The sequence below is a fragment of the Microvirga aerilata genome (genome assembly GCF_016743775.1).
In the GTDB taxonomy this organism is placed as follows: Bacteria; Pseudomonadota; Alphaproteobacteria; order Rhizobiales; family Beijerinckiaceae; genus Microvirga; species Microvirga aerilata.
The window spans coordinates 1-51,471 of record NZ_JAEQMY010000036.1 but is presented as its reverse complement, the minus strand read 5'-3'; the positions used below and the strand labels follow the sequence as shown (position 1 = coordinate 51,471).

Sequence of the window (51,471 nt, the reverse complement as noted above, 5' to 3'; positions counted from 1 at the left end):
GCGAGGTGATCTACCGGCACGACCGGGACACGCCGCCCAAGCAGGTGCTGGACACGCGTGTGGTCCATGACATGAACGTCATGTTGCACAGTGTGGTCGAGGAAGGCAGCGGCCGGCGCGCAAAGATCGAAGGCATCGTCGCGGCCGGCAAAACCGGAACCTCGAGTGACAATCGCGATGCGTGGTTCGTGGGCTTCACGGGCAACCTCGTGGCCAGCGTCTGGTACGGCAACGACGATTTCTCCGTCACCAACGGATTAGGCGGGAGCACCCTGCCAGCCATGACGTGGAGAGAGGTTATGGTCGAGGCAAGCAAGAACCTGCCGCCTAAGCCTATTGCCGGTGTGCAGCCAAAAACAGCGAGCAGCTCCACTGAGCCATCGGACAACGCAAAGCCTGTTGCTGTGGATGCCTCACACCTGGCGCCGCAGTCGCGGCAGGTGCTCCTCGGAATCGCCGACCTGTTCCGGCAGACGCAGTCCCATATGGCGCACAAAGAGCCGCTCGACTAAGGATCGATGCCAAGGGCCGAAACCGGGTATCGGCCCCCAAGCTTTCAACAAAAACGTCCGAGAACCGCCCGCACCGGTTGATCCTGTGCGCTTAGAGAAGGGGACAACGCGAGCGTGATTCCAGACAGCTCTGCGCCACCGCCGGTCTTTGAATGCACCCATTGAGAGTGATCGAGCCCGGGGAGCGGGCTCGCCATCGCGATCCAGCCGGTCAGCCAAGATTTCCTGGAACGCGACAGTGCCCAGGGAGGTTACCCCGGTCATTGCTCAACCCAGAAGGAGAATGGGAATGGCCGAGAAGGATCTGAAGGCTCTCTTTTTACACCAGCTCAAGGACACATACTTCGCCGAGAACGCCATTCTCAAGGCCCTGCCGCAGATGGCCGAGGCCGCGCAGGCTGAGGAGCTCAAGGGTGCGTTTGCCGTGCACCTGAAGGAAACCGAGGGGCAGGTGAAGCGGCTGGAGCAGGTGTTCCAACTGCTTGGCGAGAAGCCTGCGGGGGGCGAGTGCAAGGCCATTCAGGGCATCATCGAGGAAGGGCAGGAGATTCTGCAGGAGTTCAAGGGCGGCGAGGCTCTCGACGCCGGGCTGATCGCGGCCGCCCAGGCGGTGGAGCATTATGAGATCACCCGCTACGGCACCTTGCTGGCCTGGGCCAAGCAGCTGGGGCTGTCCGAGGCCGAGGGGCTTATCCAGGAGACTCTGATCGAGGAAGAGAACACCGACCAGATCCTCTCCGAGCTGGCCGAGGACGCCATCAACCCTGCCGCTGCTGCCTAGGCGCCTTTGAGACGACCGGATCCAGCCACCGGAGCTGAGGGGCGAACGGAAGCAACGCTGCCCCGGTCGCTCTTCGCTCGCGACGCCGTGACGGTCGCCCGCGATCTGGTCGGATCGGTTCTGCTCGTGGACGGGGTCGGCGGCAGGATCGTCGAAACCGAAGCCTACACCAGCGACGATCCCGCCTCGCACAGTTTTCGTGGGCCGACACCTCGGAACGCAGCCATGTTCGGTCCTGCCGGGCATGCCTACGTGTACCGGTCATATGGGATGCACTGGTGCCTGAACTTCGTCTGCCTTCCGGGCAGCGCGGTGCTCATCAGAGCTGTCGAGCCCACCAGTGGCGCTGAGATCATGAAGAAGAGGCGCGGTGTTGAGAACCTGCGCCTTCTCTGCTCGGGTCCCGGTCGCCTGTGCCAGGCTCTCGCCGTGAGCATCGCGCATAACGGATTGCCTCTGGACCGGACACCGTTTCAGATTTTGCCCCACGACAGCCCGGTTGACGTCAGTGTAGGAGCCCGGATCGGCATCACCCGCGCTGCCGAGATGCCTTGGCGCTTTGCTCTTGCCGGCTCGCGCTTCTTCAGCCGGAAAATCTGATGGCCCGTCCGTTCGGACCGGCATCCAGGAACTAAAGCCTTCTGCGGCAGTCTGCCGCCGAAGAGCAGCCAAACCAGAAGAGGAGCACGGTGTTGCCTCAGTTGTGATCAGCCTTTTGAAGGTATCGACCCCATGCACCAGGTCAGGCCGGAGCAGCCCCAAGCCTCTCGTCACCAGCCCAACGAACAATCCGAGCGCGCCCGCCTGGATGAGTTCCGCAAGATGATGCGACCCGAGCAGGGAAGCCGAGCCCGGCCCGTGCGCGGGCTGCCGAGCACCGCCGCGGTCGTGGGCCATCCCATTCACCCCATGTTGATCCCGTATCCGATCACTTTCCTGACTGCGGCGCTCGCCACCGACGTTGCTGCCCGTGCCACCGAGGATCCCTTCTGGTCACGCACCTCGCGCTGGATGCTCGGTGCGGGCATCGTTACGGGCCTTGTCGCCGGCGCGGTCGGGGCGATCGACTATTTCACCATCCGCCGTGCCCGCGAAAAGTCGGTCGGCAAGCTCCATGCCTATGGCAACCCGCTTGCGCTCGGCCTTGCGGCTGCCAACCTCGCGCTGCGCCAGAAGCGCCAGACAGGCGCTATGCCGAGCGCGGCCGAGATTGGACTCTCAACCGCAACGGCTGCAGTGCTCGGCGTGACGGGCTGGGCGGGAGCGGAGCTATCCTACCGCCACATGGTGGGCGTCGCCGGTCATGGCGATCAGCACACCGAGGAGGAGAAGCGCTACGTCCCTTAAGCGAGCATCGGGTCTCAGCTCCAGATCCTTTGAGCGGTGGCTCAGTCCGGGATCTCGTCGAGGCTGCGCGGCTCGACGCGGCGGGCGGCATTCAGCTCTGCGCGAAGCGCCGCGATGGCGCCATAGGCCTTGAGACGCCCTCGCATGAGGGAGCCGAGCGGACGATGAGCCGCGAGGCTGTGAGCCGGCGTGAAGGACAGCCTGTCGTCGGCGAAGACCTGCCGCGACCGGCTATAGGCATCCTGAGGCGGGAAGACGACTTCGGCGACGGGCACGAACGGGCTCTCGTCTTCCGGCCATTCCACCGATGCGTCCTCGATAGGCATTGTGTCTGCGCTCGTCCGCAACTGGACACGCAGCTCATACCTTGCCCCGCGCTCGGCAAAGTGCGCTACAACGGCGTCCTTCAGCACGGAATGACCCATGGAGGGATCCAGGGTCGTGCCGGCGAGACCCTGCAAATCCTCCGACGCCGGAAACAGACCAAGCTTTGCCACATAGCCGCCATACCGCAGGGGCGCCTGACTGAAATAGCTCTCGCCTAGAGGATGGGTGTGGGGGTGTCCGAAGAAGTCCAGGAGCACGCTGTCGGCTCCGACCAGATGCAGTGCCTTGTTGGCGGCAAACCCGAGTGCCGTGCCGGCTTGCTTTGCTCCCTCGGGCAGGCCTGAGATCCCTTCGAGAAAACGCTGCACTCTGAGGAAGCCCTTCAGGTCAGCCACCGCGAAGCGCCGGCCGGAGCTGAGCAGGAAGTCCTGTGTGATTTCCCCTTCGTGTCCCCCGAGCATCGGGCCCGGTGCGCCGATCACCTTGAGGGCTATCCCTCGTGGCGTGTGGATGGTGTCCGCCAGCAGCTCTCCAGGCTCGGTGGAGAGACGAGCGATGAGCGGGTATGTATGGGGTGTGGCAAAGAGCCCCTGTGCCAAAGGCGTGGGTAATCCGGGAAGAACCGTAAGCGTCCCCTTCAGCAGGCCATGGCTCTTGCCATGCGAGGGGCGGACCGCATGTTCGTATCGCCTGGCGAGGGTCTGGCTCACCCGGGCAAGCGAGGCAACGATTTCCTCGATGGTGTGGTCCTCGTCAGGCGGGATCGTCTCTACGTCGTCGTCGTAGGGGAGGTAGCGCGGCGAGGGTTGAGCGGTCACATCGTTCTCGATCGAGGGGTCAGAAGCTGTCATGAAATCAGATGTAGCTTACCTGCGGGAAATGTAAGTCACGGCGTGTCGGTCGGTCGCTTGGTGAGCGGGGGACTACGCCCATGGATCGGTAAGTCCGATGACCGGACTGTTGATGCAAATGCATGGCCTTTGCGGTCTCAGGTGCGGACCATAGTGATGCCGCTCACAAGAATGACGCCCACGAAGACGATGAAACCGACAAAGGTGACGGGAAAGCCGTCCCGCTTGTGGTGGGCGATCCCGCTCTTGAGGCCGTTCCTCCAGCGATGGAAGGTTTCCTGACGCCGGGCCCAAGCAAGCTGTGCTGGCGTCAAGGGCGTACCGGACGCCTCCTCACAGGTGCCCAGCATGGCCATGCCTGGATCGAACACCTCCGTTTTGTCGCCGCTCGCACCGCTGTCTATGTCGGCCTTGAGCATGGCGGCGGTGGGGTTATCCGAGTCCGGCGGCTGATCAATGGGATTGATCGTGTGGGTCGGAGGGATGTCGGATTTCGTCATGGATTGCTCCCGACAGGGTGGAGAGGAGCAGGGCGGTAGGCTCCCGCGCGCCAGTGATGTCCGACAACCCGCCTGCTATGGGAGGGTTCCGATGGTTATCGCGCTCAGATTCCGAAAGCCGATGAACAGAATCCTCGTTTGATCTTCAGCCGCGAACAGGACGGAGGCCCCAGGCTTTCACCCGCTCGCCAGCACGGGCGGAGATGCAATGGCGCTAGAACGCGTAGCGAACTCCGCAATAAGGGAGCTTGTCCGCCAACATATCCTGAAAGCGCGTAAGCCACTTCTGCTTCCAGGCCACTTTGTAGCGCAGGTTCAGCATGCCGCCCTCCGAGCGTTTCACCTCCTGCAGATCGGGACGCCACAGGTACTCTTCGGCCTTCGGGTGCCAGCGCAGGTTCACCTCGTGCAGCTGCTCATTGTGCGTGAGGAATATGATCTCGGCCCGCAGCTGCTCCTTTGCCTCGGGCGAGAGCACGTCATCGATCTGCTCGAACAGCGGCCTGTAATCCTGCTCCCAGCCCTCGTAGACGATAACGGGCGAGAAGTTCAGGTGGACCTCGTATCCAGCCCGCACGAAGTCGTTCACAGCCGCGATGCGCTCCGTGACAGGCGAGGTGCGCACATCGACGACCTTGGCGATCTTCTCCGGCATGAGCGAGAAGCGGATGCGGGTCTTGCCCTGGGGATCGTAGGACAGCAGGTCCCGGTTCACGAACTTGGTTGCAAATGATCCTTTGGCGTTGTGCAGGCGCCGGAACAGGTCAACCAGATCACGGACATTGTCACAGATCGATGCATCGACCGAGAGGTCGCCATTCTCGCCGATGTCGTAGACCCAGTGCTGCGGATCGATCTGGTCGGGGGCCCGGAGGGTACCCTGCCGCCCGGCATGCCGCTCGATGGCCGCACAGGCCTCGCTGATGTTGACGAAGATGGAGATCGGGTTGGCATAGCCCTTGCGGCGCGGGACGTAGCAGTATGCGCAGGCCATGGCGCAGCCGTTCGACGTCGAAGGGGCGATGAAGTGTGCGCTGCGTCCGTTCGGACGCATCGTGAGGCCCTTCTTCACGCCCAGCACGAGACTGTTGCGCTTGATCCTGAGCCAATCCTCCGCATTGCCCTCGTTGCCGTGCAGGGACGGGATCTTCCAGTGGGATTCAACGTAGGTGCGTTCGGCCTGCGGGTACTTGGCCAGGATCTCCTGGCCGCGCGAGTAGGTCTCTGCCGCCGGTTCAAGATAGATCCGCTCAATGTCGATCAGTTGCTTCGGGAGCGCCATGTGGGTTCCAGCAATCCGCATCTTCGATGCGCCGCGCGCCACAAGAAGCGGATTCTTTTCGTTAGGTTCAGAAGCTTATATGGTCATTCGCGCCTGGAAATTCAGCTTTCTGCGAGCCTGCATCGCACGAAAAGAAACGAAGAATAGGTCCTATGATCGAAGGTTCGTCCTCATGGAGGATTACGCGCCGGCATCGGGATCGGTTTGAAGCAGCGCGGCCTCCTCCTGCTCCAGGAGGGGCGCTTCGGATGCGCTCAGACCAAAGCGCGCCGCCACATCGGGAGCGTAGCGTAGCAGGTCGGGCCGTAACCGGATGAGCGCCAGATCCTTCACCTTGGCCTCGAGCATCACGTCAAAGTCGAGTCCCTCCACCGTGCGCATGAAAGTGATGAACTCGAACGGGTTGCAGAAATCCGCATGGCCGGTCCACACGGGGGCGACGTTTACCATCGTGCTCTTCCGGGTCGTCCGGTCCGTGCGCTTGACCTGCCGGAGTTCGGTGCGGGGTGACGAGAAGTGGATCTTGGGTTGTTCGTCCTGGGGCCAGGTTCCGAGAATGGCCTCGACCGTCGGGCGCAGCTCAAGCCCTTCCGGGTTCAGGCACCAGAAGTGCTGATGGTCGAAGACCAGCCTCACCCCCGTGTGCTCGTGGATCCAGAGCACGTCGGCTGCACTGAAGCGGATGTCGTCATGCTCCAGAACAAGCCGGCGGCGGACCGGCTCGGGAAGGATCTTCCAGGTCTCCACCCAGCGCGCGGCACTGGCCTGCCGGTCGCCATAGGTCCCGCCCACATGGATCACCAGCACCGCTTCCGGGCCGAGCTCCATGAGGTCCAGCATCTCGGCCTGGGATAGGAGATCCCAAATCCCTTTCTCCACCAGCTGCGAGTCTGGGCTGTTCAGCACCACGAACTGCGAGGGATGGAAGGAAAGGCGGATGTCCAGGCGCTTGGCTTTTGCCCCGAACGCCTGCAGCTCGGCGGCGGTGTCCCGCACCATGCCGTGGAACTGCGGCATGTCCGGGTGTGTGGCATAGGGAGCGATGTCCGACGACATCCGGTACATCCGAATTTGGTGCCGGTCCAGGTAGTCGAGAATCGCGTCGAGGTATTCGAGCGAGACCTTCAGATGCGGATTGCTGCCCGAGCGCCGGGCATCGTTGCTCTTGAGGTCCGGCTGGCCCATGATCTTGACCGGGAAGCCGAGGCGGGCAGGCCGGGCGCTCATGGCTGCACCATCAGGTCGGGTCCGAAGCCGAGCTTCTCGACGAACATGTTCCATGCCTCGGGGCGCAGCGCACCGCCTGTCGCCTGCCTGTGACCGCTGCCGTAGTTCTGGTCGGCCCCTGGCGGGGCGTTGTCCCTGAGAAAGCCGATGAGATCCAGATCAAGGGCTGTGCGGGCGGCAAAGTGGATCCAGCCCGGCCGGTAGCCAGTGTTGACCGCAAGAACGATGTTGTTCCTGAGCCGGCCACGCCAAGCTTGTGCCACCAGCGGATGGATCTGACACGGCGAGTGGAACCGGATCAGCGCCACGCTGCCTTTGACCTTCGGGGGCACGCGCCTGGCGGCCTCGAGCTCCCGCTTGACCTCCTCACGGGCGGCTTGGAGGAGGGCGGTCTCCGGATGCTCACCGGAGAGGATCTCCTTAGGGCCACCGGCTTTCATGAGAAGGTCAAGAGCGGGCTTTGCGTCTCCGCTGGCACTGCGTCGCGGCGCATTGAGCAGCGCGGTTGCCTCCCGCAACGCCGTGATTCCGTAGCGCTTGCGCGCGTCCTCCATTGCCTCGAAGCCTGCCTTCTCGGCCATGTCGCCGATGATGCCAAGCGCAGCGATCCAGAGCAGGTCGTCAACCTCGGCCAATGCGGCGGCGCACCAATATGACAGCAGGCTGGATGTCGGCACCGGGTCCATGTGGAAGCCCGAGATCACGGTTGCCGATCCTGGAGTGCCGGTTGGAACATGATGGTCGATCACCACTGTCTCGGTTCCCGGCAGGATATCGCCCTCGCGCACTCCCAAGTCAGCAACGATCAGCCCGCTGGCCGGAGCGTCGGACAGCTCCGCGCGCATCTCGTCCGACCAGGGATTCTCGCCCCGCCCCAGGATCCGAACCCGATGGGGGCGAGCCTGCTGAGCGAGCACCCGCGCCAAGAGGGCGCTGGCCGAGAGACCGTCCGCATCGTTGTGCCCAAGGATCAGCACAGGAGCATCGGCCCTGAACCTGCCGACCGACTCGCGGAAGGCCTGCTGAAGAACGGGGATCGGGATTTCAGCGGTCACGGCATCTCACCTGCAAAGGGATACCCACTCCAACGAGCAGTGCGGGCTGAGGTTCGGTCGCGATGTGCCGCTGACGTCACCTCGAACTCGGACCGATCGGCATTCCTGTGCTCGGGCGATAGACTCCTTGATAGGCCTCGCTCATGCCCAAGGGCTGCCGCGGAACATCCGGCTCAGGCGCCGATTGGTAAGGTGACCAGTTCTGGAGAGCTCCTATGGGCACGTATCACCGGCACGGCGCCATTGATGAAGAAAGCGCGGCCGCGGACCACTACAGTGTGGAGCTCGCAAGTGCGGAAAACCGCCGGATCGCAGGCGAAAACCGCTGACTGAGCCTCCGGAAAGGTCATGGCATGGCGCGAATGGAGATCGTCGGCGGCATCGGTGCCGGGAAGACAACACTTGCGCGTGTTCTGGCTGAGGCTTGGGGCTCTCAGGTGGTGCATGAGAGCGTCCTAGACGTCCCCTTCTTCAGCAAATTCTATGCGGCTCCTCAGGTCTACGGCTTCGAGAAGAACATCAGCTTTCTTCTCTCGCATGCCGATCTCATCCGGGATGCCGAAGGCGGAAACGAGGGTTTGATCGTCTGTGACTTCGCCCTCTTCCAAGATCTGTCATACACGGATATCGGCTGCTCGCCGGCTGACGCGGATGCTGTAGAGGCCGTCTACCGCCGTCTCGTCGACCGTGTCGGTCATCCTGCGCTCGTGGTCCATCTGCGATGCACGCCCGACACCCAGCTACGGCGGATCGTGAGCCGCGGCAGGAGCCAGGAAACAGGCATCGCGCGTGCTTATCTCGTTGATCTATGCGCAGCCATCGACCGGCGGCTGGAGCAACTGCGATCGGATGCTCCTGGCTTGACCGTGATCGAGGTCGATACGGATGAGGTCGACTACGCCACAAATCCCGCGGCAGCCGATGCGGTGGCAAGGGAGCTCATCGGTTCCCTGGGAGCCAAGGCCCAGATGCTCCGTGGCCGTGCGGGCGCGGCCGGAAACCAGGCCTGAGCACCTCCACCGGTTGCCCGGGTCACCGGCGTGCCCTGCCTGCTGCAGCAAGCCCGATCGCCAAGCCGCCGAGGATTGCCGCTGTTGCGACCGGATGCATCTGGGCTTGCAGGTAGGGGCTGTTCTTGAGAACGACCGGATAGCCAAGGCTGCTGCGCTCGGCTCCATCCTCGCGGGGGGCATAAAGATTATCCCGGCGGGCAGGGAGGCCCGAATTGCTGGTCTCCTGGGCCCAATAGCCAACGACCTCCATCAGCCGGTCGGTCAGGCGCGGAAACAGTCTGCCCATCAGCGGCGCCATCTTGCCGCCAAAGCCGACAGTCAGCTCGCGCCGAGGATTGTGACACGCAAAGAGGATTGCTTTCGCCACAAGAGCGGGGGAGTAGACAGGCGGCGGAACTTGGACTCCTGAGCTGAGGTAGTTGCGCGCATGCTCGGGAAAAGGCGTGTCGATGGAACTCGGCTTGATGTGGGTGACGGAGACAGGCACATCCTCCCGCTCAAGCTCCATCCGGAGCCCGGTCGTAAAGGCCCGCACCGCGTGCTTGGCTGCGCAATAAGGGCCCTGGAGCACAACGGTGCGCTCGCCCAGCACGCTGCCGATGTTGATGATGGCACCACCGCGCTGGCGGAGATGCCTGGCAGCCTCCAGTGAGCCGTACACCACGCCCCAATAGTTCACGTCGAAAACCCGGCGATGGTCCTCTATGGTGACTTTGTCGAGCTCGCCCGCCGTTCCCACCGAGGCATTGTTCACCCAGCTGTCGAAGCCGCCGAAGCGGTCGACGGCGGTTCGGGCGATGCGCTCATGGTCCTCGCGCCTGCTTACATCGGCGACAACATAGGCAGCTTGGGCTCCGTTGGCCTGCAACTCCGCTGTGATGCGACGCAGTGCGTGCTCGTTGCGGGCAACAAGGAGCACACCGGCTCCCGCTCGCGCAGCCATTCGCGCCGTGACCAAGCCGATGCCGCTGGATGCGCCGGTGATCACGATCACCTGCTGGTGGAGGGGCCTCAAGTCGGGATTGCTCATCGCCTGCCTGCCGGGATTACACGTGAGATGAGCACCAACGCGCCGCGAACACTTCAGTTCAGCATGTGACACTCCAGCTATGCCATCCCGTTCCCTTCCGGATCTGGACTTGGCGGCGGAGCCGAGCACGCACCGCCTTTCGCCAGGTTCGAAGAAGGCTCTGCACAAGCGGTATCCCGGCACTGACGTGGAGATGGACGAGGCCGAGCGGCCACGTAGGGCGATCAGGTTCAATGCGATCAAGTATGTGCGCACGCCCGATCTTATGAAGGAAATGCGTGCCTTCCTTGATGGAGCTATCGGCAAGCATCTTCCTGCAGCCCGGAGCCTCTATCGCACCTGACCCGTGGTCGACCGAGGCGGGAGGAACCCAGCAGAAGACAGTCTGTTGTTGTTGCAATCACCCCTGGAGGAGCTCACTCATGACCACGGATGCACGCTCGATCTACGTCACAGCATTGCGAAACACCCATGCGATGGAGCAGCAGGGTCTGCAGCAGATGGAAACCCAGGTCTCCCGGCTGGAGAGATACCCCGACTACGCGGCTCTGTTGAACCGGCACATCGGGACCACACGCCAGCAGCTGCAACGCCTTGAACAGGCGCTCGGGGCTGCAGGGGAGAGCATTTCCGGCATCAAGGAGACCGTCACCAGCGTTGCCGGTACGGTTGGTGCGACAGTGCACGGGATGTTCCAGGACGAGACGCTCAAGAACCTTTATGCGGGCTATGCTTACCAGTACGAGCAGATCGGCGCCTATCGCTCCCTCATCACCATCGCAGAGGCTGCCGGCGAGACGGCCCATATCTCGGCATTCCGTCAGTCGGTGCAGGAGGAGGAGCAGGCCGCCCAGGAGGTTGCCGGCATCATCGAGCCGGTGACCCGCCGCTATGTGGAGCTGACCACCAGCGGGGATAAGGCTGACCGCTAAGCAAACGGCTGTCATTCAGCATGAGATTTCAGGCGTGCCGCCGCCCGAAAGGCAGCGGCACCCATTCCTCTGATTTGGGCCGGTGCGGCTTCAGTAGTAGCGTAGATCCGTCGCCTTGCCCCAGAAGATCCGATAGGCGAAGGCCGAGTAGGCGACAATGATCGGGAGCACCACCAGAGCACCAACGAAAATGATCATCAGTGATTCCGGCGCGGCGGCCGCTTGCCACACGGTCAGCTTGTCTGGGACGATATATGGGAAGAAGCTGTAGGCAAGGCCATGGAAGCCTAACATGAAGATGCCGACGGCCCCGACAAATGGCAGCCAGCAGAAGCGATCCGAACGCGCCGGCAGGTGCCGCAGCACAACGCCGAGTGCCCCGAAAAGGGCTGCGGTCACAAGCGGAACAGGAGCAAGCAGAACGAAGTTCGGCAGGCTGAACCAGCTGTCCCAGATGCGCTCTGATACAAGGGGCGTGACAATGGAGACCGCCGCCATGCCGATCCCTGAAAGAACAAGGGTGCCGCGCGCCCAAGCCACGGCCCGCCGCTGCAGCTCGCCCTCGGTCTTCATGATGAGCCACGTCGCTCCGAGGAAGGCGTAGCCGGCCACAAGGCAAAGGGCTGTCAGCAGGGCGAAGGACACGTTGGCGGCAGTGCGCTCGAACCCGACGATATAGAGCCCGAGCATGTAGCCCTGCATGAGGGCAGCCAACGTGGAGCCCGCCACGAAAGCGCGGTCCCACCAGACCTTGTGACCCACAGCCGACTTGGCCCTGAACTCGAAGGCGACCCCGCGCAGGATGAGCCCGAGCAGCAGGCCGGCGACCGGGAGGTAGAGTTCTCCCAGGATTGCGCCGTGAGCCTGCGGAAAGGCGACAAGGAGCAGGCCGACGGCGAGCACGAGCCAGGTTTCGTTGGCGTCCCAGAAGGGGCCGATCGAGGCGATCATCCGATCGCGGTGCTCGCCTTGCGCGGCGCCGCTGAGGATGCCGACGCCGAGGTCGTAGCCGTCGAGCACCACGTAGAGGAGGACGGCCAGACCCATGAGGCCCGCAAAGGCCACGGGCAGCCAGGTGGCAGGAGTGAGATCCATCATCATGGTCCTTTACAGGGCGGCGGCCACGGCCTTGCCCGCAGCCGTTGCGCCTCCGGCGCGGACGGGCTCGGCAGGGCTGTGGTCGGCCGGCGCGGCAGACTTGCGCGCAAGGTAGAAGATCGTCGCGACATAGGCGGCCAGGAGGCCCGCATAGACGAGCAGGTAGCCGATGAGCGTCGAGGCGATCATGGGGGCTGCAACGCCGGAAGCGGCCTGCTTGGCAGTGAGGATGCCTGTCACGAGCCAGGGCTGCCGGCCGATCTCGGTGACATACCAGCCGGATAGGGTCGCGATCCAGCCGGCGAAGGTCATCGCGACCAGCACACGGGCCACATGACGGTGAACCTCGCCGCTGCGGTGCAGTTGCCAGGCGGCAAGCCACGACGTGGCGAGCATGAGCAGGCCGATGCCGACCATGATCCGGAAGGCGAAGAACACCGGCGCGACCGGCGGACGGTGCTCGAAGCTGTTGAGGCCCCTTACCTCGCCCTGCCAGTCATGCGTCAGGTAGAACGAGGCGATGTTCGGGATCGCGATCTCGAACCGGTTGGACTTCGTTGCCTCGTCCGGCAGGCCGAAGACCACCATGGGTGCGCCCTTGCGGGTTTCCCAGATGCCCTCCATGGCGGCGATCTTGGCAGGCTGGTGTTCCAGGGTGTTGAGGCCGTGCATGTCGCCGACGAAGATCTGAACTGGAATCAGGGCCGCTGCCAGGAAAACACCTGTGCGCAGGCCTGCCATGACGCCCGGCGAGCGGTCGCGGCGCAGCCAGTGGAAGGCGGAAATGCCGGCCACGAGGAAGGCTGCGGTGAGGCCGGAGGCCAGCAGCATATGCGTCAGGCGGTAGGGCATGGACGGGTTGAAGACGATGGCCCACCAGTCGGTCGCGTGAGCCACCCCATCGCGCATCTCGAAGCCGGCCGGTGTCTGCATCCACGAGTTCAGGACCAGGATCCAGAACGCCGAGATGGTGGTGCCCACGGCCACCAGAACCGTCGCAAGTGTGTGAACCCGGTTCGAGACCCGGTTCCAGCCGAACAGCATGATGCCCAGGAAGCCTGCCTCCAGAAAGAACGCGGTCAGGATCTCGTAGGCCAGCAGCGGGCCGGCGATGTTGCCGACGGTGTTCATGAAGCCGGGCCAGTTGGTGCCGAACTGGAACGACATGGTGATGCCGGACACCACGCCGAGCGCAAAGCTGAGGGCGAAGATCTTCACCCAGAACTTGTAGGCGTCCATCCAGGCGGCATTGCCTGTGCGGTTGAAGCGGAGCTTGAAGAACAGCAGCACCCAGCCGAGCGCAATGGTGATCGTCGGAAAGAGGATGTGGAAGGAGATGTTCGCGGCAAACTGGATGCGCGCGAGAAGGAGAGGGTCGTCCATGACTACTACTTGTCCTTGTCGCTGGAGCGGCGGTTCTTGGCGCCCGAGGCCGGAAAGAGGCGATCCTTGACGTCTAGGATCTTCTGGATCTTCGTGCCTAGTTTCAGGAGCTGCACGAGGCGCTCGGTCTCAAGGCGCTGCATGTCGGCATACCAGTCGGTGAGGAGCTCGAAGAGATCGTGCATCTCCCGCATCCGGGCCTGCGCGTGGCGCTCCTCCGCACTCGCCGGCTCCTGCATGAGCACCTCGCGAAGAAGGGTCAGGGTCGGGTCGATCTCACGCTTCTTGCGCTCCTCCACCAGGGTGCGGACGATCTGCCAGATGTCGTCCGGCGTGGAGAAATAGTCCCGCCGGTCCCCCGGTTTGTGCTGCAGACGCACCAGGTTCCAGGATTGGAGCTCCTTCAAGCCCATGCTGACGTTGGAGCGCGAGACCCCAAGCCTCTCGACGATGTCCTCGGCGTTCAGAGGCTCGCCGGACAGGAAAAGCAGGGCGTAGATCTGCCCGACGGTTCGGTTGATGCCCCACCGCGAGCCCATCTCGCCGAAGTGCAGCACGAAGGTTTGGATGAGCGGGGGTAAATTCACGGCTGTTCCTGTTATTTCAGTATTTTCTGAAATATCGGGATTGAGCCCGTTGTCAACAAGGGGCAGGATGCCGCGCTCTCGGGTACAGGAACAGAAAACAGAGGTCTGACCGCCTTGATTGTAGGAGAAGCCGGAGCATGGCTCATCCGAGCGGCTCGGCCGCTAACAGTCACGGTTCAGGCAGGCGATCCGCAGCATGGAGGAGCAGCCTACGGCCGTGTTGCCGTGGATTGAACCCGGCCCGTAAGGGTCGGCACAGGTGCAGGATCATCCGTATCTGCGCCCCCGTCGTCAGCCCCGCCAGCGTCACATCCGGGCAAGCCGCCTCTCGGGTCGGCAGCATCTGCAGCTTCAGGCTCCACAACCAAGGGTTGCATTCGCCCACGCCAGCTCCAGGGTGCTGTTGGAGTGCAAGGTCAAAATGCCAACCCGATCAACGCTGTTTCTCATTGATTTAGCACGCCCGCCAATCGCCGACGCCATGGCAGCGCAGGATATCCCGTCCCTTTCCGGAGATGGCGTGGAGGTGCACCCACCCGTGGTCCACAAGGTCACGCACAGAACCGTGCTTTGCGAGAACGGCGTCCATCGCGCTGACCGAGGCTTCGATGAACACGTTGAGACGCAAGGGCTCGTGAACGAAGCGTCTGCCATCGTGAACCGATTGCAGGGGCAGACCCACCTTCAGGTCGCCCGCATTGCCCTCCAGTACGCCAAGCTGCCCGACGACGTTGTGAAGCGTCTTGTTTCCAGAACCGAAGGCCGGGTTGTTCACGGTGGAGCCGTAGTATTGCAGGTTGATCCAGCTCGCCACCACCATGGGGGCCGTCATGATCAGCTCGAGAACCGCATGGCTTGCATCCTCGGACTCGTCATACGTGTGCAGGAAGGCGCGACCGGACAGGTCCAGTTCCCGCGTCCGCTCGCGCGGGGCCGCAATGAAGGCTGCGTTGCCTGCAAGGCCCCATTCGGGCCGAACCTGCGACCAGTCGCGGCTGCGCGCGATCACCTTGTCGTCGATCCCGTCCTGTTCGGAGAGGCCGAGCAGCGCTGCGCGTTCCATTCGGGCTAGGGAAGCCGCCGTGTCGAGCCACGTCTTCAGGCGCGTCAGATCCCTGGCGTGAGTTGTAGGTATGCTCGCCTCATCGTAGATCGTGACCTTGTCGGTAGTGGTGTCGTGGAGCGCGCCCAGGAACCAGGTATCCTCCGGCACAAGGATCCCCTTTGCCTGCAAGCCTTCGCGCACGTAGGGATCGTTGAGAATTGCCGCCGCCACGCGGGCATTCGCCTCGCCCGTATGCCCGCCGCAAGCGCCGCAATCGAGGCCCGAGGCGTGCGGGTTGTTGACGGTGGTGCTGCCGTGGCCGGTGAGCATCACGAGCCGCGCGAAGTTCTCCGTCATCGACATTGCCTTCAGCACGGCCTCGGCCATAGCCACGCGCTGCCACGGCTCGAAGCCCGTGGCCCGGCTTCCCACCATGCGGGGCTCGAGCCGCGGCTTCACGTGCCGCACGACCTTTGCATTGAGGCCGTCCGCGCTCGGGTGGGCAACCGTGCGGGTGAGCCCCAGGCTGTCGGACAGGATCTTGGGGGCAAAGAGCAGCCCGGCGGTTTCGACATAGGAGAAGGAGGAGACGGCCGAGAGCTTGAAAGACTTCCACGCCTTGGCGGCGCGCCGCCGCATGAGGCGCAGGCCCAGCACTTCGGTTTCCTCTTCCTCCGAGGCTTCGCCCACCTGCTCGCAGACGATGAAGGAAGGCTTCAGCAGAACAGGGCATTGCGCGCCGCCCCGCTGATGGCCGATGGGCACATATTCGATGGGAAAGCCGAAGAAGCCTGCAAAGCCAACTGTTTCCGCCTGCGGGCAGGCCGTCTCGAGCGCGCGGCGAAAGACCTCAGAGCGCACGTCGATGCAGAAGGCCGCCTGGACGGGCCTGCGCACGGGCAGGGCCTCGGCCTGAGGCCTGCCCGCGTGCTCCTTCAACCGCGTGATCATGCGCCGTTGGAAAGCGATCTCGTACGCCTGCTGCAATACGAGATCGACGGCAAGCTCCGGGTCGTCGCCGAGCCGTTCGTCCTGCGGCAGGGCGGCCGCGTGAACCATCGCCTGCGTCCAGGCCTGCCGGAAGGCTGCGTCCTGCCGGGCTTCGAAGAGCGTGTAGCCCCAGGCGATGCGGATCGCGAGAAGCTCCACGAGGGTGTCGTCGGTACCGCCGCCGAGCTCGGCGTTCCAGCCCAGATAGCGCGCATAGGCCGCCCAGCCGCCGATGTCGAACAGGGCGCGGTGAAGGTAGTCTTCCACGGCCCGTTGCGGAATGCCCAGTTGGGCAACCACATGGCCTATGGCTTCAACGGGATCTGCCGGCAGGCCCACGATCAGGCGGCGGAAGCCGCGAATGCCCATCATCTCCGGGTTTCGATCGAACTGGGCCGTGGCCCGCCAGGCCGCATAACGTCCTTGCGCGCGCACCGGCATGGGCCAAATGGCCTGCCCTTCGTCGAAGTAGCCCGCGCACCACTTGGAAATCTCGTCGATCATGAAGCCGACCAGCGAGGTTTGCCGATCGCCTTGGGCGAGCGTGTCGAGAACTTCCGCCACGGTGGACACCACGGCCGAAGGTTTGGTGCGCCATTGAGGGTCGACAGCGCTGGCAGCCTTGAGGGAGGCAAGATCCATGGCGCTTCCCGGTAGGGCCGGAGCTGCCGCGAGTGCTGCCTCCAGGGCCTCGTCGTCGATGATGCCGGCTGCCATGGCCTCTCGGTAGAAGGCGCGGGGCATCAGCATGTCGACGCCTGCCACCCGCCGGAACGTGGCGCAGGTTGCCGCGAAAGATTGCCCCGTGAAGCCGAGAAACGGATTGACGGCAACGAAGTGCTTGAGGGGCCATAGCGGTGCAATCTTGCGGCAGGCGCTCCGGATGGCGGTTTCAAGGGCCTCCCGATCCGTGACGGCCGGAGGGGTGGATGTGAGCTGCAGGGCTGCGGTCATGGCTTTCACGCTTTCGTGGAAAGAGGCCGGAGGGCTGCCGCGCGCGGCCAGTGGCGCAGCACGAGGCGGTTCGCAATCGTGTTGAGGTACAGGCCGTGCGAGAGATGCACGTAGAGCGCCTGCCAGAAGGGAGCCTGCGCGTGATGCGCCATCACGCTCTGGAACAGCGTGACGGTGCCGAAGGACAGGATCACGACCATGACGATAGCGAGATCCAGCGGACCCTTCAGGGACTGGGTTGCAGGCAGGCTTGCGGCGGTCAGCCATTCCGCTCCGGCCTGAAGGGCGAAGTAGGCCACGGCAACCGCCGAGGCGAGAATGGCGCTCTTGGCGATCACATAAAGGTTCGGCCGCTCGTCGATGGCGTTAGCCAGAAGATGGACCAAACCGAGGAGAAGGATGGCGCCCAGAGCGAAGGCCCCGGGCTTCTGCTGCAGCGTCGCGCCGAACAGGGCCGCGACACCCAACGCCACCGTGAACACTGCCACCATCGCAACCGCCAGGCGGGCGGGATGCGGCTGCCCGCCAGGGCTCGGCGTCGACGAGGCGCGGGCAAGGTCGATGACGCTGCCCGAGGACAGGAAGGCATGCGCCTTGTAGAGGGAGTGCGCCACGATGTGCAGCAGCGCGGCCGGAAAGGCGCCAAGCCCGCATTGAAGCATCATGAAGCCCATCTGCGCAACCGTGGAATAGGCGAGCCCCGCCTTCACGGATGTTTGCGTGAGCATCACCACCGAGCCGAAGAGTGCGGTTGCACCGCCAACGGCCGCGAGAACCTCGAGCGCACCGTTCGAGAGCGACACCACATCGGACAGCCGCAGGATGAGGAAGCCGCCTGCGTTGATGATGCCGGCGTGCAGGAGAGCCGAGACAGGGGCCTAACATGCGCCAGACGTTGTCACACGGCGGTTGGTTAGGGCTTCCGCCGACCGGCGAAACGATCATGTTGCGCAGCCTTGATTTCTGGCGCGTTGAAGGAAGCTTGATCCGCGAGAGCTGAGTCCTCATCGATCTGCTCGACGTCTATAGGCAGCTGGGATTGGACCTATTCGCCCGACTGCGCAACTTTAACAAAGCACGATCCTGCGCATAATTCTCAAGTGGGACAGGAGGTTTCCCGCAGGCCGCAAATGATCGCGGCTGGTGTACTCAGTAGCGCTCCCAAAACCCTGACATAAGCTGCAAAGGCAGGCCGATTATGAGCCGGTTGCCATCTTTCTTCAGGTAGAGCTTGGCATGGCTCTCAATGAAAGTGGTCGCAACCGCCGCGACGCTATTGGCCTGATAGCGCCTCCTCTCCCAACCGGCAACGGCCGCCTCGGCTGGAGCATCCGGCTTTTAAGTAAACGCACCACCAGCGACTTCGTAATCGGTCCAGGAATGCTGATATATATATAACTCATAGGAGTTTGTTTCTTGTTCGATGCTCTAGGAACGCGTTGCGCCCGGAAACATGATCAATGCCAACAGCAGATTGAGAGTAGTACTATCAAATAGGTAGAACCAAGTTCTGCGATGGCCATTAATCAATGGCAACCGTAAATGTGAATGCCAGTTTCTCGTACAAGGCGGACCTTAGTCGAAGTTCCGCTATCGATCCGAATGAGGTCGTTGCTTCAAAGGAACGCACACGCACTTACCTGTCAAGCCACAACCGGACTGGGTTGTTTCCAGGCGGAGAGGAGAGGCAAAGTTTCCGACAGGCCGATCTAAGTGTTGCTGGCTCAACAACCCCTTCCCTCAGTAGAAGATCTAGGCCCGCTGCCTACTTGCACATTACCCAAAGCTCCTAATGAGCCTCGTGCAAACCTGGCCGCCTGGACCACCTTGGAGGCCGTTTCACCCCAGACATTCCAAAGACCCGAGTATCTGGCTGTAGGGGGTGCCGATGTGTTGCAGATATTGCGAGCGAGGATTTGCCATGGAGCAGAGGAAAGGCTTCAAAGCCTAATAAAAAGCTCTTCTACCAGGTGATCCTTGGCGCGATTAGTATGGACCACGCGACGGATGAACTCATCAAGGCGTTCGGAGCCGATGAGGAGCGCAGCCGGCGGGATAAGGCTTCCCGGACGTTCGCTTGAGGTCCGGAACGTGCCAGATCCGGACCTTTATAGAATCAGCCAGAGCGAAGGTGTGGGCAGCACAGTCTGAGTGTTTCTGCTGGAACCCAACACACCAGAGGCACCGTGGCGAGGGCAACTTCATGACAAGCCCAGCAACGGGGTCTTGCGCCACAAGGCGTATGGCTGACCTTTACCCACGTTGCGGACACCGCTCCTGGGGCCGCCTTAGAGCCAAGAGGCGATCTTCTCGAGCGGCCTCTTGATCCCCCCGTGAACAGGCACTGTGCAGTCCTCCGCCGGATAGCCGACAACCAGAAGGATGTAGGGCTTCTCGCTCTCCGGACGGTGGCAGATCTGATTGAGAAAGCCCATTGGATTAGGGGTGTGAGTGAGTGTGACCAAACCTGCCGCATGCAGGGAGGCGATCAGGAAGCCTGTGGCGATCCCCACCGACTCCGGTACGTAGTAGTTCTTGACCCGGCGCCCGTCAGGCCCCTCGCTTGATCGCTGTCCGAAGATGGCAATCAGCACCGGGGCGGTCTCGACAAAGGGCTTGCGCTCATCGGTGCCCAGAGGCGCCAGGGCATCAAGCCACTCCTGGGGTGCACGGCCGTTGTAGAACTCGCGCTCCTCGACTTCCGCCTCCTCCCGGATCCGCCGTTTTATGTTCTGGTCGGTGATGACGGTGAAGTGCCAGGGTTGGAGGTTGGCGCCGGACGGAGCCGTGCCGGCAGCCAGGAGAGCATACTCGATCACCTCCCGGGGCACCGGCCTGTCGGAGAAGTCCCGCACCGTCCTCCTGCGCTTGATGTCCTCATAGAAGGCACGAGCCCGCGCGACCATCTCATCCGGTGGATAGGAGCGGTACGTGCTGAGAGGCTCAAGGACCAGACTTGTCATGCATTTCTCCAGGGCGGGCTTCAAGTCACCCGTTCTACCACGGTGCGCAGGCTAAGACCCTGGACAACGATTGTGAATACGACGACAGCATAGGTTGCGGCCAGCACAGCAGGCTTTTCGGCAACGTCGGGCAGGGACAGCGCTAGCGCGATGGAGATCCCGCCGCGCAAGCCGCCCCAGGTCAAAACCGGGATCGTTCCAGGCGCAAACTTCTGCCGTGTTCGCAGCACCATGACCGGAAGCACCACGGCCAGGAAGCGGGCGAGAAGCGCAAGGGGAATGCAGGCGAGGCTGAGCCAGGCAAATGCAGGATCGAAGCCAAGGACCAGGACCTCAAGCCCGATCAGCAGAAACAGCACGGAGTTCAGGATCTCGTCCACAAGCTGCCAGAAGCCGAAGACATAGCGCTGGGTCAGATCGCTCATGGCATCCTGCGGGCCGCGGTTGCCAATCAGGATGCCGGCCACAACGACCGCGATGGGACCGCTCATGTGGAACTTGGCCGCTGCCGCATAGGTGCCGGCTGCAACAGCCAGGGAGATCAGGGTTTCCAGAGGGTAGTTGTCGATCACGCGCATCGACCGGTAGGCGACGTATCCCGTTGCAAATCCGAGGACCGCGCCACCAAGAGCTTCAATGAAGAAGAGCTCGGCAATATGCCCGGGGCTGGCACCGCCCTCACCAGCTCCAGACGCAATGGCGAGCAGGACTGTGAAGACCACCACGCCGACCCCGTCGTTGAACAGGGATTCGCCTGACATATCGGCTTCAAGCGTTTCCGGCACCTTCACGGACTTGAGCGTGCTGAGGACAGCGACGGGGTCGGTGGGACTGATCAGGGCGCCGAATACGAGTGCCCAGGGAAGGGGCAGCGGAACCCCGAGGACATCGGAGATCCACCACAAGCCGACACCGATAACCGCGATTGAGATCGCCACGCCGGCTGTTGCCATGACCCCGATGGGCCAGGCACGCCGCCTCAGCAGCGAGAGATCGACATGAAGAGCGCCTGCAAACAACAGAAAGGCCAAGAGCCCGTTGAGTACGGTCGCCCTGAAGTCGACCTGGCGCAAAAGGACCGCCAAGTCCTCGTAGAGGTGCACCTCCGGCAGGGCGATCTCAATGCCAATCAGCAACAGGGAGGCGGCAAGTCCCATGATCAGCAGGCCAATGGTATGAGGCAGCCGTATGACGACATGGTTGAACCAGCCGAAGGTGGCCGTCAGCACGAGCAAGACGGCAATGAGGTCAAAGACGGAAAGCACTTGCCGCAGCTCCTAGTTCGAGGAGAGGTTGGGAGCCTGCGCTCCCTTCTGGAGGTCCCGGCGCAGAGCAGCAATTTCAGCCCGCAGAGCGGCAATCTCCCTTGTCCCTGCCACCTCGCCCTCCTCGGAGGCCGCGTCACGGCCGACAAAGAAGGACGCGAAGCTCGCGGTGATGTAGCCGAACACGGCAAAGCCGTAGAGCGCGAGCAGGAAGCACAGGATGCGCCCCTCCGGGGTCTTCGGCCAGAACTCGGACCCCATGGTGGCGAGCAGCATCCCGGTCCACCAAAGGGCATCGGCATAGCTGTCGAACCCGCCATCCACCTGGGATGCTGGCTCGAACGCGAGCATGCCACCGGCTCCCAAGAGGGCAACCAGCACGGTCAAGCCTGTGACATAGCCGAGCCCACGGCGGCTCAAGCTGGCACGAAGGGCATTCATGCCCCGGTTTGCCGTTCCGACGATGCGGACCAGCCGGAAGCCACGAGCGGCACGGGCGACCCGCAGAATGCGGAACGCCCGAAAGAGCCGGAAAGCGGGCACAACCAGGGCTAAGACCGTCAGCCAGTTCTGGCGGAGAAACGCTAGCTTCTCGGGCGCGAGCGTAAAGCGAACGGCGAACTCGAGCAGAAAAGCAATCCAAATCGCCGTGCCGAATGTGTCCAGGGCGTCGAAGGTCCCCCAGACCAGTTCCACCACAACAAGCAGGAGCCACAGAAAGCTGAGCACCAGCATGGGGGTGCGCAGCCATTCATCAAGCTCTGCCAAAGCACTCCAGCGCTCGTTCTCGCTTGCTGCTGATGCGTGATGTTGAGGATCATCTGCCATCACGGGTCTCCTGAAGGTTGCAGGGGACAACCATCATTGTTGGCGAACAGGTCCGGCAACGCGATACACCTACGCAGTTGAACATCACGCCATCAGTGCATTCCGATATCGCCCTCGACGTGGGATGTGACCGCAGTCGGAGAGGACGAGAGTCAGTGCCGTGCCCCTGTCCTCCCGTGGAGGGGCTTACGCGGTCCCGTGAGGGATCTGGAACCCTGTGCCCCTCCTGCCCTAGGATTTCGGCAGAACAACAATAGTATATGCAAGAGCGCCGGTCGAAGCAGGGATCCGTGCCGTTCGGCCCAGCCAGGCTCAACAGCAGGTCCGGCTATCTTTCGGAGGCCCGCTCACAGGCCCTGATTGCCCTGTGAAAGCTTTGCTCGATGTCTTCCCGGTCGGCAGGCTCAGGTACGTCGCGCTGCCCAGCCGCCCGGACCAGGTGCGCATGGCGGGCCAATGCACTCCGCTGCTCATCCAGGCTCGCGTGCTCGGCTATCCGGCCGATGGCCTCCAGCAGATGAATCAGGATCTCGGGCTTGGCCGATCCCGCCTGCCGGATCTGGTGGATCGCCGCGTCGAGAATGCCGTCATAGGTGGTGACCTGACGATACACGCGCACCCGCCCTGAACGGTCCCGGATCGTCTCGGAAGGAAGGGCGCGCTCCATCACTCGCGACAGGACGCCGCGCAGTCGATCAATGACGACCGTAGCAGTGAACGGATCGTTGATCCCGGGCGACAGGGCTCGCACTGCCACCTCCACCAGATGGCGGATGGCGAACTCCAGGTCCTGCGTGGGCGTGCGCTCGTTGCCGCTGACGATTAAGTTCCCGATCTCCTTCCTGGCTTTCTCCGGGTTGCCGGTGGGCGGGTGGATCAGGACCCGTCGATCACCATTCACGATGAAATCCCCGGCCCGAAATTCCAGGCGCACCACCACGTCGCGCTGTTTCGCCCAGGCGGTCAGTTCGTCGTAGTCAACGGCCTGCACGTACCCCTCATATGGCAATGCGATCCGCTCCGCCTGCTCATCAAAGCGGTCCGGGAGGTCACTTGGACCATGCTCCGGAACTGTGGTGTCGGCGAGGTTGGGAAGCTTGACGATAGCCGTATCGACCTCGCGACGAACCCTCCGCACGACCTCATCAGCGACAATGGAGCGGGCCACGCCCTGGATAAAGGCAAGCAGGGCCAACACGCAGATCAGTGCCAAGGCGGTGCCCACAGTCACGGATACGTGCGGCACCTCCGGTATCGGAGCTTTGCCATGGATCGAGCGCAGCACGATCAGGCAGTAAAAGATGGTCATGGCGAAGGTGCCGAGCACAACCTGCGTGCGCAGATCTGACCGGAAGATGCGGATCAGACGCGAGCCATAGGAGTTGGCAGCCAAGGTGAGCGCAACAACGGTGACCGAAAAGGCCATGCTGGCCATCGTGATGATCGCGGAGAGCAGCGTGGAGAGGAGGCTGCGGGCGTCTTCGCCATCGCCGCTGTTGATCCACCACGCTCGGACATCGTCCTCGGAGCCGTGCCCGGCATCGATCCGGAGCATGGCGACGGCAAGGCCGATCCCCAGGACGATCATGATGGAAGGAACCAGCCACAGGCTGGTGCGCACCACATCCCAGGTGGCAAGGAGCCGCTTCGACATCTGCCCTCGGTATAGCTCTGCTTCGTTCCTGACACTATGCTGTGACGGTTGGATCGGTTCCGGGACCGGAGCTCTTCCGTTGTGGAATAAGACCGAGCTACCCGACAACGCCCCCTGTGTTTCAGGAATGTTACGCTGACGCTGCCCCGATGGATCCCTGAACAGGCGTTCGAGGTTGACGGTTCATGGATCGTCTCCGGAATGTCATCGTCCTTCTGCGCGGTCAGCTCTGGATCATTCCCCTGGTCCTCAGTGCGCTGGCGCTGAGCCTGGCCTATTGGGTTCTCACGTCCGGAGCCTCCTTTCTCGAAGTCCGGGATGTCGGCGGCTTCTGGTGGCTCTACGGGGGTGATGCCAGCAGCGCGCGCGATCTCATGTCCAGCCTGCTCTCGGGGCTGATGACGATGACCTCGCTTGTGGTGTCTGTCACCTTCGTCATCCTGACCCTGGCGGCCAACCAGCTTGGACCGCGCCTGATCTCGACCTTCATGGGCGACCGGCAGATCCAGACCGTGCTGGGGCTCTTCCTGGGCACCATTCTCTACGTCCTTGTGGTCCTGCGCAGCCTTGATGAGACCCTCGGGGTCGAAGGAGTGCCTCATGTTGCGGTGACGATCGGCAGCGCCCTGACGGTCGTCTGCCTGTTTGCCTTGCTGTTCTACGTGCACAAGATCGCCCGCGCGATCATCGCCGACAGCATCGTCGCGCGGGTGGCGGGCGACCTGCACAACGACATCCGCAGCATGCTGCCGGCAGAAGCCAAGGAGACGGAGCCTGCGATCCCGGACCTGACAAGGCCTAGGGCCGCAGCCGTCTCGTTGGACCGAAGCGGCTATATCCAGGTGATCGACTACGACAGGCTTGTCACGCTGGCCTGCCGCGCGGACGCGGTTTTTGCCGTGAAGGTGCGAGCCGGCCACTTCGTGCTGAAGAACGGCGAGCATGTGGTCGTCCATGCAGGGCGTCCTCTTGGTGAAGAAGCCGTGCAGGGCATCAGGGCCGCCTTCGTGGTCGGTGGGGAGCGCAGCTCGGCGCAGGATCTCGAGTTCGGCCTGCGCCAGCTCGTGGAGATTGCCCTGAGGGCCCTGTCCCCCGGCATCAACGACCCCTACACCGCCATTGCCGTGATTGACCGGCTCGCCGCCGCGCTGGAGGAGATCTTCATGCGCTCGCTCCAGCAGGCTGTCTGGCGCGACAAGGAGGGCAAGGTTCGGGTGATCGCCCAGCGAGCGGACGTGCAGGGTCTTGCCGATGCCGCCTTTGACGGGATCCGGCAGGCCGGACAGGAGATCCCTGCCGTCCTGATCCGGATGGCGGACGTCCTGGGCCAACTCGCGCCCGTTCTCCGGTCCGGACAGGCTCAAACAGCAGTGGCTCAGCATCTCGGCAAGCTGGCCGAAACAGCCACGGAGGCGCGCCTTGCGCCCAGTGACCGCACAGCCGTTTTACGCCGGATCGAGCAGGCCAGGGTTGCCACCGCCACCCGCCCCAAGGAAGGAAGCATCCATGTTGTTTGACTCCTGGACCGGACTGGGGCGTGTGCTCCTGGTTGGAACGTTTGCCTATGTCGCCCTAGTGGCCATCCTGCGTATTTCGGGAAAGCGCACGCTCACGAAGCTCAATGCATTTGATCTGGTGGTCACGGTTGCGCTCGGCTCCACCCTTGCCACGGTTCTGCTCAGCAAGAGCGTGGCGCTGGCCGAGGGCGTTCTGGCGATGGTGCTGCTGGTGTTTCTCCAGTTCATGATCACCTGGCTTTCAGTCCGATCACCCGGGTTCCGGGATCTGGTGAAGAGCGAGCCCAGCCTGATCATGCACCAGGGCGAGTTTCTCGATGGGGCCATGCGGGCACAGCGGATCACACGAGACGAGGTGATGGCGGCGTTACGCTCCAATGGCGTGATCGACGCGAGCCAGGCAGCGGCCGTTGTGCTGGAGACGGACGGCACCATCGCGGTCATCAAGGGCGCGGACCATGAAGCGGCCAAGCCTACCTTGGCGAGCGTGCGGCAACCGTAACCTGCTCAATCGGATCGGCGGCTGCGGATCAGCGACACCGGAACGGCCCGCGACAGCCAAACTCCTTCGTCCCTTCCCCTCCGATGCAGCTTCCGGCGGAGATTTTCGCCGGAACACCGGTCGCCTTGCACACGTTCCGCCAGTCACCGGACGCCGCGAGCCAGGAGTCGACACGATGGTGACTGATGCAAGCATCACGCTGGAGCGGATCGAGGGGTTCATCACGGGCTTCTGGTGGATCCTGCCCAACCTCGGCATTGCCATGGTCGTCTTCCTGCTCTTTCTGGCGATTGCCTGGGGCGCCCGCTCGGCCGTATCACGATTTTTCAACTACCGTGGCCGCCCGGACCTTGCCACCCTGCTCGCCGGCTCCGCGCGCTGGTCGATCATCGTGCTCGGCCTTCTGGTCGTTGCGACCATCGTATTCCCGTCGGTCAAGCCCGCCGACGTCCTGGCCACCCTGGGTGTCGGCTCCATCGCCATTGGTTTCGCGTTCAAGGACATCCTGCAAAACTGGCTTGCTGGCCTTCTGCTGCTCCTGCGGCAGCCCTTCCGCCAGGGTGATCAGATCGTGGTCGGCAAGCACGAGGGAACAGTCGAGCGCATCGAGGCGCGGGCGACCCTGATCAGGACCTATGATGGCAAGCGGGTGATCATCCCCAACAGCAGCGTCTATACCGAGTCCGTCACTGTCAACACGGCCTTCGAGCAGAGCCGCAGCGAGTACGATGTCGGGATCGGGTACGGTGACGATGTGGGGCAAGCCTGCGAGGTGATCCGCAGCGCACTGAAGGGAGTGCCGGGTGTCTCCGACGAACCCGCGCCTGAAGCTATCCCGTGGGAGCTTGCCGGGTCCAGCGTCAACATCAAGGTGCGCTGGTGGACCCGGCCGCAACGCGCCGAGGTGGTGCATGTGCGCGGACGCGTGATCCAGGCCGTTCAGCAGGCGTTGGGTCATGCCGGCATCGACCTGCCGTTCCCGACCAACGTGGTGCTCCTGCACGATCAGACCGAGGAGGCGGATGGGGATCGCACGCGTCAGCGCGAGGGGTGGCCCGCGGGCGACAACCCGCCTGCCCCACGTCACCTGAACGAGGTCACCGTTGATGGTGCGGGAGAGCCCGAGCGTACAGAAGAGGCTACGCGGCTTGGCCGTGGACGCCACTGACTGAGAGCGGGTCCAATCAAATGTTGCAGCGAGCGCTCTCTGGGAGAACTCGACATCAGGATGGCTCGGCAACGAATAGAACCGGAGGCGGTTATTCCTTCGGGTGTTCTGACCTCTCGGGCCTTTGGCGCGCGACCTTGATCAAGAGCATTCAGGCAGCGGCAAAACCGAACAAAGGATATTCCCATGAAGCCTCGGCATTACTTCCCTGTCTCCTTTGCCCTGGCACTTCTTGGCTCAACCTCGGTCTGGGCGCAACCATCCTCCCCTTGTGGCGATGCAACCAAGGTGGGCCGATCAGATACGATCAGCAGCATTGCTGCTCGCTGCGAGACGACCGAAGCCGCCATCCTGCGGGCCAACCCGGCAGTTGAGGGATCCGACGATCTTCGGGTTGGCCGGGAGCTGAAGCTCACCGCCTCGACAGACCAGCCGACAACTGAGCGACTGGGATCGCTCGCCCGCGAGGCCGGCAGCGCGCTGAGCGGAATGGCGCAGGATCTCACCTCGTCCGTGGACAACCTTCTCGACAAGAACCCGGACCTGCGTCAGCGACTGGGCGGCATCGGTGACCGGATCAACTCCACGAACGTCGACGTGAGCAAGGCCGAGGTCGCGCTCGCCCCCGGGAATGGCACCGTCGGCACCACGGTGACCGTATCCGCCAAGGGTCTCCCCGCCGACACTGCGGTGGTCATCGGCGGTGGCGCACCTCGGACCGCCTACGAGGTTCTCCAGCAAGCCAGGACCAGCGCGGACGGGACCCTTCAGGCCACTGTGAGAGTTCCTGACTGGAGCACGGGTCAGGAGCGTTTTGTGCTGACCGTCGCGGCCGAAGAGGCGGAGTGGAAGGTGCGTTCCGCTCCCTTCCAGATCACCGGCACGAAGCTCTGAGGAGTGCGACATAACAGGACCTGATCGGCTCGCTCTCTGAGCCCGTGAGCCTATGCCCTGGAGTGGTAGATGATCGCGTCCGCCCCTTGCGCTGCGGTCCACTCGGCGTCCAGCAGGCGGCGCATCATTGAACTTGTGGCTCCATCATCTCGAGCAGAAAGGCAAGCAGGCTTCCGGCCTTGGCAAAGCTGAGGGGATCATTGGAAGCCAGGCATCGGCCGTCACGGGCACCACGACAGCACATTCTGGAAAGCTCCCGCCGGAAGATGGGGTGATATGCCGGCGGCCCATCCCATTGTGGAAGTTGATAGCGGACCCATCGCACCCACTCCGGACCGAACACTCGCGAGCACACCTCGGTGGCTGCATCCTGGAGGAGTTCAGGGGTGTTCCCCCGTTCGGCCGTATTCTGGATCTCAGGAATGGTGCGGGCGTAGCCCTCGAGGGCGCCCACGATATAGGCTCCGATCAGCAGGTCGGTCATGCTGCTGTGCGATGGGAGGAGCGCCCCGCGCCGTCCAGTGATGGCGAACACCTGATCCTCCACGTGTCGGCTCACGCGATTGACCATCTCCGGGGCCCATGCGGATTGTACGGCCTTGCTGGTCCCAGGGCCAAGAAGCCAGTTAAGCATCAACCTTCTCCTGACCTGCCCCTCGAAGTGATGCCATGGACCTCATGAGCCTAACGCGCAATCCCGGCGAGCAGCAGAGTTGCTCCTGGATTGTTGAACAGAGCCAGGCTTGAGTGTGGTGATGAATGGCCCAAACCTCAGGACAGCCTCCGCTGGAACGCCAAGCCAAGCGACGCGGTTGGTTCAGCATCGGGCCGGCCATTCAGAAGAGCTGCGCCCAAGGACGAGGGACAGACGCCATGACTCACAGATTCGGAGTTGGCCAGTTTGTGCGGCCAAGGGAACGGCTTCTCGACAACACCGGGATCTACGAGATCCTGCGCCTTCTTCCCTCCGGACCGGACGATGAGCCACTCTACCGGATCAAGGCCGCGATTGGGCCGGTCCAGCGCGTGGTGCGTGAGGCCGACATCGTGCCTGCATCTGCCTCCTCGCAAGGGACGGGCTGAACGGGGATTGCCCTTAGCGAATCAGATGAACCAGTGCTGATCCAGCCAGTTGTCCTGATGATCGCTATCAAGCGCGGCGCAGGTTTGATGTCATTGTACCGGACCGTCTTGGCTATCGTGGTCACCGCTCTTTTCTGCTTGGGCCCGGCCAGAGCGCAAGAGCGCACCATCAGGGTTGGGGTGCCGGGCGGAGCTCTGGTCCAATCCGTGCAGGTTTTGGCTCCTGCGTTTCAGGCCGAGACCGGCATTGACAACTGTTTATGGATCTCTCCGGGTGAGGAGCGTTCGATGGCTGTGAGCCTGCCATTCACACCACCTTGCGTGCCCCTGCTGCGTTCTCTACCGTCCGAGCCGGGGACATTGGATTATGAACATTGTAAGATTTTTCTCGCTGGACAGCGGGTCTGGGCGGGCAAGAACGTGCCAACTATGCCCTGTTTCTGACTGAGCTTTGCGGCGTAGTTGGTGTATCTAACCCCGATCCTGCCGGGACGGCCACCAAGAACAATGCTTATGTGTTTGAGCGTGGGGTGGGGTTATCTTCCGCAAGCCCTATGGCGCGGGATGTATCAACCTCTACAAGCGAGGATGCTTCCTACTAGAAGCCAAGCAGAGCCGTCAGGGAGAAGGCCCAAGCCAAGCGGTGAGGGAAAGCAGGAGAGTCGTTGCGCCCTAGAGCCTGCTGAGGTGAGGGTGCCTCCGACCACAATTGAAACGAGTCTGAAACTGACCTCAAATGAGCTAGTGCAGGTGTTCACGATCGTGCACGCCTTTTGTGAGCTATGCAGTACCAACAACCTTTCTCGTGGGCCTGAGGCGCTGAGTTCCAGCAACTCTGTTGAACCTATTGCGGGTCTATCTCGTACTCGTTTAGATGACCAACGACGATGAAGCTGGTAGCGGCACCAGCTTAACGATTTAGAGGGGGCGTTCATGTCTTTGGCTTTGCGACAACTGCGGGTCGGTAAAGTTGACGGGAAACACGAGTACCTCACCCCCTCGAATGAGCGCGACCAAGAGATATTTGATGCATTTCTCATTCCCGCTACCGTTGAGCCAAATCGAATGCACAACGGCGACATCTTCTTTATCGAGGGATTTCGAGGTACAGGGAAAACATCCCTGCTTCGATGGCACGCAGAGCAGCGCCGCAAATCTGGTGCTATCACAGATTTCGTTCTATTTAAGACTGATCTAACGGAGTCGCAAAGGCTGCATATCTCGAATGAGGTTGGAATTTCTTGGACTGACCTCGATCCAAAGAGCATGGAAGTTGCGCAAGACTTCAAGGCCGCTTGGTCCTGGTTCATCCTGCATAAAATCGGCGAGAACATAAAGGAGAACCCTGGTGCGTATAGCGAGTCTAGCGTTGGCACTGCAGGGAAAGCAGTTCGGCTTCTTGGGTTGAATGATGACTCGATCTTCAGGAAGGCGATCGGCTTTATGCCGAAGCTGGAAGGCGCTAACGTTAAAATCCGAGCCGATGTCGGTTTTTCGAAGCCGAACTTGGCGGGGATTTTAAGAAAGAGGGAGAACAGGGTAGGACCAGCCTTGATGCTTTGAGCAGAAAGGTGTTGGCTACTCTGTCAAAGGTAGAGTTCGTCAAACCCACTTTCATTTATTTCGATGAGCTGGAAGCCTTTTATCATACGCCAGAGCAGCACCGGCGTGATCAGCGTATGGTACGAGATCTTCTTTTCTCGGTTGCGTTAATGAATGATGTTTTCCGCAAGGCGGGTGTGCCGCTACATGTTCTTGCGGCAGTGCGTTCTGAGGTAATTGACGCTATGGGGTCGCTCGGACAAGAGGTTGATCGCCTTGTTCATGACCAGGGATTTCACATTTCTTGGCATCATGCGAACCGGTCTCTTAATCACCCGCTCATCCAGATCATAAAAACGAAGATTCAAGCATCTGAGCGCATTGCAGGGGTTCCAGTCTCTGATGATCCTATAGGCACCTACTTCCCTCAAGTCGTAAATGGCGAGCCTGTAGAGGCTTTCATACTAGACAAATCATTTTACAAGCCACGAGATATTGTCTGGCGCTTGAGTCTTGCACAGAGACTATTCCCAGCCGAGACAAAGTTCACAGTGGATGTACTGCATGAAACGGAGACAGAATACTCGGCTAAGTTGTGGGACGAAATCCGCTACGAACTAAGTGCTATATATTCTGATGTGGAAGTCGACGCGATTGAGAGCGTTATCTCGGGTGGCTCTGCAGCATTCGAATTCCAGCAGATTGCAGAGCGTTTCGATAGATTGGCCCAACATTCATCTGTGCTTACAGGCTTGCTCAAGCGTAGGTCGGTCAGAGAGATACTCGCTGATCTTTATAGGCTCGGAGCGATTGGTAACTCCTTCCGAGCGGGATCGACTGGCACCGATTTCAGGAATAGGTGGTCTTTTCGTGGGGATCCAACCCTTTTAGCGGATAAACGCATGGTGATTCACCCTGCGCTGCTAAAACGGTTATCGGTAGTCTCAACACGCAGAAGAGGAGCGCGATCAAACAATAAGACAGCCGTGCCGCGCCAGTGATGTAACTGTGTTCTTGGTCTGATATCGCCCCCTCCTCCCCGTTATGGTTTAGATCCCCTCAGCAGCACCGGCATGAAATAGACGGGACTAGGAGTTCACGCGGGATGGGTCAGCTCCTCGCTTCCTCACTGTAAACTTCTGTTCGTAGCGTTGCAGGAGATCGTAGACCGTGATGCGCTTTGAGTCGTGATCGCTAGGGAAAGTTCAGCTCGGTCAATGTTATTTTCTTTATCCCAGGCCCAAGCAGCCGCGTCGGCCTGGGATGCAAAGGCCTGAACAAGGGGAGGGAAGCCTTGGCGGCGCACCTGAGCCTGTCAGGGAGAGCTGCGCTTGCGGATCATTGCCGTACAGTTAGTCCGTCCTTTTGACACCAGTGTGACGGGTTTGATCTTTTAAATGTTTCGGACGCTGCGGCGGTCCTTTGCCCAAACCTCAGTAGTTCTTATGGATCAGAGGAGTAATAGCTGAGAGGGGAAGACTCGAACTCCCGATACTGTTGCCCGGATGCCGCATTTCAAATATGGTGCACGCTGTTGTGCTATTGTGCAACCTTGCTGGAGCAGATGGCGCTTACGTTTCCGGAAGATGCCAGAGCGAGCTTTGCCTTATCTCGCCCGAATCACGAGCTCGGAAATACATGTTGGAGGGAGAGGCCGGAGCTACTTGAGGTAAGAAATACAGGTAAGGAAACACAGAAGATTTGCGTCCCCTTGTGTGTCCCCGTATTATCTCGCCATGTAAAACGCCGCGGTCGTTTCCACAAAGCCACTGCTAAATTAATGACTTAGCGGGCGACCACGGCGAGGCGTCGGCAGTGACAATAAGAAACTGGATACCTTTGGGAACACAGGGCTACCGCACTAGATGATCCTGGGCCTGAGGACTCTTCTCCGGATGAACTAAGATCGGAGAAGCGGAGCCCTGTATGGATGTTGGGGCCAACTTCACACCTGTGGCCACTTCTGCACTAATATCAAGTATTTAGCGGAATATAATGGCGGAGAGGGGGAGATTCGAACTCCCGATACGGTTGCCCGTATGCCGCATTTCGAGTGCGGTGCATTCAACCACTCTGCCACCTCTCCGGGGTGCTAAGGACCTTAAGCCCCGCTGGTTGAGGCCGGGTGGATATCATGGGCTTGGCGGCTCTTCAAGCACCAAAAGCAAGGTTTTTGATTGACAAGTGAAAGGGCAGTCCGTAGGTAGTCCTCCTCTACGAACGGGCACGAGTGCCTGCGCGTATCCATGCGGTGGCCCAAGCTACCGTGAACCGAAGCCGGAAACTGCCAAAAAGCCAATCCGGCGGGGATCCCTCCGCTGAGAATTGGGTTTGAACACGAGGATCAAGATGTTCGCAGTGATCAAGACCGGCGGCAAGCAGTATCGCGTTGCCGCCAACGACGTCATCACCGTCGCCACGCTCGCAGGCGAGCCAGGCGCAGCCGTCACGTTCGACCAGGTTCTGATGGTCACGAACGATGGCGGCACCCAGGTTGGCGCACCTCTCGTCGAGGGCGTGACCGTGGCAGGCGAAGTGGTGGAACACACCCGCGGCGAGAAGGTCATCTCCTTCAAGAAGCGCCGTCGCCAGAATTCGCGCCGCAAGCGCGGGCATCGCCAGGACTACACCGTGGTGCGGATCACCGAGATTCGCGCCTGAGTGAGGCGAGGGCCCCAAGCGGCTTAAGTTGGTAAGATTCAGGGCTGCGGCTTCAAAGGCTGCGCCGGTCCCGCCGAAAGGCAGGGCATTCGATAGGAACACGGGAGTAAACCCATGGCTCACAAAAAAGCAGGCGGTTCGTCTCGCAACGGTCGTGACTCTGCAGGCCGTCGTCTGGGCGTCAAGAAGTTCGGCGATCAGCAGGTGATTGCCGGCAACATCATTATTCGTCAGCGCGGCACGAAATGGCATGCCGGCGCCAATGTCGGCATGGGCAAAGACCACACCCTCTTTGCTACGGCCGACGGCCGCGTCCGATTCCTGACGCGTCAGGGCCGAGCCTTTGTATCGGTTGTACCGGCCCAAGAGGCCGCAGAGTAAACGGCGAGAGCAAAACGAAGGAGCTCCCGCCGGCATCACACCGACCCGGCGGATCAAAAGCTCCTAAACAGGCCCAAAAGGCCAAGCTCAGATCCGAAAAGACAGGGGAGGTGGGATGTCCACCTCCCCTTCGTCATTTCCGGGCTAGGTAAGCCCATTCGGATCGGAGCAAGACGATGTTTCCCGACCTCACCCGTGACGATGTTTTCCGCCTCGAGACCCGCCGCCTGTGGCTGCGCTGGGCTCGTCTTGCGGATGCCCAAGCCATCGTACGCCTTGCCGGGGAGAAAACGGTCGCGGAGATGACGGCGCGAATTCCGCATCCGTACCACCCGGACGCCGCCGAACGTTTCATCTTCCAGGCCCGGCGCTCCAACGCCGACGGCCAGGGCCTGCAGCTCGCCATCACCCCCAAGGGCAAGCCCAACAGCCTGATCGGGATGGTGGGAATCGGCCCGAATCCGGAGACCGGCAAGCCTGAACTCGGCTATTGGCTCGGCACCCCCTACTGGGGGCACGGCTATGCCACCGAGGCCGTTCGCGCGCTGATCGATGCCTTCTTCGCCTACAGCGAGGGGGACGAGATCACGGCCTGTGCCCGGGTGATCAACCCGGCCTCCCGGCGCGTGCTGGAAAGGTGCGGCTTTGCCTACCAGGGTGCAGGGCTCTCCGAGCTGCCGGCCCGGTGCGGCCTCTACCCGGTGGATCACTTCCGGCTCGAACGGCGCACCTGGGAGAGCCTGAAGAGCTGGGGCCATACGGGCCTCGTGCGCGAGCCCGTCTCGGTCGAGGTCGAGGTGGACCGCGGGATGCCTCTCGCCTGCTGATTGCCGGCGCTCCCGAGATCTTTCGGGAGCGCTTCCCCTTATGTCCGCGTTGCTCCCGCAAGATCAGCGTGGATTGCCGCATTTTTCGCCCGCAAGGCCGGATCCGGTTTTGCGAAAAATGCTCCAGTCCCGTAAAGGATGCGGGTTATGAAATTTCTCGACCAAGCCAAGATCTATATTCGCTCAGGCAACGGCGGCGCAGGCGCCGTGTCGTTCCGCCGTGAAAAGTTCATCGAGTTCGGCGGGCCGGACGGCGGCGACGGCGGCCGCGGCGGCGACGTCTGGGCGGAATGCGTGGAGGGGCTCAACACCCTCATCGACTATCGCTACCAGCAGCATTTCAAGGCCAAGACCGGCGGCCACGGCATGGGCCAGAACCGGGCCGGCGGCAAGGGCGCCGACGTGGTGCTCAAAGTGCCGGCCGGCACGGAAATCCTGGAAGAGGACGGCGAGACCGTGATCGCCGACATGACCCATGTGGGCCAGAAGGTGCTGCTCGCCAAGGGCGGCAATGGCGGCTTCGGCAACGCCTATTTCACCACCTCGACCAACCGCGCCCCCCGCCGGGCCAATCCCGGCCTGGAAGGCCAGGAGCGCACGCTCATCCTGCGCCTCAAGCTCATCGCCGATGCGGGGCTGGTCGGGCTTCCCAATGCGGGCAAGTCCACGTTCCTCGCGACCGTCACGTCCGCCAAGCCGAAGATTGCCGATTATCCCTTCACCACGCTCCATCCGGGGCTTGGCGTGGTGCGCGCCTACGCCCGGGAGTTCGTGCTGGCCGACATCCCCGGCCTCATCGAGGGGGCATCGGAGGGCATCGGCCTCGGCGACCGCTTCCTGAGCCATGTGGAGCGCTGCCGCGTGCTGCTGCACCTGGTGGAGGGAACGAGCGAGGACGCGGGCGAGGCCTACAAGACCGTCCGCCATGAGATCGAGGCCTATGGCCATGGGCTCGACGAGAAGCCCGAGATCGTGGCCCTCTCCAAGGCGGATGCCCTGGACGAGGACACCCTGAAGGAGCAACTCAAGAAGCTCAAAAAGGCCTGCAAGCGGACGCCCTACGTGATCTCCTCGGCCTCGGGCCAAGGGGTGCAGGAGGTTCTGCAGGCGCTCCTGACCGTGATCGATCAGGCCAAGGCCGAGGAAGAGCCGGCCGAGCCTCAGGGCGAGTGGCATCCGTGACGCCTCTGGTCGGCCAATTCCGCCGTGTCGTCCTGAAGGTCGGCTCCGCGCTCCTGGTCGACCGGGCGCGCGGGCGGCTGAATCATGCCTGGCTGGCGGCGCTGGCCGAGGACATCGCCGATCTCCATGCGCAAGGGGCGGACGTTCTCGTCGTCTCCTCCGGCGCCATCGCCATGGGGCGCACGGTCCTCGGGCTGCCGTCGGGACCCTTGCGCCTCGAGGAAAGCCAGGCGGCCGCGGCGGTCGGCCAGATCGCGCTCGCCCGCACCTGGTCGGAGGTGCTGGCGCATCATGGCATCACGGCAGGCCAGATCCTGGTGACGCTGGCCGACACCGAGCAGCGGCGCCGCTATCTCAACGCGCGCGCAACGACCCTGAAGCTTCTCGAGATGCGGGCGGTGCCCGTCGTCAACGAGAACGACACGGTGGCCACCTCCGAAATCCGCTATGGGGACAACGACCGCCTGGCGGCGCGGGTTGCCACCATGATCGGCGCCGACCTCCTGGTGCTGTTTTCCGACATCGACGGCCTTTACACGGCCCCGCCGGCCGCCGATCCGAACGCGGCGCACATCCCGGTGGTCGAGCGCATCACGCCGGCGATCGAGGCCATGGCAGGAGGTGCTGCCTCCGAGCTGTCCCGGGGCGGCATGCGCACCAAGGTGGAAGCCGGCAAGATCGCAACCGCCGGCGGCACGCATATGATCATCGCCGACGGCCGCACGAAAAATCCCCTGAAGCGCGTCGCCGACGGCGGGCGCTGCACCTGGTTCCTGACCCCGTCCAATCCCGCCACCGCGCGCAAGACCTGGATCGCCGGGGCCCTTGAGCCGCGGGGCACCTTATACGTGGATGAGGGCGCGGCGCGCGCGCTGCAAGGCGGGGCAAGCCTGCTGCCGGTGGGCGTGCGCCGGATCGAGGGCTCCTTCCGTCGCGGCGATGCGGTGACGATCCGCAGCGACAGCCGCGTCCTCGGACGAGGGCTCGTGGCCTACGACGCGGAGGATGCGGCGCGCATCGCCGGGCGCCCGAGCCGCGAGATCGAGCCGATCCTCGGCTATCCCGGCCGCACCGAGATGGTTCACCGGGACGACATGGCGCTCGGCGACTGATCGTCGTTCAGGAGCCCCAGCAGCATTTCCGCATCCCCGGGAGCGGCGCTCTTGATGTCGTTGTCGAAATACACGTAGACGCCGCGTCCATCCCGTTGCCAGGCGGCGATCCGGTGCGCCCAGCCCTGCAGGGTCTCGGGGCTGTAGCTTCCGGCGTAGCGTCCGTTGGTACCGTGAGCCCGCACATAGACGAAATCCGCCGTAGCCTCCCAAGGCGCCGGAGCATCCGCGTGATCGGAGATGCAGAGCGCCGCGTTGTGGTCGCGCAGGGTTCGGAAGACGGCCTCCTCGTACCAGCTCGGGTGGCGAAACTCGAACGCGCAGCGCCGGCCATCGGGCACGAGCGACAGGCAGCGCGCCACCCGCTCCCGCGTCTCCGCATCGGCCTTGAAGGTGGGCGGCAACTGGAACAGCACGGGGCCGAACTTGGCGCCTAAGGCGTTCATGCGACTGAGGACGAGTTCGATGCTCTCCTCGATGCCCTTGAGCCGCTTCATGTGCGTGATGAAGCGCGACACTTTCCAGGCGAACAGAAAGCCGTTCGGGGCGGCGTCATGCCAGGCCTGCACCGCCTGTTCGGTGGGAAGCCTGTAGAAGGAATTGTTGATCTCGGCGGTGTCGAAGTGCTGGACGTAGTAGGACAGGAAGTCCTTGATCTTTAAGCCTGCCGGGTAGAAAGGTCCGTGCCAGGATTTGTAGTGCCAGCCCGAGGTTCCGATCCGGATCTCCGGCAGAGCGGGACGGCTTGGCTCCGGAGCCGCCGGGTGTGCTATGGGTTCCGGGTGAGGCATTTCCCCTGAAGCGGTCAGGGGCTGGGACTTGGACATGGATAGCTTTCGGGCCTTGATTGCAGAAGTGCTGGCTGACCATCTCAACGCGCCAGGGGCGGCTTCGGTTGGAACACCGAGCGTTCCGGCGCTGATGGCCGAGCTCGGCCGCCGCGCACGCACGGCCGCGCGCCGCGTGGCTTTGGCGACGCCCGAGGAGAAAAATGCCGCCTTGCATGCCATGGCCGCCCGCATCCGTGCGCAGGCGGGCGAGATCCTGGCGGCCAATGCCGAGGACCTTGCCGACGCACAAGCCAAGGGGCAGAGCGGCGCTTTCATCGACCGCCTCATCCTCAACCCTGAGCGCGTCGAAGCCATTGCCGAAGCGGTCGAAAACATCGCCGCGTTGCCCGATCCGGTCGGGCGCGTGCTTGCCCGTTTCGAGCGCCCGAACGGCCTGCAGATCGAGCGCGTGGCCACGCCGCTTGGCGTGATCGGCGTGATTTTTGAGAGCCGTCCCAACGTGACGGCGGATGCGGGCGCGCTCTGCCTCAAGGCCGGCAATGCGGCGATCCTGCGCGCGGGCTCCGAGAGCTTCCGCACGTCCCTTGCCATCGCCGAAGCGATGGGGGAGGGGCTGGAGCAGGCAGGGCTGCCCGCCGACGCCATCCGCCTCGTGCCGACCCGCGACCGGGCCGCGGTGGGGGCCATGCTGGCGGGACTCGACGGCAACATCGACGTGATCGTGCCGCGCGGCGGCAAAAGCCTCGTGGCGCGGGTGCAGGAGGAGGCGCGGGTGCCGGTCTTCGCCCATCTGGAGGGGCTCAACCATGTCTATGTGCATGGGGAGGCCAGCCTGGAGATGGCGAAGCGGATCGTGCTGAACGCCAAGATGCGCCGCACGGGCGTCTGCGGCGCGGCCGAGACCCTGCTGGTGGACCGCGCCTGCGCCGAAACCCACCTCAGGCCGCTCGTGTCCGTCTTGCTGGAGGCGGGCTGCGCCGTGCGCGGCGACGAGGCCGTGCAGGCTGCCGATCCGCGCGTCACGCCGGCATCGGAAGAGGACTGGCGCACCGAGTATCTCGACGCCATCATCTCGGCCCGGATCGTCGACGGGCTCGACGAGGCGATCGGGCATATCGAGACATACGGTTCCCACCACACCGACTCCATCGTCACGGAGGATGGGGCTACCGCCGAGCGCTTCATGGCGGAGGTGGACTCGGCCATCGTGCTCCACAACGCCTCGACCCAGTTCGCCGATGGCGGCGAGTTCGGGTTCGGGGCCGAGATCGGCATCGCCACGGGCCGCATGCATGCCCGGGGGCCGGTGGGCGTGGAGCAGCTGACCTCGTTCAAATATCGTATTCGCGGCTCGGGCCAGACGCGCCCGTGAAGCCTGTCTCCTCTCGCTTCCGTTTCAGGCCCTCGGGCTTGGCCCGCCTGCCGCTGGCTGCGCCCGGCATGCGGATCGGGCTCTATGGGGGATCCTTCAACCCGGCCCATGCCGGGCACCGCCATGTGAGCCTCATGGCTCTCAGGCGCCTGGGCCTCGACCGGGTCTGGTGGATCGTCACGCCGGGCAATCCGCTCAAGGATCCCGGCGAGCTGGCCACCACCCCCATGCGGGTGGCGGAGGCCAAAAGGGTCGCCCGGGATCCCCGCATCGACGTGACCGCCTTCGAGGAGGAGATCGGCGCCCGCTATACGGTCGACACCCTGGCCTATCTCAAGCGCCGGTACCCGGGCGTGCGCTTCGTCTGGATCATGGGAGCCGACAACCTGGCGGGCTTCCACCGCTGGCGCGGCTGGCGGCGCATCGCCCGGATGATGCCGATTGCGGTCATCGACCGTCCGGGCTGGACCTTGAAGGCCTTCCACTCCCGCAGCGGGGCGGCCCTGTCGTCGAAGCGGATCGGCGAGAGCGACGCCTTTGCCCTGCCGGGCCTCAGGCCGCCGGCCTGGGTGTTCCTGCACGGGCCGCGCTCCCACCTGTCATCCACGAAGCTGCGCCAGATGCGACGAACTTCTCCCTTGGGAGGACGTTGAAATATGGGGCCGTTCGACATTATCTTAAGAGAACGGCGCCAGAGATAGCGCTGCTGAGAAAGGGTCTGAACCTGAACCGACTATCTTCCATCGAAGCGGATGCCAATCTGCTTCCTCCTCTCTCCGGAGCGGATGCTCCGCCGGCAGAGGATATCCGGGCCGTCGCCCTGGCTTCCCTCGAGGACATGAAGGCCGAAAACACGGTCGAAATCGACCTGGCCGGAAAAACCTCGCTTGCCGACACCATGATCGTCACATCGGGCCGCTCCGATCGCCATGTGGGCGCGATCGCCGACCGCGTGATCAAGGACCTCAAAGACAAGGGGTTCGGGAACGCGCGCGTCGAAGGGCTGCCTGCCTGCGATTGGGTGCTCATCGATGCCGGCGACGTGCTGATCCACGTGTTCCGCCCCGAGGTTCGTGGCTTCTACAACCTCGAGAAGATGTGGGGCGCCGACCGTCCGCAGGACCGCGCCAGCTGAAAGCATGATCCGGGCAGGGAAACCGGCCCGACCAAGATCATGCGGCATTGAAAGAGGCGTGCATCGTGCGACTGAGCTTGCTGGCCGTGGGCCGTCTCAAAAGCGGCCCCGAGCGGGAGCTGGTCGAACGCTACAGGCAGCGGGTCGAAGGCATGGGCCGGGCCTTGGGGCTCGCCGGCCTCGATATTGTCGAGCTGCCCGAGAGCCGGGCTCGCCGGGACGACGACCGGCGCGCCGAAGAGGCCGGGGCCCTTCTGGAGAAGGCCGGCACGTCCGTGCTGATCGTGTTCGACGAACGCGGCAAGAGCCCGTCCAGCGAGGCTTTCGCCGAGCGAATCAGGCACTGGCGGGACGAGGGCCGCTCAGGGGTCGCCTGCGTCATCGGCGGGCCCGACGGTCTCGATCCCAAGCTTCGGCAGCGGGCCGAACTCGTCGTTTCCTTCGGGGCGCTCACTATGCCGCACCAGATCGTGCGGGCTCTTGTGGCCGAGCAGCTTTATCGGGCACTGACAATCATGGCCGGACACCCTTATCATCGCGCCGGCCACGATGATTCCTGAAGGATGATCCACTTCAACTCGCTTTTCTCCCGCAGGGCTCTTGCCCTTGCCGCATGGATGGTTGCTGCCGCCCTGAGCCCCGCGAAGGCCCAGCAATCCCCTGCGCCTGCCGCCCAGCCGCAGCAGGCCGAGACCGCCGAGGAGAAGGCGCGGCGGGAACAGGACCTCAAGATCCTCGAAGAGGCGATCACGGCCAATGCCGAGGCCCGAAAGCGCCTCGAGGCCGAGATCGAGGAGATCAAGACGGACCGGGCGAGGCTCAATGCCGCCCTGATCGACACGGCCGGCAGGGTTCGCGGCATCGAGGACCGGATCCGGGGGCTTGAGGGACGCCTTCAGACGCTCGCCGCCAGCGAAGCCGCCATCCGCCGCTCCCTGGACAGCCGCCGGGGCGTCATCATCGAGGTTTTCGCGGCCCTCCAGCGCATGGGCCGCCGCCCGCCGCCGGCCGTGCTGGTAAGGCCCGAGGACATGCTCGAGGCCGTGCGCGCCTCGATCATGCTGGGAGCCGTGCTGCCCGAACTGCGGGTCGAGGCCGACATTCTGGCCACCGATCTGGCCGAGCTGGTGCGCCTCAAGGAGGCCATCGCCACCGACCGCTCGACGCTCAATGGGGAGCTGACGGCCCTGAACGGCGAGCAGGAGCGCCTCGCCGCCCTCATGGAGGCCCGCCAGGGCCGCATCGCGGAAGTCGAGCGCAATGTCGGCGCCGAGCAGGAGAAGGCCGCGGCCCTCGCCCGTCAGGCCGGAACCCTCAAGGAGCTGATCGACCGCATGGAAGCGGAGATCTCGGGCGCGCAGCGAGCTGTCGAGGAGGCGCGCAAGGCCGCCCAGGCCCAGGAGCGGGAGACCCGGGAGAAATTCGCTCAGGCCGCCTTCCGGGATCCGGCCCGGCTCGCGCCGAAGATTCCGTTCTCGGAAGCGCGCGGCCTGCTGCCCCGCCCCGTGAGCGGAGAGACGTCGGCGGGCTTCGGGGCTCCCGACGGCTATGGCGGAACGACGCGTGGCATTTCGATCACAACCCGCCCGAAGGCAACCGTGGTATCGCCTGCGGACGGATGGGTGGCGTTTGCCGGTCCGTTCCGATCCTATGGTCGACTCTTGATCATCAATGCCGGCGGGGGATACTATGTCCTTCTGGCCGGTATGGATCAAATCAACGTCGATGTCGGGCAGTTCGTGCTCGCAGGCGAACCCGTAGCAAGCATGGGAGAAGCTCCTCTCATGAGTTTGATCGGCTCCGCCATAGAAAAGAACAATCCTGTCCTCTATGTTGAGTTCAGGAAAGACGGCAGTTCAATCGATCCAGGTCCCTGGTGGGCGAAATCGCAAAGCGAAAAGGTTCGCGGATAATGCGGAAACTATCTCTCTTGATTCTCGGTGCGGCCATCGGTGCCGGCAGCGCGACCATGGTGTCGCAGACCAGCCTCCTGTCGGGCATGAGCGCCGTTGCGGCTTCGGCCGATACGTATCGGCAGCTGAGCCTTTTCGGAGACGTCTTCGAGAAGGTTCGGACGGACTACGTTGAAAAGCCCGAGGAGTCGAAGCTCGTCGAATCAGCCATCAACGGCATGCTGACCTCGCTCGACCCCCATTCGAGCTACATGGACGCCAAGAGCTTCCGCGACATGCAGGTGCAGACCCGCGGCGAGTTCGGCGGCCTCGGCATCGAGGTCACCATGGAGGAAGGCCTCGTCAAGGTGGTCACGCCCATCGACGAGACGCCCGCCTCCCGCGCCGGCATCCTGGCCAACGACATCATCACCCACATCAACGACGAGCCGGTCCAGGGCCTGAACCTGAACCAGGCGGTCGACAAGATGCGGGGTCCGGTCAACTCCTCCGTCTCCCTCAAGATCCAGCGCAAGGAAGCCAAGGATCCGATCGAGGTGAAGCTGAACCGTGAGACGATCAAGGTGCGTCCCGTCCGGGCTCGGGTCGAGGGCGACATCGGCGTCCTGCGCGTGACCCAGTTCAACGAGCAGACCTTCGAGGGCCTGCGCGCCGGCATCGACAAGCTCACGAGCGACATCGGCGCCGACAAGGTGGCAGGCTTCGTGATCGACCTGCGCAACAACCCGGGCGGCCTGCTCGATCAGGCCATCATGGTCTCCGACGCCTTTCTAGACCGGGGCGAGATCGTCTCGACCCGCAGCCGGAACGCCGAGGACACCCAGCGCTTCAGCGCCAAGGCGGGCGACCTGACCAAGGGCAAGCCGCTGGTCGTGCTCGTCAACGGCGGTTCGGCCTCGGCTTCCGAGATCGTGGCCGGCGCCCTGCAGGACCACAAGCGCGCGACGGTTCTCGGAACCCGCTCCTTCGGCAAGGGCTCCGTGCAGACTATCATCCCGCTCGGCGGCAACGGAGCCGTGCGCCTGACCACGGCGCGCTACTTCACGCCGGCCGGCCGTTCGATCCAGGCCAAGGGCATCGATCCGGATATCGAGGTGCTGCAGGACATCCCCGAGGAGCTGAAGGGCAAGGACGAGACCAAGGGCGAGGCCGGCCTGCGCGGCCACCTGCAGAACGGCGGCGAAAAGGAAGAGCGCGGCGGCTCCTCCGCCTACATTCCGACGGATGCGACCAAGGACAAGCAGCTGATTGCCGCCTACGACCTCCTTCACGGGGTTCGCAAGGGTGCAGCCAACACCACCACGGCTCCCAACTGAGCCCTGATTGAGCCCCTCCGCGGGCAACAAAGATGCAAAAGGGCCTGACGGCATATCCACCGTCGGGCCCTTTTGCATTCAGCGGTCGACAATGATGCGGAAAGGCTTGTGAAAGGCCCGGGGAAGCGGCACTCTCGTTCGATGCTGCGGAACCAAGAGCAAGCGCCGGCGATGACAAAAGACCGGCCGCATCAGGCGTCCGCGAGCCAGGGAGTAGGTGTCGGATGAGGAGCGCAAAAGGATCACAGGCCAGAAAGGATCTGCCCTATCGCTCCTGTGTCGGTGTGATGCTTCTCAACAAGGAAGGCTTGGTCTTTATCGGCCGCCGCCATTCGGAAGGCAGCGACAACGTATCGGATGGCTATGCCTGGCAGATGCCGCAGGGCGGCATCGATCCGGGCGAGGATCCCTATCGGGCAGCCTTGCGCGAGCTTTATGAGGAAACCAGCGTTCGCTCGGTGAGCCTCCTGGCCGAGGCGCAGGATTGGTATGCCTACGACCTCCCGACCATGGTGGCGGGCCGGGCCTGGCGCGGACGCTATCGCGGCCAGAACCAGAAATGGTTCGCGTTCCGGTTCGAGGGCGACGACAGCGAGATCAACATCCACCAGCCCGGCGGCGGCCATCACAGGCCCGAGTTCGATGAGTGGCGCTGGGAGGAGATGCACCGGCTGCCCGAGCTGATCATCCCGTTCAAGCGGCCGGTCTATGAAAAGGTCGTGTCGGACTTCGCACCGCTCGTGCCCCAGGGATTGCAGACCTGAAGCACGAGCACCGTCACCGGCCGCAAGGGGGCCGATGCAGGCGCATCGTCTCCAGCGCCGAGACGATCCTGAGCGTCACTTCGGTGTCGCGACAACCTTGCGCTTCACCTAGCCGTGCTTGGGCCGAAGCGGGACGACCTTCTGTGCGCCCTTGATCGATTGAAGGCTGGTGGACAGCGCCCCGATCAGCGCGTCCTGACGGAAGGGCTTGCTGAGCCTGACAAGGCCTGCATCCGCTCCGGCGGGGAGATCGGCGTACCCCGTTGCCAGAATGATCGGCAGGTCGGGCCACCGTGCCCTGACCCTGTCCGCAAGCTGCGTGCCGGTCATGCGCGGCATGGCCTGATCGGTGATCATGAGATCGGCGCCGCCGCCGCTGCCCAGGTAGTCCAGGGCCTCATCGCCGGAGGCCCTCTCGACGACGGTGTGTCCCAGGTCTTCGAGCATCGCAGCCGTGTTGTGGAGCACGAGCGGGTCGTCGTCCACCACGAGCACGGTGAGAGACCTGTGCGCCAGCTTGCCGTCCGGGGCCGGAGGAGCTGCCGCGTCGCTCTCCGCCGCTTCCTGGGCCTGAGCGGCGGGCAGCCATATCTCCGCCGTGGTGCCCAGGTGCTTGCGGCTCTTCATGACCAGGCATCCGCCGGATTGCGCGGCAAGCCCATGCACCATGGACAGGCCGAGCCCTGTTCCCTTGCCGATGCCCTTGGTCGTGAAGAAGGGCTCCATCGCCCGGTTGAGCACGGCCTCGTCCATGCCCTCGCCCGTATCCGTGACGGACAGGCAGACATACCGGCCGGGCGTCAAGCTGGAGCGGTGGTCCGCATGCACGAGCTCCTCGCGGGCCGCAATCGTGATCACGCCCCCCTGAGGCATGGCATCCCGCGCGTTGACCGCGAGGTTGAGCAGCGCCAGCTCGAGCTGGTTGGCATCCACCTGGGCGAAAGGGAGCCTGAGGGGGAACCGCGTCTCGATCTGAACCATGGGGCCGATGGAGCGCAGCAGGAGGTCGGCCATGCCCTTCACGAGGTCGGGCACGTCGATGGATTCGGTTTTGAGATCCTGCCGCCGGGCAAAGGCCAGCATGCGCTGGGTGAGGGCGGCGCCGCGCTCGGCTCCCTTGATGGCCGTATCCAGAAGGCGTCGGGTTTTCGGATCGTCCGGCAGCCTGTGGCTCAGGAGGTCGAGATTGCCGAGGACGACTGCTAGCAGGTTGTTGAAGTCATGGGCGATGCCTCCGGTCAGCGCGCCTACGGCCTCGATCTTTTGCGCCTGCCGCAGGGCCTCCTCGGCTCTTTTGCGGGCGGTCACATCGACGACGCCTCCCAGAACATAGCTGAACCGGCCCTGCTCATCCCTGACGACGCGGCCGGATATGAGCACATCCAGGATTCGGCCGTCCTTGCTGACGAGCCGGTACTCGATATCCTTCAGTTCGCCCACCTTGAGAAGCGTCGGCCAGACGGGCTGAGGCCGATCGGGCGCCGAGTCCCGGCTGATGAAATCCGTAATCGGCCGGCCCTCCACCTCCTCGCGGCCGTAGCCCAGAAGGTCGAGCCATGCATCGCTCACATACTCGATGATCCTGTCCGAGTTGACGGAGAACAGAGGCACGGGGGTCTTGCTGTAGAGCGTGCGGAAGCGCTCCTCGTTCTCGCGCAGGGCAATCGACTCCCGCTCCGCAAGGTAGGCGAAGCGGCGGTCGAACATGGCCGCGATGAGAGCCAGGAACAGGATGAGGAAGGTGGTGGCCGAGACGGCGAGCGCCAGGCTGGTCTGGTTCAGGCTTGCGGCCCCATGAGCGTCGTCCAGGGCGGTGTGCGGCGCAAAGGCTGCCCCGTGCATGGCGGCATAATGCATGCCCGCAATGGCCACGCCCATGGCAACGGCGGCGAGAAGCTTCTGGGCGAAGCCGACATTGCGGAAGGCCAGCCACAGCGCGACGGTTGCGGCCCCGATGGCAATCAGCACCGAGACGGTAACCCAGAGGCCGTCGTAGCTCAGATCGGCCGCCATGCGCATGGCGGCCATGCCCGTGTAATGCATGCCGGCGATGCCGGAGCCCATGAACAAGCCGCTGAGGGCAAGGGTCGCCAGGCCCGTGTGGGCCCGGTTCACCACGTGGAAGCTGATGCCCGTGACCGCAATGGGAAGCATGAACGAAAACGCCGTCAGGCCGATGTGGTAGTTCACCCCCGTGTCCGGCAGTTGAAAGGCCAGCATGGCGACGAAGTGCATGGCCCAGATGCCGCCGCCCATGGCGATGGCGGCCGTTGTCAGCCATGCATGCCTGGCCCAGCCGTCCGAGGCGCGAATGCGGGCTGCCAGATCGAGTGCCGTGTAGGATGCCACCATGGCAATAAGCACCGACAGGGCAACCAGAGTCCCATCATGGGTTCCGCCATGCGTCATTTATACGGCTCCGGCCTTCAGAACTGATGCTTGCGCCGCAGGAGGCGGCCTTGCAACCACAAGGATCGACGCGTGAGACTAATCCAGTTTTTACAGAAGTTAAACTTGGCTGCCATCCCTGCTGTCAACATCCGCGCATGGCAGCGCAGGCCCTAGCTTGGCCAACCCGTTGGGGAACGCCTCCGGGCAACGCCCGCGCCGTTTTGCGTCTGTCGGGCGAGAGGCCGGGATGATCGAAAAAAGCCAATGATCCCGTGGGTTTCGTTCATGTTCATGAACGTCAGATGTACAGGATGCGGAGCGTCCGATGGGAACGGAACCCTACCTGACAGACCCCGTTGATACGCATACGAGAGCGCTCTTTCGAGGGCTCCATTTCATGGGAGGTTTCTCAATGCGTACGACTTTCTTGGCGACGGTTGCGGCGGCAGCCCTTTCCCTGAGCGTGGCGGCTGTGGCTCAAACGAGCGGCGGTGCGGGCGGTGCTTCCGGCGGCAGCACGGGCGGCACCTCGGGCGGTGCGTCGTCTTCCGGTAGCGCCTCCGGCGGCGGCTCCGGCGGCTCGACCATCATGACGCCCGGCGGCTCGTCCGGCTCAGGCTCTGGATCGGCGGCCGGCGGTTCGGGTTCGGCAGCGTCCGGCACGCAGAGCGGAACGACCTCGGGCTCCGCTTCCAGCACGACCAGCGGCACCTCCGGCAACACGAGCAACCCCACGAACAACGCCGCATCCGGTACATCGGGCGCAACGCAGGGCACCGCGTCCGGCGCAACGAGCGGTTCGACCAACACCACGACGGGCAATGCGGCCGGCACAAGCGGCAATGCCAACACGACCGGCAGCACGGCGTCGTCCAGCTCGACCAGCGTGAACGTGACCACGGAGCAGCGGACCCAGATCACCGAGTCCTTCCGGAGCGTCAACGTGCAGCCGCTCAGCAACGTGACGTTCAGCGTCAGCGTCGGCTCGACCATTCCGACCACCGTCACGACCCTGTACGACTGCCCGGACAACGTCGAGCGCATCCTGAGCGGCCTGCCCGAGTGCAAGTATGTGGTGGTGCGCGATCAGGTTGTGATCGTTGAGCCGCGCTCCCGTCGCATCGTCACGGTCATCGAGCGTCGCGGCTGATCGCCGTTATCCATCGTTGAACAACGCAACGCCCGCATCCCAACCGGATGCGGGCGTTGGCCATTCTCATGGGCTTTGTTCGTCACGGCTTTGGTCTAGCCCGGGGCCGCTCGCGGCCAAACCTCAGGCGGCGTGGGAAACCTTCACCGCTGCTCGTTCGGCAAGCTTCTCGCTCCGGTACTGCTCCAGGAGCTCCAAGGCGGCGCGCGCATGGCGACGAAATTCGGCTTTCAGGATTTCAGGCTCGCGTTCCCATATCTGGGCATCGTCCTCTGCATCATACAAAGCCCGCGCGACAGCCTCGATTTCGTATTCCATGGCAAGCCCCTCTCCTTGGCTTAAAATGCTTGTTCTGAGGGTCGATCACGTCCGGAGCCGCGTCAGCACATGCCAACGAATCTTGGTTCGGCAGCCGCCGTTTTCGACCTCGGACATTTGTTCCCAGGAGAGTTGCGTTCGCAATGTCGCATAAGAGTTAGCTCAAAGGTGGGCGAGCCGCAGCTCGCAATCGTCCGAGGTGGACCCGGGGGTCGGCCTTCAATGAAGCTGGGAAATGGTGCCCCTGGCCGGGATCGAACCAGCACTCCTTGCGGAACTCGATTTTGAGTCGAGCGCGTCTACCAATTCCGCCACAGGGGCAAGGACCCGCGACGTAGCATGAGGCGTGAAGGCTGGTCAATGAGGCAGATGGCAAGGGTCGCCGCGAGGGCTGCCTCCGGTTGTCTTGCCTCTCGCTATTCGGGACGCCTTGTGCTCAAAGGGCGAAAGGGCGAGCAGCCCTGATCCTGAACCAAGACCTGTCGGAACCCTATGCTCAGACGTCTCTATGACTGGACACTTTCCCTCGCGGCTCGGCGCTCGGCGCCTTATGCCCTGGCTGCCGTCTCATTCTCGGAAAGCTCCTTCTTCCCGGTGCCGCCGGACGTGATGCTCGTGCCGATGATGCTGGCGCGGCCCGACAAGGCTTGGTTCTACGCGACAATCTGCACGATCTCCTCCGTGATCGGAGGCATCCTGGGCTATATGATCGGGCTGGTGCTCTACGACTCCATCGGGGCATGGCTGTTCGGGCTCTACGGGCTGACCGAAGGCGCGGAAACGTTCCGGCACGCTTATGCCGAATACGGCCATTGGGTGATCCTCCTCAAGGGGCTGACCCCGATCCCGTACAAGCTCGTGACGATCACGTCCGGCTTCGCGAACTATCACCTGGGCTGGTTCATCGTGCTCTCGATCCTCACCCGCGGGGCCCGGTTCTTCCTTGTCGCCCTGCTGATGAGCCAATTCGGGCCACGCATCAAATCCATCATCGACAACAATTTCAACGTGGTGGCCACAGTGGCCATCGTAGCCATCGTGGGCGGGTTCGTGGCCTTCCGGTACCTGTTCTAAGGGGAGTTGGGCGATGCGCATCGGGCTCACCATCCGGCAGGCCGCTTTGGCCGTCGCCCTGGCGGCTGCGGCCACCGTCGGCGGCGCCCTCGTGTTCGAGCATGTCTTCGGCTATGTGCCGTGCAAGCTCTGCCTGATCCAGCGCAATCCCTACTATTTCGCCATTCCCCTCGGGCTGGCGGCGGCAGTCCTGCCGCCGCGCTGGGGTCGGATCGGCCTCTGGCTTCTGGCGCTGGTCTTTATCGTCAGCGCCGGTCTCGGGGCTTACCATGCGGGCGTCGAATGGGGCTTCTGGGCCGGGCCCAGCGATTGCGGCGGCGGATCGGGCGCCGGCGCGGGCAATGTGGGCGATTTCCTCAATCAGCTGCAAACCACCCGCGTCGTCAGCTGCACGGAGGCCGCATGGCGCTTTCTCGGCCTGTCGCTGGCCGGATGGAACGTGCTGATTTCGTTGGGACTTGCTGGATTCAGCCTCTGGTTCGCGCGGAAGTGAAAAGCCCGGTTCTATTGATGAACGGCTTCGATCTTGTAACCGTCCGGGTCCTTCACGAAGGCGGCATAGTAGTTGGCGTGATACTGCGGGCGCAGGCCTGGACGTCCTTCATCCGAACCGCCAGTAGCGAGGGCCGCCTCGTAAAACGCATCCACGGCGCTCCGGCTCGGGGCGAAAAATGCCAGATGGAAGCCAGGCCCCGGCGGGGATGCATCCGGCTTCTGGAACACGGCGAAAATGTCATTGCGGCCCGGAGGACCATAGCCGGCCGATCGATCGGATTGCCATACGCGCTTCAGGCCGAGCGCTCCCAGGGCGGCATCGTAGAAGGTCATGGCGCGGACTAGGTCGCGCACGCCGAAAGATAAATGGCTCAGCATTGGATTGACTCAGGAGGTTACGGCTCGAGCTCGCTGTCCCAATAAAGATAATCGAGCCAGCTCTCGTGCAGGTAGTTGGGCGGGAAGAGGCGCCCGTTGGAGTGAAGATCGTGGATGCTGGGAGCGAAGGGGCTCTGCCGGGGCCACATTTCAACCTCGCGGGGCAGCTTGTCCCCTTTTCTCAGGTTGCACGGCGCGCAGGCGGCGACAACGTTTTCCCAAGTGGTTTGCCCGCCCTTGGACCGGGGAATGACGTGATCGAAGGTCAGGTCTTCGCGGGTGCCGCAGTATTGGCAGCTGAAGCGGTCGCGCAGGAAGACGTTGAAGCGGGTAAAGGCTGGGTTTCGTGACGGCTTGACGTAGGTTTTGAGAGAGATGACCGAGGGAAGGCGGACTTCGAAGGTCGGACTTCGCACGACCTTGTCGTATTCCGACACGATGTTGACCCGGTCGAGGAAGACCGCCTTGATCGCATCCTGCCAACACCAGATGGACAAGGGGTAATAGCTCAAAGGCCGGTAATCGGCATTGAGAACGAGGGCCGGGCAGGCCTCCGGTCGCACAACAGGCTGGACGTGTATCGTCACCGCACCTCCTCAGAGCATCGGACCCAAAAGTGGAGGCCACTTTTGGGATCCATTCGATGCTCTTCTTCTTGGCTGGCGCATCGCCCGGCTCGGAAAACCGGGGCCACTTTTCCGCACGATGCGCAAGAAAAGAGAAGAGTCATATCCCGTATGATAAGACTATAGGCAGTGTGACGCTGTTGTGAAGGTCAAAGGCACGACGTTTGTGACGCACCCACAGGGATGTGGATGAAACCCGAGCCCTGCCGACGAAAGGGGCGTTCGGTCTAGCGGGTCGGAACCGGCTTCTCGCCCCGGTAGTCGTAGAAGCCGCGCTTCGTCTTCCGTCCGAGCCAGCCGGCTTCCACGTATTTCACGAGGAGCGGGCAGGGGCGGTACTTGGAGTCGGCCAGCCCTTCGTGCAGGACCTGCATGATCGACAGGCAGGTGTCGAGGCCGATGAAATCGGCGAGCTGGAGCGGGCCCATGGGATGGTTGGCGCCCAGCCGCATGGCCGTGTCGATGGCCTCGACCGAGCCCACGCCCTCATAGAGCGTATAGATCGCCTCGTTGATCATCGGCAGCAGGATGCGATTGACGATGAAGGCCGGGAAGTCTTCGGACACCGTCGCGATCTTGCCGAGCTTGCCGATGAATTCCTTGGCGGACTCGTAGGTCGGGTCCTCCGTGGCGATGCCGCGGATCAGCTCGACCAGCTGCATCACCGGCACGGGATTCATGAAGTGAATGCCGATGAAGCGCTCCGGCCGGTCGGTGGAGGCGGCCAGCCGGGTGATGGAGATCGACGAGGTGTTGGTGGCGATCATCGCGTCGGGGCGCAGGGAGGGGCACAGGTTGGTGAAGATCTTGCGCTTCACCTCCTCGTTCTCGGTGGCCGCCTCGATGACGATGTCGCAGGGGGACAGGTCGTCGTAGGAGCGGGCCGGCCTGATGCGCTCGAGCGCCGCCTGCCGATCGTCCTCGGTGATGGTTCCCTTGGAGACCTTGCGGGCCATGTTGCCGTTGATGGTAGCGAGACCCGCATTGATCCGCTCTTCCGAGAGATCGTTGAGCCGGACGCTGAACCCTGCAAGCGAGCACACATGGGCGATGCCGCTGCCCATCTGTCCTGCGCCGATGACGCCAACCGTTTTGATCTCAATGCCCATCTGATCCGCCGCCTGCATCCATGCCGTCGAAGGGACCGGGCGCGTCCCGCCCGGTCCGTCTTTATTCCTGACCTTATTGACCGCCTTTGGTCAACTCATCCTTCAGTTCGGGGAGGATGGTGAAGAGGTCGCCCACAAGGCCGTAA

General features: G+C 63.1%; 51 protein-coding genes, 2 tRNA genes and 1 pseudogene. 30 read left to right on the top strand and 24 right to left on the bottom strand.

The window, feature by feature from the left end:
- The 4 genes from JKG68_RS19940 to JKG68_RS19925 all read left to right on the top strand — a co-directional run.
- The coding region (locus JKG68_RS19940) for a penicillin-binding transpeptidase domain-containing protein (RefSeq protein ID WP_281399165.1) at nucleotides 1–512 on the top strand (512 nt) is incomplete at its 5' end.
- A 289-nt stretch (nucleotides 513–801) separates the two neighbouring features.
- On the top strand, nucleotides 802–1,293 hold the full coding sequence (locus tag JKG68_RS19935; RefSeq protein WP_202063015.1) for a YciE/YciF ferroxidase family protein: 492 nt from the start codon (nucleotides 802–804) through the stop codon (nucleotides 1,291–1,293).
- 57 nt (nucleotides 1,294–1,350) lie between these two features.
- The gene (locus tag JKG68_RS19930) at nucleotides 1,351–1,893 is read left to right on the top strand and encodes a DNA-3-methyladenine glycosylase (RefSeq protein ID WP_202063029.1); all 543 of its coding nucleotides are present in this window, start codon (nucleotides 1,351–1,353) and stop codon (nucleotides 1,891–1,893) included.
- Between the two features lie 132 nt (nucleotides 1,894–2,025).
- A complete protein-coding gene (locus JKG68_RS19925) occupies nucleotides 2,026–2,640 on the top strand; it encodes a DUF2231 domain-containing protein (RefSeq protein ID WP_246515619.1) in 615 nt (204 codons plus the stop codon).
- 41 nt (nucleotides 2,641–2,681) lie between these two features.
- Here the strand turns inward: JKG68_RS19925 and JKG68_RS19920 are convergent, their stop codons facing one another.
- The 5 genes from JKG68_RS19920 to JKG68_RS19900 form a co-directional block, all read right to left on the bottom strand.
- On the bottom strand, nucleotides 2,682–3,818 hold the full coding sequence (locus tag JKG68_RS19920; protein ID WP_202063013.1) for a catalase family protein: 1,137 nt from the start codon (nucleotides 3,816–3,818) through the stop codon (nucleotides 2,682–2,684).
- 137 nt (nucleotides 3,819–3,955) lie between these two features.
- On the bottom strand, nucleotides 3,956–4,318 hold the full coding sequence (locus JKG68_RS19915; RefSeq protein WP_202063011.1) for a hypothetical protein: 363 nt from the start codon (nucleotides 4,316–4,318) through the stop codon (nucleotides 3,956–3,958).
- Between the two features lie 214 nt (nucleotides 4,319–4,532).
- Nucleotides 4,533–5,600, bottom strand: coding sequence for a spore photoproduct lyase family protein (locus JKG68_RS19910; RefSeq protein WP_202063009.1), 1,068 nt, complete (start codon nucleotides 5,598–5,600; stop codon nucleotides 4,533–4,535).
- A 180-nt stretch (nucleotides 5,601–5,780) separates the two neighbouring features.
- Nucleotides 5,781–6,827: a UV DNA damage repair endonuclease UvsE gene (gene uvsE, locus JKG68_RS19905; protein WP_202063007.1), complete on the bottom strand. Its 1,047-nt coding sequence runs from the start codon at nucleotides 6,825–6,827 to the stop codon at nucleotides 5,781–5,783.
- Nucleotides 6,824–7,882, bottom strand: coding sequence for a DHH family phosphoesterase (locus JKG68_RS19900; RefSeq protein WP_312890886.1), 1,059 nt, complete (start codon nucleotides 7,880–7,882; stop codon nucleotides 6,824–6,826). The genes uvsE and JKG68_RS19900 overlap by 4 nt, the downstream gene beginning before the upstream one ends.
- 353 nt (nucleotides 7,883–8,235) lie before the next feature.
- Between JKG68_RS19900 and JKG68_RS19895 the strand changes: the two genes are divergently transcribed.
- A complete protein-coding gene (locus JKG68_RS19895) occupies nucleotides 8,236–8,892 on the top strand; it encodes a deoxynucleoside kinase (RefSeq protein WP_202063005.1) in 657 nt (218 codons plus the stop codon).
- A 22-nt stretch (nucleotides 8,893–8,914) separates the two neighbouring features.
- On the opposite strand, the gene JKG68_RS19890 is transcribed toward JKG68_RS19895, so the two are convergent.
- Nucleotides 8,915–9,925, bottom strand: a complete 1,011-nt coding sequence (locus JKG68_RS19890; RefSeq protein WP_202063003.1) for an SDR family oxidoreductase — start codon at nucleotides 9,923–9,925, stop codon at nucleotides 8,915–8,917.
- Nucleotides 9,926–10,004: 79 nt separating this feature from the next.
- On the opposite strand from JKG68_RS19890, the gene JKG68_RS19885 reads away from it, so the two are divergent.
- Nucleotides 10,005–10,268: a spore photoproduct lyase family protein gene (locus JKG68_RS19885; protein WP_202063001.1), complete on the top strand. Its 264-nt coding sequence runs from the start codon at nucleotides 10,005–10,007 to the stop codon at nucleotides 10,266–10,268.
- 79 nt (nucleotides 10,269–10,347) lie between these two features.
- On the top strand, nucleotides 10,348–10,857 hold the full coding sequence (locus JKG68_RS19880; protein ID WP_202062999.1) for a ferritin-like domain-containing protein: 510 nt from the start codon (nucleotides 10,348–10,350) through the stop codon (nucleotides 10,855–10,857).
- Nucleotides 10,858–10,947: 90 nt separating this feature from the next.
- Here JKG68_RS19880 and JKG68_RS19875 read toward each other — a convergent pair whose 3' ends face one another.
- The 9 genes and pseudogenes from JKG68_RS19875 to JKG68_RS19835 all read right to left on the bottom strand — a co-directional run bounded on the left by JKG68_RS19875 (nucleotide 10,948) and on the right by JKG68_RS19835 (nucleotide 23,624).
- Nucleotides 10,948–11,952, bottom strand: a complete 1,005-nt coding sequence (locus JKG68_RS19875) for a cytochrome d ubiquinol oxidase subunit II (protein ID WP_246515618.1) — start codon at nucleotides 11,950–11,952, stop codon at nucleotides 10,948–10,950.
- Nucleotides 11,953–11,964: 12 nt separating this feature from the next.
- A complete protein-coding gene (locus tag JKG68_RS19870) occupies nucleotides 11,965–13,338 on the bottom strand; it encodes a cytochrome ubiquinol oxidase subunit I (protein ID WP_202062997.1) in 1,374 nt (457 codons plus the stop codon).
- Nucleotides 13,339–13,343: 5 nt separating this feature from the next.
- Complete coding sequence (locus JKG68_RS19865; protein ID WP_202062995.1) at nucleotides 13,344–13,925, bottom strand: GbsR/MarR family transcriptional regulator; 582 nt, start codon at nucleotides 13,923–13,925, stop codon at nucleotides 13,344–13,346.
- Nucleotides 13,926–14,379: 454 nt separating this feature from the next.
- Nucleotides 14,380–16,914, bottom strand: a complete 2,535-nt coding sequence (locus JKG68_RS19860; protein ID WP_202062993.1) for a YbcC family protein — start codon at nucleotides 16,912–16,914, stop codon at nucleotides 14,380–14,382.
- Nucleotides 16,915–16,919: 5 nt separating this feature from the next.
- Nucleotides 16,920–17,789, bottom strand: a pseudogene (locus JKG68_RS19855) (proton-conducting transporter transmembrane domain-containing protein); the annotation flags it as partial.
- Between the two features lie 1,413 nt (nucleotides 17,790–19,202).
- On the bottom strand, nucleotides 19,203–19,877 hold the full coding sequence (locus JKG68_RS19850; protein ID WP_202062991.1) for a nitroreductase family protein: 675 nt from the start codon (nucleotides 19,875–19,877) through the stop codon (nucleotides 19,203–19,205).
- A gap of 20 nt (nucleotides 19,878–19,897) precedes the next feature.
- Nucleotides 19,898–21,142, bottom strand: coding sequence for a cation:proton antiporter (locus tag JKG68_RS19845; protein WP_202062989.1), 1,245 nt, complete (start codon nucleotides 21,140–21,142; stop codon nucleotides 19,898–19,900).
- A 12-nt stretch (nucleotides 21,143–21,154) separates the two neighbouring features.
- Nucleotides 21,155–21,970, bottom strand: coding sequence for an ion transporter (locus JKG68_RS19840; RefSeq protein ID WP_202062987.1), 816 nt, complete (start codon nucleotides 21,968–21,970; stop codon nucleotides 21,155–21,157).
- A gap of 328 nt (nucleotides 21,971–22,298) precedes the next feature.
- Nucleotides 22,299–23,624 (bottom strand): DUF2254 domain-containing protein, encoded by a 1,326-nt coding sequence (locus JKG68_RS19835; protein WP_202062985.1) that lies wholly within the window; start codon nucleotides 23,622–23,624, stop codon nucleotides 22,299–22,301.
- 185 nt (nucleotides 23,625–23,809) lie between these two features.
- Here JKG68_RS19835 and JKG68_RS19830 point away from each other — a divergent pair, with 185 nt between their 5' ends.
- The 4 genes from JKG68_RS19830 (at nucleotide 23,810) to JKG68_RS19815 (ending at nucleotide 27,705) form a co-directional block, all read left to right on the top strand.
- A complete protein-coding gene (locus tag JKG68_RS19830) occupies nucleotides 23,810–25,141 on the top strand; it encodes a DUF2254 domain-containing protein (RefSeq protein WP_202062983.1) in 1,332 nt (443 codons plus the stop codon).
- Complete coding sequence (locus JKG68_RS19825) at nucleotides 25,131–25,643, top strand: DUF421 domain-containing protein (protein ID WP_202062981.1); 513 nt, start codon at nucleotides 25,131–25,133, stop codon at nucleotides 25,641–25,643. Before JKG68_RS19830 ends, JKG68_RS19825 begins: the two co-directional genes overlap by 11 nt.
- A gap of 175 nt (nucleotides 25,644–25,818) precedes the next feature.
- Nucleotides 25,819–26,811, top strand: coding sequence for a mechanosensitive ion channel family protein (locus JKG68_RS19820; RefSeq protein WP_202062979.1), 993 nt, complete (start codon nucleotides 25,819–25,821; stop codon nucleotides 26,809–26,811).
- A 186-nt stretch (nucleotides 26,812–26,997) separates the two neighbouring features.
- Nucleotides 26,998–27,705, top strand: a complete 708-nt coding sequence (locus JKG68_RS19815; RefSeq protein ID WP_202062977.1) for a LysM peptidoglycan-binding domain-containing protein — start codon at nucleotides 26,998–27,000, stop codon at nucleotides 27,703–27,705.
- A 124-nt stretch (nucleotides 27,706–27,829) separates the two neighbouring features.
- Here JKG68_RS19815 and JKG68_RS19810 read toward each other — a convergent pair whose 3' ends face one another.
- Nucleotides 27,830–28,339: a hypothetical protein gene (locus JKG68_RS19810; protein ID WP_202062975.1), complete on the bottom strand. Its 510-nt coding sequence runs from the start codon at nucleotides 28,337–28,339 to the stop codon at nucleotides 27,830–27,832.
- A 239-nt stretch (nucleotides 28,340–28,578) separates the two neighbouring features.
- On the opposite strand from JKG68_RS19810, the gene JKG68_RS19805 reads away from it, so the two are divergent.
- The 4 genes from JKG68_RS19805 (at nucleotide 28,579) to JKG68_RS19790 (ending at nucleotide 31,331) form a co-directional block, all read left to right on the top strand.
- Nucleotides 28,579–28,788: a hypothetical protein gene (locus JKG68_RS19805; protein WP_202062973.1), complete on the top strand. Its 210-nt coding sequence runs from the start codon at nucleotides 28,579–28,581 to the stop codon at nucleotides 28,786–28,788.
- Between the two features lie 33 nt (nucleotides 28,789–28,821).
- The gene (locus JKG68_RS19800; protein WP_202062971.1) at nucleotides 28,822–29,232 is read left to right on the top strand and encodes a hypothetical protein; all 411 of its coding nucleotides are present in this window, start codon (nucleotides 28,822–28,824) and stop codon (nucleotides 29,230–29,232) included.
- Between the two features lie 489 nt (nucleotides 29,233–29,721).
- Complete coding sequence (locus JKG68_RS19795; RefSeq protein WP_202062969.1) at nucleotides 29,722–30,351, top strand: hypothetical protein; 630 nt, start codon at nucleotides 29,722–29,724, stop codon at nucleotides 30,349–30,351.
- Nucleotides 30,352–30,362: 11 nt separating this feature from the next.
- On the top strand, nucleotides 30,363–31,331 hold the full coding sequence (locus JKG68_RS19790) for a P-loop ATPase, Sll1717 family (protein ID WP_202062968.1): 969 nt from the start codon (nucleotides 30,363–30,365) through the stop codon (nucleotides 31,329–31,331).
- A 995-nt stretch (nucleotides 31,332–32,326) separates the two neighbouring features.
- On the opposite strand, the gene JKG68_RS19785 is transcribed toward JKG68_RS19790, so the two are convergent.
- Nucleotides 32,327–32,416: transfer RNA gene (locus tag JKG68_RS19785), tRNA-Ser, on the bottom strand.
- A 263-nt stretch (nucleotides 32,417–32,679) separates the two neighbouring features.
- Here JKG68_RS19785 and rplU point away from each other — a divergent pair.
- From rplU to proB, 5 genes are all read left to right on the top strand, one after another.
- Nucleotides 32,680–32,991, top strand: a complete 312-nt coding sequence (gene rplU / locus JKG68_RS19780; protein ID WP_202062967.1) for a 50S ribosomal protein L21 — start codon at nucleotides 32,680–32,682, stop codon at nucleotides 32,989–32,991.
- Between the two features lie 114 nt (nucleotides 32,992–33,105).
- Entirely contained in the window at nucleotides 33,106–33,372 is a 267-nt protein-coding gene (rpmA, locus tag JKG68_RS19775; protein ID WP_134494466.1) for a 50S ribosomal protein L27, read from the top strand.
- A gap of 176 nt (nucleotides 33,373–33,548) precedes the next feature.
- Complete coding sequence (locus JKG68_RS19770) at nucleotides 33,549–34,199, top strand: GNAT family N-acetyltransferase (protein ID WP_202062966.1); 651 nt, start codon at nucleotides 33,549–33,551, stop codon at nucleotides 34,197–34,199.
- A 147-nt stretch (nucleotides 34,200–34,346) separates the two neighbouring features.
- Entirely contained in the window at nucleotides 34,347–35,381 is a 1,035-nt protein-coding gene (obgE, locus tag JKG68_RS19765; protein WP_202062965.1) for a GTPase ObgE, read from the top strand.
- Complete coding sequence (gene proB / locus JKG68_RS19760; protein WP_202062964.1) at nucleotides 35,378–36,493, top strand: glutamate 5-kinase; 1,116 nt, start codon at nucleotides 35,378–35,380, stop codon at nucleotides 36,491–36,493. The genes obgE and proB overlap by 4 nt, the downstream gene beginning before the upstream one ends.
- Here proB and JKG68_RS19755 read toward each other — a convergent pair.
- Nucleotides 36,463–37,227 carry a DUF72 domain-containing protein gene (locus JKG68_RS19755; RefSeq protein WP_202063019.1) on the bottom strand — a complete coding sequence of 255 codons (765 nt, stop codon included), beginning with the start codon at nucleotides 37,225–37,227 and terminating at the stop codon, nucleotides 36,463–36,465. The genes proB and JKG68_RS19755 overlap by 31 nt on opposite strands.
- 187 nt (nucleotides 37,228–37,414) lie before the next feature.
- Here JKG68_RS19755 and JKG68_RS19750 point away from each other — a divergent pair, with 187 nt between their 5' ends.
- From JKG68_RS19750 to JKG68_RS19720, 7 genes are all read left to right on the top strand, one after another.
- Entirely contained in the window at nucleotides 37,415–38,656 is a 1,242-nt protein-coding gene (locus tag JKG68_RS19750) for a glutamate-5-semialdehyde dehydrogenase (protein WP_246515627.1), read from the top strand.
- Nucleotides 38,653–39,309, top strand: a complete 657-nt coding sequence (locus tag JKG68_RS19745; protein ID WP_202062961.1) for a nicotinate-nucleotide adenylyltransferase — start codon at nucleotides 38,653–38,655, stop codon at nucleotides 39,307–39,309. Before JKG68_RS19750 ends, JKG68_RS19745 begins: the two co-directional genes overlap by 4 nt.
- Before the next feature lie 107 nt (nucleotides 39,310–39,416).
- The gene (gene rsfS, locus JKG68_RS19740; protein WP_246515623.1) at nucleotides 39,417–39,791 is read left to right on the top strand and encodes a ribosome silencing factor; all 375 of its coding nucleotides are present in this window, start codon (nucleotides 39,417–39,419) and stop codon (nucleotides 39,789–39,791) included.
- Between the two features lie 65 nt (nucleotides 39,792–39,856).
- Nucleotides 39,857–40,351, top strand: coding sequence for a 23S rRNA (pseudouridine(1915)-N(3))-methyltransferase RlmH (rlmH, locus tag JKG68_RS19735; RefSeq protein WP_202062959.1), 495 nt, complete (start codon nucleotides 39,857–39,859; stop codon nucleotides 40,349–40,351).
- A gap of 3 nt (nucleotides 40,352–40,354) precedes the next feature.
- Complete coding sequence (locus tag JKG68_RS19730; protein WP_202062957.1) at nucleotides 40,355–41,704, top strand: murein hydrolase activator EnvC family protein; 1,350 nt, start codon at nucleotides 40,355–40,357, stop codon at nucleotides 41,702–41,704.
- Nucleotides 41,704–43,020: a S41 family peptidase gene (locus JKG68_RS19725; protein WP_202062956.1), complete on the top strand. Its 1,317-nt coding sequence runs from the start codon at nucleotides 41,704–41,706 to the stop codon at nucleotides 43,018–43,020. Before JKG68_RS19730 ends, JKG68_RS19725 begins: the two co-directional genes overlap by 1 nt.
- Before the next feature lie 224 nt (nucleotides 43,021–43,244).
- Nucleotides 43,245–43,784 (top strand): RNA pyrophosphohydrolase, encoded by a 540-nt coding sequence (locus tag JKG68_RS19720; protein ID WP_202062955.1) that lies wholly within the window; start codon nucleotides 43,245–43,247, stop codon nucleotides 43,782–43,784.
- A 108-nt stretch (nucleotides 43,785–43,892) separates the two neighbouring features.
- On the opposite strand, the gene JKG68_RS19715 is transcribed toward JKG68_RS19720, so the two are convergent.
- Nucleotides 43,893–46,193: an MHYT domain-containing protein gene (locus tag JKG68_RS19715; RefSeq protein WP_202062954.1), complete on the bottom strand. Its 2,301-nt coding sequence runs from the start codon at nucleotides 46,191–46,193 to the stop codon at nucleotides 43,893–43,895.
- 394 nt (nucleotides 46,194–46,587) lie between these two features.
- Between JKG68_RS19715 and JKG68_RS19710 the strand changes: the two genes are divergently transcribed.
- Nucleotides 46,588–47,325, top strand: coding sequence for a DUF1236 domain-containing protein (locus JKG68_RS19710; protein WP_202062953.1), 738 nt, complete (start codon nucleotides 46,588–46,590; stop codon nucleotides 47,323–47,325).
- Nucleotides 47,326–47,448: 123 nt separating this feature from the next.
- On the opposite strand, the gene JKG68_RS19705 is transcribed toward JKG68_RS19710, so the two are convergent.
- A complete protein-coding gene (locus tag JKG68_RS19705; RefSeq protein WP_202062952.1) occupies nucleotides 47,449–47,643 on the bottom strand; it encodes a hypothetical protein in 195 nt (64 codons plus the stop codon).
- 236 nt (nucleotides 47,644–47,879) lie between these two features.
- A tRNA-Leu gene (locus tag JKG68_RS19700) sits at nucleotides 47,880–47,964 on the bottom strand.
- A gap of 171 nt (nucleotides 47,965–48,135) precedes the next feature.
- On the opposite strand from JKG68_RS19700, the gene JKG68_RS19695 reads away from it, so the two are divergent.
- Both JKG68_RS19695 and JKG68_RS19690 read left to right on the top strand, forming a co-directional pair.
- Nucleotides 48,136–48,717 carry a YqaA family protein gene (locus JKG68_RS19695; RefSeq protein ID WP_202062950.1) on the top strand — a complete coding sequence of 194 codons (582 nt, stop codon included), beginning with the start codon at nucleotides 48,136–48,138 and terminating at the stop codon, nucleotides 48,715–48,717.
- 13 nt (nucleotides 48,718–48,730) lie between these two features.
- Nucleotides 48,731–49,210 carry a disulfide bond formation protein B gene (locus tag JKG68_RS19690; protein WP_202062948.1) on the top strand — a complete coding sequence of 160 codons (480 nt, stop codon included), beginning with the start codon at nucleotides 48,731–48,733 and terminating at the stop codon, nucleotides 49,208–49,210.
- 11 nt (nucleotides 49,211–49,221) lie between these two features.
- Here the strand turns inward: JKG68_RS19690 and JKG68_RS19685 are convergent, their stop codons facing one another.
- The 3 genes from JKG68_RS19685 to JKG68_RS19675 all read right to left on the bottom strand — a co-directional run bounded on the left by JKG68_RS19685 (nucleotide 49,222) and on the right by JKG68_RS19675 (nucleotide 51,325).
- Complete coding sequence (locus JKG68_RS19685) at nucleotides 49,222–49,590, bottom strand: VOC family protein (RefSeq protein WP_202062946.1); 369 nt, start codon at nucleotides 49,588–49,590, stop codon at nucleotides 49,222–49,224.
- Between the two features lie 17 nt (nucleotides 49,591–49,607).
- The gene (locus JKG68_RS19680) at nucleotides 49,608–50,177 is read right to left on the bottom strand and encodes an HNH endonuclease (protein ID WP_202062944.1); all 570 of its coding nucleotides are present in this window, start codon (nucleotides 50,175–50,177) and stop codon (nucleotides 49,608–49,610) included.
- 266 nt (nucleotides 50,178–50,443) lie between these two features.
- On the bottom strand, nucleotides 50,444–51,325 hold the full coding sequence (locus JKG68_RS19675) for a 3-hydroxybutyryl-CoA dehydrogenase (protein WP_202062942.1): 882 nt from the start codon (nucleotides 51,323–51,325) through the stop codon (nucleotides 50,444–50,446).
- Between the last annotated feature and the right edge of the window lie 146 nt (nucleotides 51,326–51,471).

What these genes read in the sequence shown, in the direction of transcription:
- JKG68_RS19935 (WP_202063015.1), top strand. Translation starts at nt 802, where the DNA reads ATGGCCGAGAAGGATCTGAAGGCTCTCTTTTTACACCAGCTCAAGGAC.
- JKG68_RS19925 (WP_246515619.1), top strand. Translation starts at nt 2,026, where the DNA reads ATGCACCAGGTCAGGCCGGAGCAGCCCCAAGCCTCTCGTCACCAGCCC.
- JKG68_RS19920 (WP_202063013.1), bottom strand. Translation starts at nt 3,818, where the DNA reads ATGACAGCTTCTGACCCCTCGATCGAGAACGATGTGACCGCTCAACCC.
- JKG68_RS19915 (WP_202063011.1), bottom strand. Translation starts at nt 4,318, where the DNA reads ATGACGAAATCCGACATCCCTCCGACCCACACGATCAATCCCATTGAT.
- JKG68_RS19910 (WP_202063009.1), bottom strand. Translation starts at nt 5,600, where the DNA reads ATGGCGCTCCCGAAGCAACTGATCGACATTGAGCGGATCTATCTTGAA.
- uvsE (WP_202063007.1), bottom strand. Translation starts at nt 6,827, where the DNA reads ATGAGCGCCCGGCCTGCCCGCCTCGGCTTCCCGGTCAAGATCATGGGC.
- JKG68_RS19895 (WP_202063005.1), top strand. Translation starts at nt 8,236, where the DNA reads ATGGCGCGAATGGAGATCGTCGGCGGCATCGGTGCCGGGAAGACAACA.
- JKG68_RS19890 (WP_202063003.1), bottom strand. Translation starts at nt 9,925, where the DNA reads ATGAGCAATCCCGACTTGAGGCCCCTCCACCAGCAGGTGATCGTGATC.
- JKG68_RS19885 (WP_202063001.1), top strand. Translation starts at nt 10,005, where the DNA reads ATGCCATCCCGTTCCCTTCCGGATCTGGACTTGGCGGCGGAGCCGAGC.
- JKG68_RS19880 (WP_202062999.1), top strand. Translation starts at nt 10,348, where the DNA reads ATGACCACGGATGCACGCTCGATCTACGTCACAGCATTGCGAAACACC.
- JKG68_RS19875 (WP_246515618.1), bottom strand. Translation starts at nt 11,952, where the DNA reads ATGGATCTCACTCCTGCCACCTGGCTGCCCGTGGCCTTTGCGGGCCTC.
- JKG68_RS19870 (WP_202062997.1), bottom strand. Translation starts at nt 13,338, where the DNA reads ATGGACGACCCTCTCCTTCTCGCGCGCATCCAGTTTGCCGCGAACATC.
- JKG68_RS19860 (WP_202062993.1), bottom strand. Translation starts at nt 16,914, where the DNA reads ATGACCGCAGCCCTGCAGCTCACATCCACCCCTCCGGCCGTCACGGAT.
- JKG68_RS19850 (WP_202062991.1), bottom strand. Translation starts at nt 19,877, where the DNA reads ATGACAAGTCTGGTCCTTGAGCCTCTCAGCACGTACCGCTCCTATCCA.
- JKG68_RS19840 (WP_202062987.1), bottom strand. Translation starts at nt 21,970, where the DNA reads ATGGCAGATGATCCTCAACATCACGCATCAGCAGCAAGCGAGAACGAG.
- JKG68_RS19835 (WP_202062985.1), bottom strand. Translation starts at nt 23,624, where the DNA reads ATGTCGAAGCGGCTCCTTGCCACCTGGGATGTGGTGCGCACCAGCCTG.
- JKG68_RS19830 (WP_202062983.1), top strand. Translation starts at nt 23,810, where the DNA reads ATGGATCGTCTCCGGAATGTCATCGTCCTTCTGCGCGGTCAGCTCTGG.
- JKG68_RS19825 (WP_202062981.1), top strand. Translation starts at nt 25,131, where the DNA reads ATGTTGTTTGACTCCTGGACCGGACTGGGGCGTGTGCTCCTGGTTGGA.
- JKG68_RS19820 (WP_202062979.1), top strand. Translation starts at nt 25,819, where the DNA reads ATGGTGACTGATGCAAGCATCACGCTGGAGCGGATCGAGGGGTTCATC.
- JKG68_RS19815 (WP_202062977.1), top strand. Translation starts at nt 26,998, where the DNA reads ATGAAGCCTCGGCATTACTTCCCTGTCTCCTTTGCCCTGGCACTTCTT.
- JKG68_RS19810 (WP_202062975.1), bottom strand. Translation starts at nt 28,339, where the DNA reads ATGCTTAACTGGCTTCTTGGCCCTGGGACCAGCAAGGCCGTACAATCC.
- JKG68_RS19805 (WP_202062973.1), top strand. Translation starts at nt 28,579, where the DNA reads ATGACTCACAGATTCGGAGTTGGCCAGTTTGTGCGGCCAAGGGAACGG.
- JKG68_RS19795 (WP_202062969.1), top strand. Translation starts at nt 29,722, where the DNA reads ATGTCTTTGGCTTTGCGACAACTGCGGGTCGGTAAAGTTGACGGGAAA.
- rplU (WP_202062967.1), top strand. Translation starts at nt 32,680, where the DNA reads ATGTTCGCAGTGATCAAGACCGGCGGCAAGCAGTATCGCGTTGCCGCC.
- rpmA (WP_134494466.1), top strand. Translation starts at nt 33,106, where the DNA reads ATGGCTCACAAAAAAGCAGGCGGTTCGTCTCGCAACGGTCGTGACTCT.
- JKG68_RS19770 (WP_202062966.1), top strand. Translation starts at nt 33,549, where the DNA reads ATGTTTCCCGACCTCACCCGTGACGATGTTTTCCGCCTCGAGACCCGC.
- obgE (WP_202062965.1), top strand. Translation starts at nt 34,347, where the DNA reads ATGAAATTTCTCGACCAAGCCAAGATCTATATTCGCTCAGGCAACGGC.
- JKG68_RS19750 (WP_246515627.1), top strand. Translation starts at nt 37,415, where the DNA reads ATGGCCGAGCTCGGCCGCCGCGCACGCACGGCCGCGCGCCGCGTGGCT.
- JKG68_RS19730 (WP_202062957.1), top strand. Translation starts at nt 40,355, where the DNA reads ATGATCCACTTCAACTCGCTTTTCTCCCGCAGGGCTCTTGCCCTTGCC.
- JKG68_RS19725 (WP_202062956.1), top strand. Translation starts at nt 41,704, where the DNA reads ATGCGGAAACTATCTCTCTTGATTCTCGGTGCGGCCATCGGTGCCGGC.
- JKG68_RS19720 (WP_202062955.1), top strand. Translation starts at nt 43,245, where the DNA reads ATGAGGAGCGCAAAAGGATCACAGGCCAGAAAGGATCTGCCCTATCGC.
- JKG68_RS19715 (WP_202062954.1), bottom strand. Translation starts at nt 46,193, where the DNA reads ATGACGCATGGCGGAACCCATGATGGGACTCTGGTTGCCCTGTCGGTG.
- JKG68_RS19710 (WP_202062953.1), top strand. Translation starts at nt 46,588, where the DNA reads ATGCGTACGACTTTCTTGGCGACGGTTGCGGCGGCAGCCCTTTCCCTG.
- JKG68_RS19705 (WP_202062952.1), bottom strand. Translation starts at nt 47,643, where the DNA reads ATGGAATACGAAATCGAGGCTGTCGCGCGGGCTTTGTATGATGCAGAG.
- JKG68_RS19695 (WP_202062950.1), top strand. Translation starts at nt 48,136, where the DNA reads ATGCTCAGACGTCTCTATGACTGGACACTTTCCCTCGCGGCTCGGCGC.
- JKG68_RS19690 (WP_202062948.1), top strand. Translation starts at nt 48,731, where the DNA reads ATGCGCATCGGGCTCACCATCCGGCAGGCCGCTTTGGCCGTCGCCCTG.
- JKG68_RS19685 (WP_202062946.1), bottom strand. Translation starts at nt 49,590, where the DNA reads ATGCTGAGCCATTTATCTTTCGGCGTGCGCGACCTAGTCCGCGCCATG.
- JKG68_RS19675 (WP_202062942.1), bottom strand. Translation starts at nt 51,325, where the DNA reads ATGGGCATTGAGATCAAAACGGTTGGCGTCATCGGCGCAGGACAGATG.